This is a genomic window from Paenibacillus kobensis NBRC 15729 (genome assembly GCF_004000825.1).
Lineage (GTDB): Bacteria > Bacillota > Bacilli > Paenibacillales > Paenibacillaceae > Paenibacillus_T > Paenibacillus_T kobensis.
This window is the reverse complement of sequence record NZ_BILZ01000001.1, coordinates 173,015-230,685: the sequence shown is the minus strand read 5'-3', so window position 1 is coordinate 230,685 and position 57,671 is coordinate 173,015. Positions and strand designations below refer to the sequence as shown.

General features: G+C 51.7%; 57 protein-coding genes and 1 riboswitch (2 of these 58 running past the window's edge). Of the genes, 52 read left to right on the top strand and 5 right to left on the bottom strand.

The features are described from left to right. The 5 genes from PKO01S_RS01115 to PKO01S_RS01095 all read left to right on the top strand — a co-directional run. Window positions 1-146 carry the 3' end of a Hint domain-containing protein gene (locus PKO01S_RS01115; RefSeq protein WP_127529434.1) on the top strand. 2,011 nt of this gene lie to the left of the window's left edge, so 146 of the gene's 2,157 nt are visible here — the last part of the coding sequence; its start codon lies beyond the left edge, outside the window; the stop codon is at window positions 144-146. A 35-nt stretch (window positions 147-181) separates the two neighbouring features. Beyond that, complete coding sequence (locus PKO01S_RS01110; protein ID WP_127529433.1) at window positions 182-769, top strand: hypothetical protein; 588 nt, start codon at window positions 182-184, stop codon at window positions 767-769. Between the two features lie 265 nt (window positions 770-1,034). After that, the gene (locus PKO01S_RS01105) at window positions 1,035-1,598 is read left to right on the top strand and encodes a hypothetical protein (protein ID WP_246070392.1); all 564 of its coding nucleotides are present in this window, start codon (window positions 1,035-1,037) and stop codon (window positions 1,596-1,598) included. Window positions 1,599-1,740: 142 nt separating this feature from the next. Further along, window positions 1,741-2,937 (top strand): macrolide family glycosyltransferase, encoded by a 1,197-nt coding sequence (locus PKO01S_RS01100; protein WP_127529432.1) that lies wholly within the window; start codon window positions 1,741-1,743, stop codon window positions 2,935-2,937. Then, a complete protein-coding gene (locus PKO01S_RS01095; RefSeq protein WP_127529431.1) occupies window positions 2,937-3,515 on the top strand; it encodes a GNAT family N-acetyltransferase in 579 nt (192 codons plus the stop codon). The genes PKO01S_RS01100 and PKO01S_RS01095 overlap by 1 nt, the downstream gene beginning before the upstream one ends. A gap of 97 nt (window positions 3,516-3,612) precedes the next feature. Here PKO01S_RS01095 and PKO01S_RS01090 read toward each other — a convergent pair whose 3' ends face one another. Then, a complete protein-coding gene (locus PKO01S_RS01090; protein WP_127529430.1) occupies window positions 3,613-4,866 on the bottom strand; it encodes an RICIN domain-containing protein in 1,254 nt (417 codons plus the stop codon). Window positions 4,867-5,246: 380 nt separating this feature from the next. Here PKO01S_RS01090 and PKO01S_RS01085 point away from each other — a divergent pair, with 380 nt between their 5' ends. From PKO01S_RS01085 to PKO01S_RS01045, 9 genes are all read left to right on the top strand, one after another. Beyond that, window positions 5,247-5,630 carry a VOC family protein gene (locus tag PKO01S_RS01085; protein WP_127529429.1) on the top strand — a complete coding sequence of 128 codons (384 nt, stop codon included), beginning with the start codon at window positions 5,247-5,249 and terminating at the stop codon, window positions 5,628-5,630. A gap of 100 nt (window positions 5,631-5,730) precedes the next feature. Next, window positions 5,731-6,492, top strand: a complete 762-nt coding sequence (locus tag PKO01S_RS01080; protein WP_127529428.1) for a hypothetical protein — start codon at window positions 5,731-5,733, stop codon at window positions 6,490-6,492. Window positions 6,493-6,582: 90 nt separating this feature from the next. Beyond that, window positions 6,583-6,912: an ArsR/SmtB family transcription factor gene (locus PKO01S_RS01075; protein WP_127529427.1), complete on the top strand. Its 330-nt coding sequence runs from the start codon at window positions 6,583-6,585 to the stop codon at window positions 6,910-6,912. Next, a complete protein-coding gene (locus PKO01S_RS01070; RefSeq protein ID WP_127529426.1) occupies window positions 6,909-7,307 on the top strand; it encodes an SRPBCC family protein in 399 nt (132 codons plus the stop codon). Before PKO01S_RS01075 ends, PKO01S_RS01070 begins: the two co-directional genes overlap by 4 nt. Before the next feature lie 2 nt (window positions 7,308-7,309). Beyond that, on the top strand, window positions 7,310-9,565 hold the full coding sequence (locus PKO01S_RS01065) for an ATP-binding cassette domain-containing protein (RefSeq protein WP_127529425.1): 2,256 nt from the start codon (window positions 7,310-7,312) through the stop codon (window positions 9,563-9,565). Between the two features lie 111 nt (window positions 9,566-9,676). After that, window positions 9,677-10,048 carry an iron chaperone gene (locus PKO01S_RS01060; RefSeq protein WP_127529424.1) on the top strand — a complete coding sequence of 124 codons (372 nt, stop codon included), beginning with the start codon at window positions 9,677-9,679 and terminating at the stop codon, window positions 10,046-10,048. 46 nt (window positions 10,049-10,094) lie between these two features. Then, the gene (locus PKO01S_RS01055; RefSeq protein ID WP_127529423.1) at window positions 10,095-11,147 is read left to right on the top strand and encodes a leucine-rich repeat domain-containing protein; all 1,053 of its coding nucleotides are present in this window, start codon (window positions 10,095-10,097) and stop codon (window positions 11,145-11,147) included. Window positions 11,148-11,316: 169 nt separating this feature from the next. Next, window positions 11,317-11,832: a ribonuclease H family protein gene (locus PKO01S_RS01050; protein ID WP_127529422.1), complete on the top strand. Its 516-nt coding sequence runs from the start codon at window positions 11,317-11,319 to the stop codon at window positions 11,830-11,832. Window positions 11,833-11,848: 16 nt separating this feature from the next. Beyond that, window positions 11,849-12,190 (top strand): hypothetical protein, encoded by a 342-nt coding sequence (locus PKO01S_RS01045; RefSeq protein WP_127529421.1) that lies wholly within the window; start codon window positions 11,849-11,851, stop codon window positions 12,188-12,190. Between the two features lie 54 nt (window positions 12,191-12,244). Here the strand turns inward: PKO01S_RS01045 and PKO01S_RS01040 are convergent, their stop codons facing one another. Further along, window positions 12,245-13,414: an NAD(P)-binding domain-containing protein gene (locus PKO01S_RS01040; RefSeq protein ID WP_127529420.1), complete on the bottom strand. Its 1,170-nt coding sequence runs from the start codon at window positions 13,412-13,414 to the stop codon at window positions 12,245-12,247. Window positions 13,415-13,793: 379 nt separating this feature from the next. On the opposite strand from PKO01S_RS01040, the gene PKO01S_RS01035 reads away from it, so the two are divergent. The 9 genes from PKO01S_RS01035 (at window position 13,794) to PKO01S_RS00995 (ending at window position 25,801) form a co-directional block, all read left to right on the top strand. Continuing rightward, on the top strand, window positions 13,794-14,144 hold the full coding sequence (locus PKO01S_RS01035; protein WP_127529419.1) for a VOC family protein: 351 nt from the start codon (window positions 13,794-13,796) through the stop codon (window positions 14,142-14,144). A 160-nt stretch (window positions 14,145-14,304) separates the two neighbouring features. Beyond that, window positions 14,305-14,907 (top strand): TetR/AcrR family transcriptional regulator, encoded by a 603-nt coding sequence (locus tag PKO01S_RS01030; RefSeq protein ID WP_127529418.1) that lies wholly within the window; start codon window positions 14,305-14,307, stop codon window positions 14,905-14,907. A gap of 12 nt (window positions 14,908-14,919) precedes the next feature. Beyond that, window positions 14,920-16,683 (top strand): ABC transporter ATP-binding protein, encoded by a 1,764-nt coding sequence (locus PKO01S_RS01025; protein ID WP_127529417.1) that lies wholly within the window; start codon window positions 14,920-14,922, stop codon window positions 16,681-16,683. Between the two features lie 290 nt (window positions 16,684-16,973). After that, complete coding sequence (locus PKO01S_RS01020; protein WP_127529416.1) at window positions 16,974-17,933, top strand: ABC transporter permease; 960 nt, start codon at window positions 16,974-16,976, stop codon at window positions 17,931-17,933. 20 nt (window positions 17,934-17,953) lie between these two features. Further along, on the top strand, window positions 17,954-18,853 hold the full coding sequence (locus tag PKO01S_RS01015) for a carbohydrate ABC transporter permease (RefSeq protein ID WP_127529415.1): 900 nt from the start codon (window positions 17,954-17,956) through the stop codon (window positions 18,851-18,853). Between the two features lie 101 nt (window positions 18,854-18,954). Beyond that, window positions 18,955-20,790, top strand: a complete 1,836-nt coding sequence (locus PKO01S_RS01010) for a type 2 periplasmic-binding domain-containing protein (RefSeq protein ID WP_127529414.1) — start codon at window positions 18,955-18,957, stop codon at window positions 20,788-20,790. Window positions 20,791-20,938: 148 nt separating this feature from the next. Then, the gene (locus PKO01S_RS01005) at window positions 20,939-22,693 is read left to right on the top strand and encodes a sensor histidine kinase (protein WP_127529413.1); all 1,755 of its coding nucleotides are present in this window, start codon (window positions 20,939-20,941) and stop codon (window positions 22,691-22,693) included. Continuing rightward, window positions 22,686-24,113: a response regulator transcription factor gene (locus tag PKO01S_RS01000; RefSeq protein ID WP_127529412.1), complete on the top strand. Its 1,428-nt coding sequence runs from the start codon at window positions 22,686-22,688 to the stop codon at window positions 24,111-24,113. The genes PKO01S_RS01005 and PKO01S_RS01000 overlap by 8 nt, the downstream gene beginning before the upstream one ends. After that, window positions 24,110-25,801, top strand: a complete 1,692-nt coding sequence (locus tag PKO01S_RS00995) for an extracellular solute-binding protein (protein ID WP_164779408.1) — start codon at window positions 24,110-24,112, stop codon at window positions 25,799-25,801. The genes PKO01S_RS01000 and PKO01S_RS00995 overlap by 4 nt, the downstream gene beginning before the upstream one ends. A 125-nt stretch (window positions 25,802-25,926) precedes the next feature. On the opposite strand, the gene PKO01S_RS00990 is transcribed toward PKO01S_RS00995, so the two are convergent. Together PKO01S_RS00990 and PKO01S_RS00985 are read right to left on the bottom strand one after the other, a co-directional pair. Further along, window positions 25,927-27,114 carry an MFS transporter gene (locus PKO01S_RS00990; RefSeq protein ID WP_127529410.1) on the bottom strand — a complete coding sequence of 396 codons (1,188 nt, stop codon included), beginning with the start codon at window positions 27,112-27,114 and terminating at the stop codon, window positions 25,927-25,929. 83 nt (window positions 27,115-27,197) lie between these two features. Then, window positions 27,198-27,482, bottom strand: coding sequence for an ArsR/SmtB family transcription factor (locus tag PKO01S_RS00985; RefSeq protein ID WP_127529409.1), 285 nt, complete (start codon window positions 27,480-27,482; stop codon window positions 27,198-27,200). Between the two features lie 217 nt (window positions 27,483-27,699). On the opposite strand from PKO01S_RS00985, the gene PKO01S_RS00980 reads away from it, so the two are divergent. The 16 genes from PKO01S_RS00980 (at window position 27,700) to PKO01S_RS00905 (ending at window position 44,461) form a co-directional block, all read left to right on the top strand. Continuing rightward, window positions 27,700-28,542, top strand: coding sequence for a DegV family protein (locus tag PKO01S_RS00980; protein ID WP_127529408.1), 843 nt, complete (start codon window positions 27,700-27,702; stop codon window positions 28,540-28,542). An 18-nt stretch (window positions 28,543-28,560) separates the two neighbouring features. After that, window positions 28,561-29,154 carry a YdeI/OmpD-associated family protein gene (locus PKO01S_RS00975; protein ID WP_127529407.1) on the top strand — a complete coding sequence of 198 codons (594 nt, stop codon included), beginning with the start codon at window positions 28,561-28,563 and terminating at the stop codon, window positions 29,152-29,154. Window positions 29,155-29,818: 664 nt separating this feature from the next. Next, a complete protein-coding gene (locus PKO01S_RS00970) occupies window positions 29,819-31,192 on the top strand; it encodes an aspartate kinase (RefSeq protein WP_127529406.1) in 1,374 nt (457 codons plus the stop codon). Beyond that, window positions 31,189-32,151 (top strand): DMT family transporter, encoded by a 963-nt coding sequence (locus tag PKO01S_RS00965; RefSeq protein ID WP_127529405.1) that lies wholly within the window; start codon window positions 31,189-31,191, stop codon window positions 32,149-32,151. The genes PKO01S_RS00970 and PKO01S_RS00965 overlap by 4 nt, the downstream gene beginning before the upstream one ends. Window positions 32,152-32,215: 64 nt before the next feature. Then, entirely contained in the window at window positions 32,216-32,527 is a 312-nt protein-coding gene (locus PKO01S_RS00960; RefSeq protein ID WP_307719801.1) for a hypothetical protein, read from the top strand. Between the two features lie 26 nt (window positions 32,528-32,553). After that, on the top strand, window positions 32,554-33,915 hold the full coding sequence (locus PKO01S_RS00955; RefSeq protein ID WP_127529403.1) for an aminotransferase family protein: 1,362 nt from the start codon (window positions 32,554-32,556) through the stop codon (window positions 33,913-33,915). Window positions 33,916-33,943: 28 nt separating this feature from the next. Further along, window positions 33,944-36,175, top strand: a complete 2,232-nt coding sequence (locus PKO01S_RS00950; RefSeq protein ID WP_127529402.1) for a DUF4082 domain-containing protein — start codon at window positions 33,944-33,946, stop codon at window positions 36,173-36,175. A 48-nt stretch (window positions 36,176-36,223) separates the two neighbouring features. Beyond that, window positions 36,224-37,699, top strand: a complete 1,476-nt coding sequence (locus PKO01S_RS00945) for a class I adenylate-forming enzyme family protein (RefSeq protein ID WP_127529401.1) — start codon at window positions 36,224-36,226, stop codon at window positions 37,697-37,699. Window positions 37,700-37,717: 18 nt separating this feature from the next. Beyond that, complete coding sequence (locus tag PKO01S_RS00940) at window positions 37,718-37,972, top strand: acyl carrier protein (protein ID WP_127529400.1); 255 nt, start codon at window positions 37,718-37,720, stop codon at window positions 37,970-37,972. Beyond that, window positions 37,972-38,421, top strand: a complete 450-nt coding sequence (locus PKO01S_RS00935; protein WP_407669608.1) for a GNAT family N-acetyltransferase — start codon at window positions 37,972-37,974, stop codon at window positions 38,419-38,421. Before PKO01S_RS00940 ends, PKO01S_RS00935 begins: the two co-directional genes overlap by 1 nt. Next, a complete protein-coding gene (locus PKO01S_RS00930; RefSeq protein WP_127529398.1) occupies window positions 38,418-39,662 on the top strand; it encodes an MFS transporter in 1,245 nt (414 codons plus the stop codon). The genes PKO01S_RS00935 and PKO01S_RS00930 overlap by 4 nt, the downstream gene beginning before the upstream one ends. Before the next feature lie 30 nt (window positions 39,663-39,692). Next, entirely contained in the window at window positions 39,693-40,643 is a 951-nt protein-coding gene (locus tag PKO01S_RS00925; protein WP_164779407.1) for a BtrH N-terminal domain-containing protein, read from the top strand. An 18-nt stretch (window positions 40,644-40,661) separates the two neighbouring features. Continuing rightward, entirely contained in the window at window positions 40,662-41,318 is a 657-nt protein-coding gene (locus PKO01S_RS00920; protein WP_127529396.1) for an HAD family hydrolase, read from the top strand. A gap of 29 nt (window positions 41,319-41,347) precedes the next feature. After that, window positions 41,348-42,535, top strand: coding sequence for an aminotransferase class I/II-fold pyridoxal phosphate-dependent enzyme (locus tag PKO01S_RS00915; RefSeq protein WP_127529395.1), 1,188 nt, complete (start codon window positions 41,348-41,350; stop codon window positions 42,533-42,535). After that, entirely contained in the window at window positions 42,504-43,556 is a 1,053-nt protein-coding gene (locus PKO01S_RS00910) for a zinc-dependent alcohol dehydrogenase (protein WP_164779406.1), read from the top strand. Before PKO01S_RS00915 ends, PKO01S_RS00910 begins: the two co-directional genes overlap by 32 nt. Next, on the top strand, window positions 43,553-44,461 hold the full coding sequence (locus PKO01S_RS00905) for a dihydrodipicolinate synthase family protein (protein WP_127529393.1): 909 nt from the start codon (window positions 43,553-43,555) through the stop codon (window positions 44,459-44,461). Before PKO01S_RS00910 ends, PKO01S_RS00905 begins: the two co-directional genes overlap by 4 nt. 123 nt (window positions 44,462-44,584) lie before the next feature. Here the strand turns inward: PKO01S_RS00905 and PKO01S_RS00900 are convergent, their stop codons facing one another. Continuing rightward, window positions 44,585-44,896: a hypothetical protein gene (locus tag PKO01S_RS00900; RefSeq protein WP_127529392.1), complete on the bottom strand. Its 312-nt coding sequence runs from the start codon at window positions 44,894-44,896 to the stop codon at window positions 44,585-44,587. A 344-nt stretch (window positions 44,897-45,240) separates the two neighbouring features. After that, window positions 45,241-45,430: riboswitch (cobalamin riboswitch) on the top strand. A 190-nt stretch (window positions 45,431-45,620) separates the two neighbouring features. Between PKO01S_RS00900 and cobJ the strand changes: the two genes are divergently transcribed. The 13 genes from cobJ to PKO01S_RS00835 form a co-directional block, all read left to right on the top strand. After that, entirely contained in the window at window positions 45,621-47,318 is a 1,698-nt protein-coding gene (cobJ, locus tag PKO01S_RS00895) for a precorrin-3B C(17)-methyltransferase (RefSeq protein ID WP_127529391.1), read from the top strand. Window positions 47,319-47,336: 18 nt separating this feature from the next. Then, a complete protein-coding gene (locus PKO01S_RS00890; RefSeq protein ID WP_127529390.1) occupies window positions 47,337-48,347 on the top strand; it encodes a sirohydrochlorin chelatase in 1,011 nt (336 codons plus the stop codon). Continuing rightward, window positions 48,344-49,111 carry a precorrin-6A reductase gene (cobK, locus tag PKO01S_RS00885; protein ID WP_127529389.1) on the top strand — a complete coding sequence of 256 codons (768 nt, stop codon included), beginning with the start codon at window positions 48,344-48,346 and terminating at the stop codon, window positions 49,109-49,111. The genes PKO01S_RS00890 and cobK overlap by 4 nt, the downstream gene beginning before the upstream one ends. Window positions 49,112-49,134: 23 nt before the next feature. Then, on the top strand, window positions 49,135-49,785 hold the full coding sequence (locus PKO01S_RS00880; RefSeq protein ID WP_127529388.1) for a precorrin-8X methylmutase: 651 nt from the start codon (window positions 49,135-49,137) through the stop codon (window positions 49,783-49,785). A 22-nt stretch (window positions 49,786-49,807) separates the two neighbouring features. Continuing rightward, window positions 49,808-50,926 carry a cobalt-precorrin-5B (C(1))-methyltransferase gene (locus PKO01S_RS00875; RefSeq protein ID WP_127529387.1) on the top strand — a complete coding sequence of 373 codons (1,119 nt, stop codon included), beginning with the start codon at window positions 49,808-49,810 and terminating at the stop codon, window positions 50,924-50,926. Further along, window positions 50,919-52,181 (top strand): precorrin-6y C5,15-methyltransferase (decarboxylating) subunit CbiE, encoded by a 1,263-nt coding sequence (gene cbiE, locus PKO01S_RS00870; RefSeq protein ID WP_127529386.1) that lies wholly within the window; start codon window positions 50,919-50,921, stop codon window positions 52,179-52,181. Before PKO01S_RS00875 ends, cbiE begins: the two co-directional genes overlap by 8 nt. Then, complete coding sequence (cobI, locus tag PKO01S_RS00865) at window positions 52,178-52,900, top strand: precorrin-2 C(20)-methyltransferase (RefSeq protein WP_127529385.1); 723 nt, start codon at window positions 52,178-52,180, stop codon at window positions 52,898-52,900. The genes cbiE and cobI overlap by 4 nt, the downstream gene beginning before the upstream one ends. After that, window positions 52,897-53,691, top strand: a complete 795-nt coding sequence (gene cobM, locus PKO01S_RS00860) for a precorrin-4 C(11)-methyltransferase (protein WP_127529384.1) — start codon at window positions 52,897-52,899, stop codon at window positions 53,689-53,691. The genes cobI and cobM overlap by 4 nt, the downstream gene beginning before the upstream one ends. Beyond that, window positions 53,684-54,802: a cobalt-precorrin 5A hydrolase gene (locus tag PKO01S_RS00855; RefSeq protein ID WP_127529383.1), complete on the top strand. Its 1,119-nt coding sequence runs from the start codon at window positions 53,684-53,686 to the stop codon at window positions 54,800-54,802. The genes cobM and PKO01S_RS00855 overlap by 8 nt, the downstream gene beginning before the upstream one ends. Further along, entirely contained in the window at window positions 54,802-56,226 is a 1,425-nt protein-coding gene (locus tag PKO01S_RS00850; RefSeq protein ID WP_127529382.1) for a cobyrinate a,c-diamide synthase, read from the top strand. The genes PKO01S_RS00855 and PKO01S_RS00850 overlap by 1 nt, the downstream gene beginning before the upstream one ends. After that, window positions 56,213-56,770 carry a cob(I)yrinic acid a,c-diamide adenosyltransferase gene (locus PKO01S_RS00845; protein ID WP_127529381.1) on the top strand — a complete coding sequence of 186 codons (558 nt, stop codon included), beginning with the start codon at window positions 56,213-56,215 and terminating at the stop codon, window positions 56,768-56,770. Before PKO01S_RS00850 ends, PKO01S_RS00845 begins: the two co-directional genes overlap by 14 nt. Before the next feature lie 39 nt (window positions 56,771-56,809). Continuing rightward, entirely contained in the window at window positions 56,810-57,367 is a 558-nt protein-coding gene (locus PKO01S_RS00840; protein WP_127529380.1) for a nitroreductase family protein, read from the top strand. Window positions 57,368-57,452: 85 nt separating this feature from the next. Then, window positions 57,453-57,671: the start of a cobyric acid synthase gene (locus PKO01S_RS00835; RefSeq protein ID WP_127529379.1), read on the top strand. 1,341 nt of this gene lie beyond the right edge of the window; only the first 219 of its 1,560 coding nucleotides appear in the window; it begins with the start codon at window positions 57,453-57,455; the stop codon falls past the right edge of the window.

The window sequence follows — 57,671 nt, the reverse complement described above, 5'->3', positions numbered from 1 at the left end:
CTGGCAGCACTAAATCTTCGGTATTGTTGAAGGTTGTGCTGGAAAGAGGAACCGCCTATACGGTATCGGTCACGAGAGCGCTCACTTCCGACATCGGCTCGACCTTGGACCCAGACGCTTCGACGGCACAAGTGCAGTTGGATTAAGCGTTACAATATCAACTGAACAGAGGGGAATTGCTATGAATCCGGGTGACCAAGCAATTACGGGGACGATAGAAGAGCAGTGTAGGCAATTCGGAAGCATCCTAGGTCTGAACCGTCCAGTGTCGGAACAGGTTCTTCGCGCCGCTGTTCATGATCCCAATTATGCGCACAATTTATTAGCTGCTCGCAGGTCAGAGATGTTCTTGAACCATTTGTTGAACAACCCGCCGAGAGTGGATATGGGCAATACGGCTGCCTCGCCAGGATCGGCTAACGTTCCTGCCGCTCATTCCAATACGGAATTGGCGGTGAAAGCTGGTCAAGCGTTATGGAAGTGGGCGAAAGCGGGATTTTCCACTGTGGATGACGAAGTCTACCGGAGACGGATAACCGCATGCATGGCATGCCCGCATAGTCAAAGCAAACCGGATAAGCTGCTGTACAAGGCGATGTCCGCTGCTTCTTCCGCTAGCGCCAATTCGGCAGGTATTGCAGAGAAGATATGCGGCAAGTGCGGCTGTGTGCTTTCGAAGAAAACGAGGCTTCCGACGGAATCCTGTCCGGATAATCACCCTGTGCTGGCTGGATTGACTCGTTGGGGAGAGCCTATACCAGTCCAATAACGATCGATAGATGAAGAGATTTACTTTCACTAGCCGCCATGTCCCATGGCGGCTAGTACAATTAAGAGACTCAAAACGGTTCAAATCGACACCTTATCAACGTTGTCGACAAAACTTTCTATTGTTCGCTATTTACATAATTAGTTATAAATAGTACTTTTAGATTGCTAGAACATGTTGTTTTACAGAGTGCTGCGCAGCTTCCGTAAATCGTGTATAGCTCAAATCCATATCCCAGTTCGTACACATTTAAGGAGTTGAATTTATGAGAAAACTGTTCATTTCCCGAAGCGTTCGTATGATGATCGCTTGCTTGATGCTATTCGTATTCCTTCTTCCGGCATCTGCTTTTGCTGCCAACCAAGGAAATTATATTACGAATGCCAATAATACTTCGTTTGCCAAAGGCGACTATCTCCTTTCCCAGAACGGCCTGTATAAAGCGATCTGGCAGGATGACGGTAATTTCGTTATCTACCGGACTTACAACGGCAAATCGATGTGGTCCAGCAGTACGAATGGGAAAGGTGCGAACCAGTTCATATTCCAAAGCGACGGGAACTTGGTCATCTATAGCAACACAAAGGTTGTCTATCAAAACGTCTATGAATATGCTTATCGGTTCGATCCGTTTACCGGCACATACGCTTGGGGTTGGGGATATACTTTGAAACCGGTTGTTGTCACGACTACGACACCAGTCGCCATCTGGGCCTCGAACACCGGCGGCACTGGCGCAGGCAACACCCTTGTCATGCAAGACGACGGCAACCTGGTCATTTATAACGCGACCGGCAAAGCACTGTGGTCTTCCGGCACGAATCAGTAATATTATAGGCAAGAGGACAATGAACAAAGGCTGCCGAGAGGCAGCCTTTGTTATGTTATGATGAATGCATGTCTTGAGCATGAACCAAATATTTCAATTGGACGATGCAGAAGGGGTTCCGTATACCGAAGGAGTGAGTGTAATGGCACGTGTGTTATTCATAAATGCCGGATCAGAGGGGCATATCAATCCAACAATTGGCGTCGTTCAAGAGCTGGTTAACCGTGGAGAAGAAGTCGTGTACTTCTGTACCGAAGCCTTTCGTCAGAGATTGGAGAAAGCGGGAGCTTTCGTACGAACGATCGACGACCTGAGATTTATACAAGCGTTTCTGTCAGGTGGAAGAACGTATTTAATCGAAAGAATCAACGGCTTATTGCTCACCGCAGACATTGTCATTCCAAGCGTTCTCGAACAGATCGAAGGCGAGCATTTTGACTATATCATCCACGACTCCATGTTCGGGTGTGGAAGATTGCTTGCACAAATCTTAGAACTTCCTGCCATTAATTCATGCACTTCTTTTGCGCAGACCCGAGAATCATTTGATCGAATGTTGGACCAATATCAGAGTGAAGTTCCATTGGAAACCGCCAAACCTATTGTAGAACGATATCACAGCCTGACGGCAATGGTGAAAGAGAAATACGGGGTTGAGATTCAATCTCCTTATGAAGCGTTCTGTAATCCTGCACCGCTTACGATCGTATACACGACCAAGGAATTTCAACCGGATGTCGAATCATTCGATTCTTCTTATAAGTTTGTAGGCCCATCGATTACTCCACGATCTGCTCCGAACAACTTCGATAGTACGGTAATTATGGGCAAAGACCCGATCTACATCTCGTTAGGCACTGTATTTAACCGGGCCATTGATTTCTATAAGCTATGTTTCGAGGCGTTGGGGGAGACGGAGCATACCATTGTCATGTCCGTCGGGACTCGAACTCCAATAGGTGATTTAGGCGAAATCCCTGATAACTTCATCGTTCAGAACTACGTTCCACAGACGGAAGTGCTTCAACAGTCGAAATTATTTATAACCCATGGCGGTATGAACAGCACGCATGAAGGGCTATATTATGGGGTACCTCTTATTGTCATTCCGCAGGGCGCGGATCAGCCGCTTATTGCCAGACAAGTCGCTAATATCGGAGCAGGCATTCATCTGCACATGGAAAGCTTAACGTCTAATCAGCTTCGCGATGCAGTTGACCATGTCCTGCATACCTCGTCATGCAAGGATGCGGTTACAGCAATTAGAACATCTTTTGGTACATATGAGGGCTATCAGCAAGCGGCGGATGAGATATTCAGCTTTAGGAGGTTCGCCTAATGTATCGAGCAGAAATTGATGATCAGACGTACCTGTCTCTGCTTGAAGAGAGACATTCGCAAGCGTTATTCGATTTAATTGACAGCAGTCGAGAGTCGATACGAAAGTGGCTTGAATTTCCCGACAAAACAAATACAGTGGATGACACGAAGGCCTTCATCAAGCGGTCATTAAACCGGTTCGCTAATAATGACGGATATTGGGCAGCCATTTGGCATCAAGGTCAAATGGTAGGATCTATAGGATTTCTATGGATGGACTGGGACGCGAAACGAACCGAAATCGGTTATTGGCTAGGTTCGTCATTTGAAGGAAAGGGGATTATGACCAAAGTCTGTTCCACTTTCATTGCACACGCGTTCTATGATTTACGTTTACGGAAAATCGAAATAGGAGCGGCAACGCAGAACACCAGAAGCAGAGCAATACCGGAACGACTTGGATTTACGCAGGAGGGGATCATTCGAAACTATGAGGAATTACACGGCGAGTATATGGACCGTGTCATCTATGGTTTACTGCAAGAGGAATGGCTGAGCCAGCGGCGTATACCGTCCGATGGAACACAAGAAGAATAATTGCGGCTGCCGATTGATGTATAATCGGCAGCCGTTTTGTTTGATAGGGGGTCAGTAAATCCTAAGATAGAGATGGCTTAATCATCCTTTACGGTTCTTATAATTTAACTAAGTTCCATTTCTGCGCGTTAGTGCCGTTGTCCGTCCAGATTTGAACGTTCGTTCCGTCGGCTGTACCTGCTGAGGCAACGTCAAGTGCTTTGCCGCTGTTCACGTTAATAAGCTTAAAGGTGCCGTCTGCATTCTGCACGACATTCCACTTCTGCGCGCCGTTGCCTAAGTCGGTCCAAGCTTGCACATTGGTCCCGTCTGCCGTTCCGGAGCCCGATACATCGAGGGCTAGGGCACTGTTTACGTTGATCAATTTATAGCTGCCGTCCGCATTTTGATAGAGGGTCCATTTTTGCGCGCCGGTTCCATTATCCGTCCAGATCTGAACATTCGTGCCTGGCGCCGTACCCGCTGATGCGACGTCGAGTGCTTTGCCGCTGCCGACGTTAACCAACTTGTAAGTGCCGCCATTTACGATAGAGCTGGAAGAAGGAGGGGGATTGGCTCCATCTTGGTAGACTCGGACGTAGTCGACATACATTTTGGCAGGGAAAGCAGTCGAACCGTCCGGCGAACCTGGCCAGTTGCCGCCGACCGCCATGTTCAGCAGAATGAAATGGTCTTTATGGAACTCTTCGGTCGAATTGATGTTGTTCGCGATGTTCGCTTCCTTGAATTGCACGCCGTCGATAAACCATTTGATCGCGGTCGAAGTCCATTCGATGGAGTAAACATGGTATTGGGTGACATCGACGGACTGGCTTGCGCCGCCGTAGGAGGCGTGGCCGTTCACGTCCCAGTGGATAAAACCGTTCGTATTGTTCTCGTTGTTGACATGCTCCATGATATCGATTTCACCGCTCTTCGGCCAACCGACCGTACCGATATCAGAGCCGAGCGTCCAGAAAGCAGGCCAGAGGCCTTGGCCTTTCGGCATTTTGATTCTCGCTTCGATCCTGCCGTATTTGAAGCTCTTTTTGCCTTGTGTTTTCAAACGAGCGGACGTATAGTTCATGCCGCCGTATGATTCTTTTCTCGCTTCGATGACCAAATTGCCGTTCTCAATTCGCGCATTTTCCGAACGGTTCGTATAATACTCCAACTCGTTGTTGCCCCAGCCGCCGCTGCCCGTTCCCGTCTCGAACGACCAATTGTTCCCGTCGATTCCGCTGCCGTTAAACTCATCGCTCCATACGAGATTGTATGCCGCATTCGCCGTCGAGAGAGGGACCAGCGCCGCAACAAGGGACAGAACAAGTATAATAATAGCCAACTTTGGTTTCTTTAATAAACGATTCATAACTAGCCTCCTTTGGAATTATCGCAATTCGCGTCGAGGGTTCACTTCCGAAGATCGGATTACAGAGTTCACCTCCTGACTATTAGTAAATCGATTTCATTATTTTGAAGCGCTTTCACTTGAGAGTTTAACATGCAGTCTCTGTTCATCAAATAGGAAGCGAAGTCTAATCTCGTCATGAGCATTCCGAACTGCTTGCTGTCGAAATATAGATTATCAATCCGCAGCAAAATAACCGACGCCCGTAATTAGAGAACTGGCGGTAAGGGCAATGGCTATAAAAAGAGCAGAAGGAAATCGTGACAATTCTATCGAAATTTACTTAAACTGGGCCATTATTAATAGGTTAACCCATAAAGTGTTGGGAGGTCGTTCGGATTATGGGAGTTAAAGAAATGGTGTTCGGTATTCCGGTAACGAAATCAGGCAATGTCGAAGAATACGACAAAGCGATTGATTGGTATGTCCATGTGTTGGGCTTTAACTTGATTTGGAAGATGGGCATTGCGAGTCTGAAGCTGGACAATGGACAGGAAATATTGCTATTCGGAGAAGAAACAGACGAGAATAGCTTATGGTACGCAAGTGGAAGTAAGCTGCATTCGATACAATTCACAACGGATGACATTAAGGAATTGCGTACGAAGTTGGTTCAAAGCGGCGTGGAAGTCGGAGAGATTACGATGGGCGGCGGCGGTGACCAGATTATGAATTTTTATGATCCACACGGAAATCGTTTCTGGGCAATACAAGAGCAACAATAATAGCAGCGGCAGTCAGGACTTCATTCGTTCTATGGCTGCCGTTGTTTCTTTTTGTTTAGAATACATTAGATGTGCAGATTCAGAAAGGCGGTGAGATGACATGAGGAAATTCGCGGCTGTTTTATTCGCTTTCACCTTATTAACTGCTTGTGCGAATCAAAATAGAGGTGTGCATGAAGCTCAAACTGAATCTCAGATTCCCCAACAGACGGATGATGAAGAGCGCCATCAAAGTTTGAACATTGTGCCAATCGAATGGAAAAAGTTGAAGATGGCAACCACCGACTTGAACCCGGTTAAAGAAGACGACATCCATACGGTAATTAAGAGGGTTAAATTCGAGGATGTAACCGTGTCCTTATATACGAAAACGAATACCGACTCCAATATATTCGCGAGTATTAAAACGACGGACGAGAATCTGGAGATCCCCACATCCATTGGGTACAATGTGGATCCAACTGGTTTTACAATCGATAAAATAGACTTCAACGGGATGCCTTTATACAAAATAACGGGTTATTTGGGTGCCAGTGTTCCTCTAACGGAATACATCCAAATCATTGATGATTCCCCCATGTCGTTCTGGGAAACTGAAAGTTATGTCGATGAATATGACGCAGACATGGACGGGGTGAAGGAACTGATCGCTGCGGCTGGCGGAACCATTCCGGATACGACGATTATTAAGATGGATAACGGGGAATATATAACCGCTAATTTAAATGAATTAACCAAAGGTTCGGCAAGCTTCGACAGCCAAAGCAATCTGTTCAATGTGTACTACGGACCAGGCGGGAAGAAGCCCGAACAATACAAACTTACTTCAAATGGCCTTGAGTTGGTAGGCTATATCGATTGACACGACACCAAACGGTGGCCTATAATTAAAATGTCACCGTTTGGTGTCCAATACAATGAAATGGTTCCATCGGAAATTGGAGAGGGTGCTGTGAGCGATAACAACCAAGTGCGGGATGTGTTCGACGCTGTTGCAGATCCGACCAGGCGCCGGCTCATCAGTCTGTTGTCGGAAGCGCAAGAGTTACCGCTTCATGAGTTAACGGCGCAGTTCCAAATGGGCCGTACAGCGGTATCCAAGCATTTGACCATTCTTAAAGAGGCTGGACTGGTGCAAGACCGGAAAGTCGGCAGAGAAACGCGCTATAGTCTTAACGCCTCACCGCTAAGAGAAATTCAAGATTGGGTCGGTTTCTATAGTAAGTTCTGGAGAACGAATATGATGCGCTTAGGCCAACTATTAGAGGAGGAAGATGAATGAGCTTAGCCTTAACATTAGATTTTCAGTACACCACAACGATCGAGAAGCTTTGGTCGGCCTTAACGGACCCTGCCAAGCTTGCCAAGTGGGTATTAGAGAACGATTTTGAGCCTGTCGTCGGACACCGGTTCCAGTTCCGTTCGCAGCCGAATGAGTATTGGAACGGAATTATTGACTGCGAAGTGCTGATCGTTGAAGAACCAACCCGGTTATCGTACACTTCCGCCGTCGGACAGGAGAAGCATACAGTCGTATGGACGCTCCAGGATTTAGGGGACGGGAAAGTGAATCTTCATCTCGAACAAACCGGATTCTCTAGTGTGCCAGCACTTGAAGGCGCAAGATGGGGCGTCACCCAGTGGTGCGGCGAGCTTGCCAAGGTGTTGGAACCATAACGATGAGCGTATCCAATCAGGAATATATCGTCATCTCTGGCGCGAGGGAGAACAATCTGAAGAATGTGTCCTTGCGTATCCCGAAACGGAAGATTACGATTTTTACCGGCGTATCCGGTTCCGGCAAGTCATCGCTCGTCTTCGATACGATCGCTGCAGAGTCTACAAGATTGCTGAATGAGAACTTTAGCATGTTCGTGCGCACCTTCTTGCCGCGCGTTCCGCAGCCGGATACCGATGCGATTGAGAACCTGAGCATGGCCGTTATTGTAGACCAGAAGCGGCTGGGCGGGGGTTCCCATTCCACGATGGGCACGATAACCGACATTTCTCCCATTCTGCGGCTTCTCTTCTCCCGAGTCGGTCAGCCCGCAGTCGGACCTGCAAGCATGTTCTCATTCAACGATCCGCAAGGCATGTGTCCGGAGTGCAGCGGTCTCGGCCGCAGACTCGGTGTCGATATGGGAAAAGCGCTGGACATGTCCAAATCGTTGAACGAAGGGGCCATCATGCTGCCGGACTACAAGGTGAACAGCATGGATTGGTCGATAATCGTGCAAACCGGAACCTTCGATATCGATAAGAAGCTCGAAGATTATTCTGACGAGTTGCTTGAGGAGCTGCTTTACAGCAAGGCAAGGAAAGTGGAGATGCAGTTCGGCGGGAAAGCCATTAATATTACTGTGGAAGGCATCATCGAGAAGTTCAACAATAAGTATATCAAGCAAGATTTGAAGACAAAGTCCGAGCGTACGCAGAAAGCGGTCATGCCGTTCATCACCGAAGGACCATGCACCAGCTGCCGCGGCGCACGACTTAGTCAGGCTGCACTGAACTGTAAGATTAATGGGCTCAACATTGCACAGATGTCCTCCATGGAAGTTGGGCAACTCATCCGCGTCGTTCGTGAGATTAACGATGCGGTCGCCTCGCCAATCGTGAAGTCTCTCTCGGAGCGGCTACAGCATCTTGTCGATATCGGACTGGATTACTTGACGTTGGACCGTGAGACGGATACGTTGTCCGGGGGCGAGTCGCAGCGCGTTAAGATGGTGAAGCACCTGAGCGGCAGTCTAGTGGATGTCACTTACATTTTCGATGAGCCAAGCATTGGGTTGCATCCTCGAGATGTACACCGGCTTAATTTATTGCTTCAGAAGCTTCGTGACAAAGGCAATACCGTCATCGTCGTGGAGCATGATCCCGATGTTATTAAGGTGGCAGATCACATCGTTGACGTCGGACCTCACGCAGGAAGCCGAGGCGGAACGGTCGTATACGAGGGAGACTACCAGGGTCTGCTGGAGTCCGGCACACTTACCGGCACCCACATGATGCGGCCGCTCCAACTGAAGGATGATTGCAGGCAACCGACCGGCAAGCTGTCCATCAAGGGTGCCAATTTGCATAACCTGAAGAACGTAAGCACCGATGTTCCGACCGGAGTGTTGACCGTCGTAACCGGCGTTGCTGGTTCAGGCAAGAGCACGCTCATCAATGATGTGTTCCTTAGCACGCATCCGGATGCGATCGTCATCGACCAATCAGCGGTCGGCGTATCCACACGCTCGAATCCTGCGACCTACACAGGCATTATGGACGATGTACGCAAAGCATTTGCATCCGAGAACAAAGTGAACCAAGGCTTGTTCAGCTTCAACTCCAAGGGAGCATGCGAGAACTGCCAAGGGCTTGGTGTCGTATATACAGACCTTTCATTCCTTGACAGCGTGAAGCTGCCATGCGAAGTATGCGGCGGAAAACGGTTTAAGGAAGAAGTGCTCGCGTACAAGCTCAACGGCAAGTCCATTGCGGAAGTGCTGGAGATGACGGTGGAGCAGGCGTTAGAGTTTTTCGAAATCAAAGAGGTTGTGCGTAAACTTCAGGCGATGAGCGACGTAGGGCTGAACTACATTACGCTCGGTCAGCCGCTCAGCACGCTATCGGGCGGAGAATGCCAACGCATCAAGCTGGCAAGCGAGCTGCATAAGAAGGGCAGCATCTACGTGATGGATGAGCCGACGACCGGCCTGCATATGTCCGATATCGGTCATCTGCTCAAGATCATGAACCGTCTGGTGGATGCCGGCAACACGGCTATCGTCATCGAGCATAACCTCGATGTCATCAGCCAAGCCGATTGGATCATCGATATGGGGCCGGATGGAGGCAGCAAGGGCGGCCAAGTGGTCTTCGAAGGCAATCCTTCGCAAATCATCCTTTCCGAGCAGTCGATCACGGGAAAATACTTAAGCTAATTTTAATACATGGAAAGCCGCATATCGTGCGGCTTTCTGTTATTATAAGTGAAAATTAGCAACGAATTAGGATATACCGTTAGATGGAAGCAATCAAGGGGAGGAATCAACGTGGAGGTATTTGCACCATTCGTAGCCGGTATTGATCACCCGGAGCACCGGTCTCGGACAGAAGAAGTTTTAGGGTGGGTAATGAAGAGGTTTCCGCAGTTAGCGCCCAAGATCGCTTGGAATCAACCGATGTTTACTGATCACGACACCTTTATTATCGGATTCAGCGTTGCAAAGCAACATTTGGCTGTTGCTCCAGAACGGGCAGGAATCATTCGATTCGCAGATGCCATTGTACAAGCGGGATATGACCATACCGATCAATTGTTGCGTATCAAGTGGGACCGTCCGGTCCATTTCGAATTACTTGAGGCCATGATTGAGTTTAACATCATGGATAAAGCGGAATGCACCACATTTTGGCGAAAATAGGCTGCTGCGTTATGGCTGATTCATATGAGAATGGAGGCAGATGTGTATGCGAATGTATACAGACCCCAAAGGCACGGCTTACGAACAGGTCATCGATTTGGCCATACAGAACTCGGAATATTTTGTTCTTGGAGAAAAGACCCCGATAGAGGCAACTCACAGCCGTTCTTATACGAGTGTGTTGGAAGCACTGAAGCCCTATCTGGTGAATACAATCGTCATAGAAGGCGATAACATAGAAGATGTGGTTCAAATCAAAAAGTCTTATCGCAGTCATGCTTTTTATACCTTCGGGACTTACTATTTCTATAGATGCTGTGAAGAGAGCGGTACTCTTCTAAAGTCAATGGCAAACAAATTGTCGGACTGGAATTATCCTTCTCTCCCGGAAGACTTATGTTTCTTGAAGCAGGGAGGCGGAGATTACCTCTATTCCGTTGTCCATGAACGCATCTACGGAATAGATGTAACGGAAGAAGAAGCAATCGAACTGATGAGCCGAATACCCGGACTTTTTATTCAAATTGAAGCGCACCGGGACTTTGACCGTCTGCTGGATGATGCCATCAAACATCAAACCGACTGGCTGTATATAAGCCGACATGGGCTGAAGGAGCTGCCTGAGCGAATCCGGGAGCTCACCGAGCTGACATTCTTAGAAGTATTTGAACAAGATCTGTATCGTCTGCCCGAAGGGCTGTTCGAGCTGAGTAAGCTTGAACATTTATCCATCATGACGGCAGATTTGGAAAGCATCCACTCATCGATCGGCAAGCTGAAAAACTTAAAGGCGCTTAACATCCAATGTGGAAGCTCGGACCGGCCGGCTCCCGGGTTTCGGGCTAAGCCGAAAGAGGAGATCGGCCTTAACCGCATTCCGCCAGAGATTGGAGAGCTGGAGCGATTGGAGATGCTTACAGTTCAATATACCTCGATCCGGGAGCTGCCTGCCGAGCTAGTAAAGTTAAAAAACTTGAGAGCCTTGAATATAGACAATTGTATGATCGATAGGAAGCCTGAGTTCCTGCAAGAGATGAAACAATTAGAATACGTTCATGTGTCCAAGGATTCGTTGTGGGTAACGTTTGAACCCGAATAATCTTACATAGAAGATCCATGAAGAAGCTGCCGGTACGTTCGGCGGCTTCTTGACGTTTCAAATGGAGTATGTTTCCATCATCTGATTTGTGGGAAGGATGACAGATGATTATGAACGTTAATCACTGCGCGATAGAAGCTGCACATCATTCGTTCGGAGGCTGCCGAGTATGGATCCCGTACAACAAACCTTAATGAACAGAGCATTCGCCACACCGAGCTTGCGGCAAAACATTTTAAACCGAGGAATGATTTACATATATTGCGATTATTCGGGACATCAAGACAGGAAGGAAGGCGGGGTTGCATATTGTTTCGTCCATAATAGGGCCATTTATGTCACCGCGAAGAAAATCGATTTCGAAGATCCGGGGGATTCGGTATACGGGGAACTGCAAGCCATTCTGTATAGTCTTGAGGCTCTTGAAGAAGCCTTTAGGATGCATCGTCCGAAAGGAACCATCGTGTTTACGGATTATAGCCGTATTGCAAAGCTATTCATGGCTTCACGATTATCCAATTCGCGATATGAAGAGATGAGAAACCAAATTACGGCGGCTATCGAAAAGTTGAAGAATCGGTTTGCCGACATCGAAATAACGATTACATACATCAGCAAGCACAAAAAGAACAACGCGTTGCATCAATTAGCGCATAATGCGGCTAGGAAAGTGATTGGGAAGTAGATTTATGCAGAGTAGAATGAGCAACAAATGGATTATAGCCGTCATAATCCTGCTCATAATTGCACTAGGAGCGGTTTTTCTGGTACGAAGAGAAGAGCCGCGCCGCTTTGTCACTGACATTTGGCAGCAGGAGAATAATAGTGATTGGGGCAACGTGAAGGTGCTTCATGTTCAGGCTCAATCGGGCTATACCGTTGTGAAAATCCAATATGAATCGAAGAGCGGTTTTCAGCCTCCGACTCGATGGATTATCAAAGACAGGTCCAAGGTTAAGGATAAAGGAGAAGGTTTTGAGCAATGGGAGGGTTATATCTATCTTGTCAAAAAAGGGATAAGTACCTGGAAAGCTGTTCAATAATTGATTGGAAGCCGCGAATCTCGCGGCTTCTCTTTTATTTATGACATAAAATGTTTATGGCATTAATTGATTGCAACTACTTTCCTCTTGTTTATTAGCACCAGCGATATGCGGAATGATGGAACGGCATGCCTGAGCAATGCCCGCAATAAATCCAAAGGCAGGACCGTGAGAGTGGCTCGCGAGCGGTCCGGCAAAATAAAGACCCGGTATGCTGCATTCGAAATGCTCGCTTAGGAGGGGGAATCCATGGAAGGGTATCGTATCCCGACGGATAGCGCTTAACAGTTCGGGCGCCAGGAAAGGGAGGAGCTCCAGATTGATACGGTAGCCAGTGGCACAGACGATATGGTCGACCAATCGGGTTTCGCCGTTAGATAGGGTAAGAAGCGCTTTGGTTCCGCCATCTTGGGCCTCCGCCCGAACGATCTCGACGCCGCCCGTCTCTTTCACCTTGCCTTCTACGTATGGTTTCAAGAATTGGGCGACGCTTCCTCGCCTCGGCGTATTCCATCGCGCTTGCTTCTCCTCGAGAGGCTGCCGGTAAAACTGCTCAGCCGATTCGATCAGACGAAGACCGGTGACGGCATTATCTTCGCCGGCATAACGGACTTCTTCGCTGCGGAACAGCAGTTCTGTCTCGCTGCCGGCAATGTACAGCAGCGCCGCCGCTTCCCAGGCGCTTTGACCGCTTCCGATGACTGCGACCGAGTTGCCCCGGAAATGGTCGAAGCCGGTTTGGCCGAACGTATGCGTCAGCAGACAAGGAGGGAGCGTACGCATTTCATCGGGTATGTAGCTGAAATGCTGCAGGCCTGTGGCGATAATGACGCAGGCAGCCGATATATGCCGGCCCGTTCGAGTAACAATTTCATAAGCTTCAGAGTCACGCCTGACTTCAGTCGCCAGCTCGGGAGTAAACTCGACGCCAACCTGCTCGGCGAACCAAAAGGCATAGTCAATAAATGCCGGTCGCGGGAAGGGTGATGAGAGCTCCGTCCCGGTCTCTTCACTGAAACGTTCGATCGTCCATCTGTCCTCGCTGTCCGAGAGACTGATATACAAAGGATTGGTTCGAATGAACATCGTCTGCGGCATTTGTTCTTTCCAGAAATGCATCGGCTGTCCAAGCAATACATAGGAGAGCCCTGCGGCTTTGGCATGCGCAGCCAGCGATATGCCGTAAGGACCTGCTCCGATAATAATGAGATCAACTATAGTCAATCACTCCTTGGTCTAAAAAAGCTGAGTATATTACAATACCAAGAATTATAGTTGGTTTTCTCAGAATTACAAGTAAATATATCAGCCGTTGTCAGATGTAAAAAATGAGTGCAATATTTCAAAATATTCTATATAATAGAAACCAAACATATGTTCTGCTGATAAGATTCGGAGACCGGTTCGATGCGATAGGAGCAATCGCGATTGCAAGAACTTTCCTGTAAGCGGGCGTTATCGGCTATCTGAAGCTGAGGGACCGCATCAATACTCCATCTGCCAAGCCAATCGCTGAAGAACGGCATCTATTTATGGATCAGTATTGGACAGTTTAACTGGGAGTGGGAAGGCAATACCATAAGCGAAAGGGAGGAACAAGTTCATGAATCGCGTAGTCTTATTTGATTTAGGTTCACAGGATCCAGAAGGAGCCATTCATTTTTATTCGAACGTGTTTGATTGGAAGGTAGGGGATCCCAATTGGGATTACTGGCCAACAACGACAGGATCAAGTCATGCAGCCGGCATAGACGGCGGTATTACACGATCTCCGAAGGATATTGCTCAACGGGTACAAGTTACGATTCAAGTGGAATCGATCCAAGAAACGATTTCGAAAGCGGTAGAGAACGGTGCTAAGCTGGATATGGACCAAATGGATTTCGGTGACTTTTATCTGGCTTACTTGTACGACCCGCAAGGCATTCGGTTTGGTCTCATCCAATACAAATAATCGTTAGCGTGCGCTACATCATTCAGGGAGCAGGTCCGCCTCGTGCAGATCGCTCCCTGCTTCTCGTTACAGAGCGGACTTCTCCAATAAAGTTATTGAACTCGATGTACGGAATCGATCATAATGTTCTACAGGAGGATCGGGGAAGCGGGGTTCACGAATGGCGGATAAGAAGGAAGACCGGCGTATCCAACGAACGCGCAGCATGCTGCATGAGGCGTTAATGGATCTGATCGTCGAGAAAGGGTATGCAGCCATTACCATTCAAGATTTAATTGACCGTGCCAATATCGGCCGCTCGACGTTCTATGCCCATTTTACAGACAAAGAAGAGCTGCTGTTAGACAATATTAATCAACTGAAAGCGTTTCTGGTCGAACAAATCGATAAGAGAACGGCGGCGGACAGGACCGAAGCGGTTCGTTTCGAATTCAGCTTAGCCTTGCTCCAGCATGTCCAAAGTCATAAACTGATGTACCGGGCTACTGTGGGCAAACCAAGCGGAACGATTGTCGTGCACCATATCCAGCAGATGATCGCTGAATTAGCGAGAGACGAAATAACGGATAGGCTGCCGTTCGAAGGCACTGCCTTTATCCCCAGAGACGTCGTGGTTGAATTCGCCGTTAACACTCTCGTCACTCTCGTTAATTGGTGGATGAGAGGAAATACGCATCATTCCGCGATAGAAGTCGACCAAATGTTCCATCAATTGATCCTATCAGGGATCAAGCAGCAAAGAGAGCACACGTTAACCGAGTAAGGAGAGCTTCGATTGTCAAATTTTAGAGCTTATTTCACTTTCGTCAAACCCTATTGGCATCTTGTCGTTATCACCGTCATCATCGGAATCATTAAGTTTTCGATTCCATTGACGTTACCGCTAATCCTTAAGTATGTGGTCGATGAGCTCCTGTTAGGCCATCTGGATAACGAGCAGAAAATGACGAACCTATTAACCGTTATTGGCGGGGCAACCATCTTGTTCGTCCTCATCCGATATCCGATCGAATATTACCGGCAATATTTCGCACAACTTATCACTTCTAGAACGTTATTCGATATCCGTAACCGACTCTTCGAGCATGCGCAGCGATTGTCCTTACGATTCTACCAGAACCATAAGACTGGCGAGATCATATCCCGCATGATGAATGATGTGGAGCAAACCAAGAGTCTGGTCGAAACGGGTATGATGAATATATGGCTGGATATCGTTACGCTTACCATCGCATTAGGCATTATGAGCTATATGGATTCTTCGTTAACGATTGTGGCGATTGCCATTCTGCCGCTCTATGCGATTGCTGTTAAATTGCTCTATAAACGGCTGCGGCTCTTAACGAAAGCAAGATCGCAATCATTAGCCGAGATGCAAGGGTACTTATACGAACGAATAAGCGGCATACCTGTCATCAAAAGCTTTACGCTCGAACAGTATGAACAGCGCCAGTTCGGAGAGAAGAACAACCAGTTTCTGACTCGAGCGTTAGCCCAGACGCGCTGGAATGCGCTAACCAATGCCATTATTAATACATTGACCGATATCGCCCCATTAATGGTCATTGCATACGGCGGCTATCAGGTTATCCATGAGCATCTGACTGTCGGCGCTTTTGTCGCCTTCTTCGGCTATTTGGAGCGGTTGTACAATCCGCTTCGCCGAATCGTCAATTCATCTACCGAGCTGACTCAGGCAAGCGCATCGCTTGAACGGGTGCTTGAATTTATGAAAGAGCCTTACGATGTCGATGACCATCCCGACGCAAAGCCGCTTAAAGCAATAGAGGGGCGGGTTCATTTTAACGATGTATGGTTTAAGTATGGCGAGGAGTCCGATTGGATATTGAAAGGGATTGATCTTAATATCGAGCCGGGTCATACCATTGCGCTCGTTGGCATGAGCGGGGGCGGCAAGTCTTCCATCGTCAGCTTGATTCCGCGTCTGTACGACATCCAGAGAGGGACCATTCAGATCGATCAGACGGATGTCAGCACCGTCACGCTGCAAAGCTTGCGAGGCCAGATCGGGATTGTACTCCAAGATAATATTCTATTCAGCGGGACCATTCGAGACAATATTATGTACGGAAGGCCTGGCGCTTCTGACGATGAAGTAAGACTCGCGGCGATGGCAGCGAATGCTCACGATTTTATCGAGCAATTGCCGCAAGGATACGACACTCAAATTGGAGAGCGCGGCGTCAAGCTATCCGGCGGCCAGAAACAACGGATCGCTATCGCCCGCGTCTTTCTGAAAGATCCTCGGCTGATTATTCTGGATGAAGCCACCTCAGCGCTGGATTTAGAATCGGAACATCTGGTCCAAGATTCCTTGGAACGGTTGGCTCGCGATCGCACAACAATCATCATTGCGCATCGATTGTCGACGATTACCCATGCAGACCAAATCGTGTTAATTGAACACGGGGAAATTAAAGAGATGGGAACGCATCAACAACTCATGGCGCGAGAAGGAGCGTACGCACGCTTGTTCAGCATCCAATCGGTCGGGGATGAGGAACCTGCGGGCCGATAACGGATGAAAGTCGAATAACCGGTTTGGAGCATAAGTACTCCCTGTGCAAACTCATTGCGAAAGCAATGGGTTTTTTTGTTTTGTTCGGATGATCTGCAGATGTTGTGAGGGGGAGTAAGGGTGAAAACGGTTCACTCCGTATAGAAAACGGTCCGATAAGTGTGAACGCTTTTCGCGAAACCGGTGCTGCTTTTCCCTCTCGGTCTAACTCTCTGATCCACTACAATGAAGACGCATACAAGAGATGGCGGTGAGGCTGTCTTAATACCGATCAAAGGGGACTTGCGATCATGTCCGTACCGGCTACCCAATTAGCTAAGCATGAAACGGCACGAGCGAAGGCGCGCCGGGGCCTGCCCAATAAGTACAAGCTGTTTCTGATGGCGTTTCCTTTCCTCGTCATTACGTTCGTTTTCTACTACTTGCCGATTTACGGATGGATTTACGCTTTCTATGACTACATTCCCGGAATCCCGCTTAGCAAAACGCCGTTCGTCGGCTTCAAGTGGTTCCGGACGATTGCGGAGAATCCGACACAGACGGCTGAAGTGCTCCGGGTCATGAAGAACACGGTCGCGATGAGCGGCATCGGTATCGTGACCTCGTTCCTGCCGGTTATCTTCGCCATCCTGTTGACGGAGATCAAGACAAGCTGGTACCGGAAGATCGTACAGACGTTGACGACGATTCCGAACTTTATCAGTTGGATTCTCGTGTATTCGGTCGCCTTCACGCTGTTCTCGGTCGATAACGGCTTGGTTAACACGCTGCTGATCAAACTAGGCTTCGTCGATGAAGGGATTAACTTCCTCGCATCCAGCGACAACGTGTGGGGATCGATGATCGCTTGGTATTGGTGGAAAAGTCTTGGCTGGGGCGCAATCCTGTACCTGGCTGCCATAACGGGCATTGATCAGGAGTTGTACGAAGCGGCGGATGTAGACGGTGCGAGCCGGTTCCGGAAAATATGGCATATTACCGTACCGGGCATTATGCCGACATTCTTCGTTCTGCTGCTGTTGTCCATCGGCAACTTCGTCAATAACGGCATGGAGCAGTACTTCGCATTCCAGAACGCCATGAATAAAGATTCGATCGAAGTGCTCGACCTCTATGTGTACAACATCGCCTTCAGCAACAACTTTGCGTTCGCGACGGTCGTCAGCATGCTGAAATCCATCATTAGCGTAATCCTGCTTTTCCTCGCCAACGGCCTGTCGAAGTGGGTCCGGAAAGAATCGATCATCTAGGAGCCAGGGAGGGCCGTGCAATGAAAAGACGGAAGCCGCACGCCGGAGACGCCATTTTCCAAATCGTTAACTATGGGTTCTTGGGCCTGTTTACCTTAACTTGTATTTTCCCGTTCTACTACTTGTTCATTAACACGATCAGCTCGAACGAACTGTCTACGATGGGTTACATCACGTTTTATCCAAGAGGCATCCACTTCGACAACTACGTTTCGGTTCTTCAGATCAAAGGGCTGGGACATGCAGCTATGGTATCGCTCTACCGTACCGTCGTAGGCACGCTGCTGACCGTAGGAGCATCGGCATTCCTTGGTTATCTGTTCACGAAGAATGAAATGTGGGGACGTAAGCAGATGTACCGTTTCGTTGTCGTCACGCTGTATTTCAGCGCAGGGATGATCCCTTGGTACAGCACGATGCACTTGCTGCATCTGACGAACAATTACTTGGCATACATCCTGCCGACGATCATCGCTCCATTCAACATCATCTTAGTCAAAACGTTCATTGAAGCGGTGCCTCCGTCACTAGAGGAATCAGCGGCGCTCGACGGGGCAGGGTATTTGCGAATATTCAGCAGCATCATTTTTCCGCTCATTACACCGATTCTGGCGACCATCACCATCTTCTCTGCGGTGGGCCAGTGGAACTCGTTCATCGATACCGCATGGCTGATGACAGACAGAAAATATTACACGCTGCAATACTTGCTCTGGCGCTATCTGAACGAATCGAGTTCGTTAGCCTCACTCATCCAGAGCTCGCAAAACCTTGGCGCCGTTGACGTACAGAACATGCAGACACCGACCTCGGTGCGTATGACGGTAACGATGATTGTCGTGCTGCCGATTCTGCTGATCTATCCGTTCTTCCAACGGTATTTCGTGAAAGGCATTATGATCGGTGCCGTGAAGGGCTGATCGGATTGTCTAGCCATCCATTCCATACCGGGTTTATCTCAGCCGCAAGGCCGAGCAGAACTATATAACGATGACCGAAGAGAAAAGGGAGGCAACCACGCATGCGATTCAAACGGTTGACAGGTCTTACGCTCGCAGCATTTATGGCCGTCTCGATTACAGCCTGCAGCAGCGGCGGCGACAGCAAGAACAACGATGACACCAAGCAAGCTCCTCCGGCAACCACGGAGCAGACTAGCGGCAGGGAAAGTACCAACAACGCCCAAGAAGGAACGCTTGACCACTCGAAGGAACTCACGCTGAACGTATTCTCGACAACCGCGAACTATGCAGGCGAGCAGACGGGCTGGTACGGGAAGATTCTGAAAGACAAGTTCAACATCAAGTTGAATATCATTGCTTCCAACTTGGACGGCGGCCAGAATAAAATCGCAGCGATGATGGCTTCGGGCGATCTCGGCGACATCGTCATCTTCGGCAGCGATAAAACCGATTATCCGAATGCCATCAAGGGCGGTCTGCTTATGGACATGACCCAGAACGGATTGCTCGATAAGTATGGCAAAACAATCGTCGACAACTATCCGAAAGTGCTGGAGAAAGCGAAGATCGCGTTCGGCGACGGCAAAGCGGTATATGGACTCGGCAATAAAGTGGCGACCGACCAGCCGGGGCCGTCCGAAGGCAAAGACTTAACGTGGGGACCGGAATTGCGCTGGGATCTGTATCAGAAGATCGGCGCTCCTGAGATCAACACGCCGCAAGATTATTTGCCGGTGCTGAAGAAGATGCAAGAGCTCGAGCCGAAGACGGAGAACGGCAAGAAGACGTACGCCTTCTCCTTGTGGGCGGACTGGGACGGCAATTACAAAATGACGCTTGCGAAGCAATTCGCGAACATGTACGGTTACGACGAGAACGGTGCTACACTGTTGTACGTCGCTGCAGACGAAGACAAGTACTATGAATTCTTATCGGACGAAAGTTGGTATATGAAGTCGCTGAAGCTGTATTACGATGCCAATCAAATGGGCTTGCTTGATCCGGACTCGATGACGCAGAAGTTCGACGATGTCGTCGGCAAATACAAGGACGGGCGTATACTGTTCTCCTGGTTCCCATGGCTCGGCTCCGCGAACTACAATACGCAAGAACGCTCTGCTGAAGGAAAAGGTTTAGCGACCGTTCCGTTCAAGGAAGAGAAAGTTTACTCCTGGGGCTTCAACCAATACGGCGGCGATTGGATTATGGCGATCGGCGCGAAAGCGAAACAGCCAGAGCGCATCATGGAATTCATTAACTGGCTGTATACGCCGGAAGGCGCGATGCTATCGGCAGGAGACGGAACGGCGATTGCGAACGGTCCGAAAGGGCTGACGTGGGATATTGGCGCGGACGGCAAACCGTTCGTTACCGATTTCGGCTGGAAAGCTTACGCGGATCAGAAGGGCACGGACATTCCTGCAGAATATGGCGGCGGCAACTTCTATTACGGCCAAAGCCAGATTAACTACTCCAACGTCGCACCAGGAATCACGAACCCGGAAACAGGCGAGCCATACGACCATAACCTGTGGACGACGTCGCTCGAGCGGAATCCATCTAAGCTCGACCAAGAGTGGCGGGATAAGATGGAGGCTCTTACGCCGAAAGAATATTTCGTGAAGAACAACATGATCGCCGTCGCGCCTCAGGGCTTCACAGGCAAGCCGCCGATTATGATGGATAAGGCGCTTGAGCAGAAGAACGCTCAAATCGGTACAGTTATCCAGCAATATTCGTGGCGCATGATCTTCGCCAAAGATGAAGGCCAATACAACAAGTACAAACAAGAGATGCTCGATAAGGTCAAAGGTCTTGGCTACGATGAAGTTCTCGCGTTCTCTGTTCAGAAAGCGGAAGAGCTCTTCGAAGCTAGAAAGAGTGTCCAGAAGTAAACATAGCTTCGAATCACGGCAAGACACGCCGCTCGCTTCTATGGAAGCGAGCGGTATTGTTCGTTCCAAGATCTGGACCGGGGACGGAAGATTCCGCCATATGCTATAATATCGCTGATAACGCTTTCATTTAAGGGAGACATGTGACGTGACCGTATTCCATCCCTCGCAGCGCCACAGCCAAGTTCGCTCGCTTCGGCGCACGCTCATCGGTTTCCTCATGGTCGGCAGTCTGCTGCCATTGCTGCTGGTCGGCTTGTTATCCTACACTTCGATCTACGAGATCCTGTTCGGTAAAATAAAAAGCGGCGTCAGCGCCAGCCTGAACCAGGAAGCCGCCGCATTGGAATACACCATTAACAACCTCGATTTCGCATCCAAGCAATTCGCGCTCGATGGCCAGATCGTGTCGGAGATGTCAGCTTACCTGCAAGAGAAGCAAATCTACCGCAAATCGCAGATCATGACCTCCATTAACGAGAAAATGAATCTGGTCAACTTTACGAATCCCAATCTCGGGTTGACCGCTTATCTATTACCCGGTTCCGACGATCCGGTCTTATTCTCGAACCTATCCATGGACAATACGGTCGACATCCGGCAATTGCCGCCGCTTCTTCGGTACAATGGCGCGGAGTATTTTGGCCCACACCAAACGCTGTACAACAACGGAGATAACATGGTGTTCTCCGAGCTGCGGAGCGTACAGGTGGAAGGAGGCCAGGACCTTTACATTTATTTGGAAACGAACTATAGTTTATTCCGCCATATTCTTAATCAGCAGTCGTATGGCATGGAGGTTACTCATCTGCTCGTCAACGATCATGGCGGGATCGCTTATGTCGAGAACGAGAGCATTCCGTCCAGCGTTCAAGAGCGGGTTCAACTAGCCAGCGGATCGCAGCATGAGGAATACGGGGGCTATCATCTGTTCCGTTACCAGAGCCAGCAGGGCTGGCAGCTTGTAGCAGTCGTGAAGAAATCGGCGTTTAATAGCGAAATCTATTCCTGGCTGGGGAAAATGCTCGTGCTGGCGCTGTCGACGATGGCGTTCGCAGCACTGCTCGCGCTGCTGATCTGGAAAAGAATTTATCGACCGCTGCGGAAGGTCAATACGGAAATCGTCCGGATGGCCGAGAATCCGACCGCGCCTGTTTCCTTCACGAATGTCGAGGAGTTCGACTTTGTGTTGAACAACTTCCAGATGATGAAGAACAAGGTGAACGAGCTGATCGCTGCCGTTGCTGTGAACGAGCAGCAGAAGAGCCAACTGGAGATCGAGAAATTGCTCAGCCAGATCAACCCTCATTTTCTGCACAATACATTGAATACGATGCAGTGGCTGGCGAGAATGAACGGACAGAAGGAAATCGACAAGCTTGCCACGCTCTTAGTGAAGTTGCTTCATTATAATCTTGGGAAGCAGAGTCTTATCGTCACCGTTGCGGATGAGATCGAAGCGATTCGGCTCTACATGGAGCTGCAGCGAATCCGTTACGATTATGAATTCGGCTTTCAGATTCATGCCGACGAAGAGACGATGGATGTAGCCGTTCCGCGGTTCCTATTGCAACCCATCGTAGAGAATGCCATCTATCACGGCCTTAGCGACGGGAACGGCAAGATTGAAGTCTCGGTGCGCTCGGACGGCGATGGCCGATTGCTGCTGAGCGTCGCGGACAATGGGACGGGCCTTGCTCCTGGAGAAGCCGAGAAGCTTCTGACCGATGATGAAGGGGCGAAGCGGAGGGGACTCGGGATCGGACTCTCTTACGTGAACCGGATGCTGAATCTCTACTACAAGGACCAAATGACTTTCCGGATCGAAAGCGAGCCCGGTGCGGTCGGAACGACCGTTACGATTGTCATTCCGATGAAACGAAAGGAGGATTTCGATGCTTAAAGCTGTAGTGGTAGATGACGAGAAGCTCGTACGCAAAGGATTCATCTCTCTGTTCGATTGGTCATTGTACGGGATGGTCGTAGTCGGTGAAGCGAGCGACGGCAAATCAGCATTGGAACTGCTGCAGCAGACGGGCGCTGACTTGCTGTTCACCGATATCACGATGCCAGGGATGTCTGGCTTTGATTTGATCAAAGAAACGAGATGGCGCCATCCACGCGTCCGATCCGTCGTGCTTACTTGTCATCATGAGTTCGATTTCGTGCAAGAAGCGCTTCGCCTAGGAGCCATTGATTATATTGTTAAGACCTTACTGGAGCCGGAGAACGCGGATTCGACCATGCGAAGAATCAGCGAACGAATCGATTGGGAGGAAGGATGCCGCGCGGCCCGCAATGCTGACGGGGATCAGAAGCAACTGGCGGCTGACTCCGTACTCGTGTTCCGGCCGATCATACCTGGAGAGGCTAGCGCAGCGTTGTACGAACTGCCGTTCGTAAGACGCAATCCGGTTATCGAGAGCGACGGCATGTGGTTTGTGCCGCTGGTGCATTCCGTCTCTATGGAAGAGATGAAACGGGAAATCAAAGTTCGGCTGTTAAGCCGCTGGGAGTCCGCAATCGTCACCGGAATGACGGGCATGACAGCGGAGGAAGCAGAGCGAGTGCTTGCAGAGCGGCTGCCTGGCGAGTGGTTCTATTCGTCAGCTAGCGATCTGCCGCTTAGACTGCAATTCGGCGATACGGCCGCCGGCAAGGCGAACACGTTGGACAAGAAATCATCAGAGCTGTTGGATGCCGCCCTGGATATGAAATGGACGCTGGATGCCGCCAGCTGGGAACAATTCGAGCGTGGGATACACACTGTACGTCCTGATTCAAATGAGTTGACGCAATTCGGGATATCGCTCTGTATGGATTGGCGCGGCACGCTCTTGACGGCAGAAGCGGCTGAGCGTCTGCTTGCGGCGATTGAACGAAACCGGACATGGGCGGATTGGCAAACGTGGCTGCAAAGTTATTCTAATCTCGTTAAGCGGCGCATGGCCGAAGCCTCTTTCACTTCAGAAGTGATGCTGTGCCTTGTACGCGCGATCAGGTATATGAAGAAACACGCAGGACAGAAAATCAATCAAGCCGAAGTGGCTGCCCGCGTAAATATGAGCCGGGGATATTTCAGCCAATGCTTCGCGCGGCTCGAAGGCGAATCATTCGGCTCCGTGCTGCGGGACATGCGGATCAGTCTGGCCAAACGTCTGCTGCGTGAAACGTCGGAGCCAATCCACCAGATAGCGCAAGCATCGGGATTCGAGGACGATAAGTACTTCAGCCGGCTGTTCCGCGATTGTGTCGGCATGCTGCCAACGGAATATCGCTCGGAATGCTCTGTTCATGTGTCAGCAATGGGAGGATCGCGATGAGCGGGCGGCGGTGGGTAGGTGCTGCAGTGCTCGTCATGATCCTGTCGGTATGTGCAGCATGCAGCAGCGAATCGGGTCCAGCGAAGCGTACGCAGGCCGAAACGTCTGACGAGGACCGGGCATATGGCAAGTACGAGACTCCGGTCACGCTTCGCGTCGCGTTCAGCATCCCGGAGTCCCGGTTGGCGGCAGGAGACACGAATGACAACAACCCGGTCTCCCGTTATTTGGAGAAGTTGACGAACATTAAGGTCGTTCACGCATGGGAAGCCAAAAGCGAAGACGATTTTAAGTTAAAAGCGGATTTTGCCATCGCAGCACAAGATTTGCCCGACGCGATGGTCGTCGACCGCAATCAACTGAAGAAGCTGATTGAGAACGGTCTGGCAGAGGATTTGACGGAAATCTATAAGGAGTACGCATCGAGCTTGGTCAAAGCGATGATCGACTCCACCCAAGGATTGGCCTACCAAGACGCATCTTCGGACGGTAAGTTGTTTGGTGTCCCGAATGTAGCGATCGAGGCGGACGCGCCTTCCTTGCTGTGGGTGCGTAAGGATTGGCTTGACCGGTTGAACCTCAAGCCGCCGACAACGCTTGCGGATATTGGGACAATCGCACAAGCGTTCGTCGAACGCGACCCGGATAATAACGGCAAGCGGGACACGGTCGGACTGACGGGCACGAAGACGGTCGTCTACGGTCAGAAGCCGAACGTGAACGGCTTCGATACGATTTTTAGCACCTATCACGCCTTCCCTAAGAACTGGATCACGGACAATGCGGGGAACATCGTCTACGGCTCGATCGCGCCGGAGAACAAAGAAGCGCTTAGCCTTCTGGCCAATTGGTATCGCAAGGGATGGATTGATCCGCAATTCGTGCTCTATAAAGATACGGAGAAACCGATTATAGACAACCGGACCGGTCTGTTCTTCGGCCCGTGGTGGATGCCCTATTGGCCATTATCGGCAGCGGTAGCGACAGATACGAAGGCGGAGTGGCGCGCATATGCCGTCCCGCTCGACTCGCAAGGAAAATATATGACGCATGCGGCACCGGTGACCGACCGATATCTCGTTGTCCGAAAAGGGTATCCGCATCCGGAAGCGGTCATACGGCTGCTTAATGTATTTACCAGGCTTGAACGATGGCAAGATCCTCATACGGCGGAAGTGCGCGAGCTCCAAAATTACGCCGCTCAGACCGGCATCCAGCTTCGCCATTATTACCCGTTCGACTTGCTGCTCGATTATTCAGGCGCAATCGAGGAACGTGCGGATAACGTGAAGGAAGCGCTCGCCGGCAATCTTGACCCGGACAAGTTCGACCCCGATACGAGAACCGTCTATGATTCGGCATTGCAAGACAAGGAAAATCCGAAGAAAAACATCGACACATGGAAGACCGCCTATTCATATTTGGAGGGCGGAATAGCTCTTAAGGATGCCCCGATCATGAAGGTTCGAAGTTTGTTCTATGGCATGACGCCTACGATGGAGACAAAGTGGGATGACCTGCAGAAGCTGGAGAATGAGACTTTCCTGCAAATCATCGTCGGAGACAAGCCAATCGACGCATTCGACGATTTCGTCCAGGAATGGAAAGCGAACGGCGGCGACCAGATTACGAAAGAGGTTGAAAGTACAATAAAAGGGGATGCTCTCCCTGATCAAGGGGACGGTTAGTTCTCGGTACTGGTACATAAAAAGAAGCTCGAATTCATCTGCTAATATATTCAATCCGAGGAACAAGTTCTTGTCAAAGTGTTCGACAAGAACTTGTTCCTCTTTGTCAGATTTTGAGTAATCGGTTAATGAAGGGTTCCATTATGATCAACCGCAGATAACCGGGACGAAGGGGCTGAACGGAAGGACAGCATCACAATTCCGGCCGCTAACGCAACACCGATTGCACCGATCCACATGACGGACCGCAAAGAAACCGTTTCAATGACGAGGCCTCCCATGCCTGCTCCTGCCGCCATTGCGAGTTGCATAACAGAGCTGTTAAGACTTAGCAGAATGCTAGCGGATTCGGGAGCTATTGCAACCAGATTGAATTGCTGGCTCGGCCCTGAAGACCATGCAGCGAAAGACCAGAGCATCAATGACGCGAACACCAGGATGGGCGAGAGGTTGGTGATCGACAGCAGCAGCAGCGCCAGAGCATGCAGGACCATGCCGGATATAAGCGTGTAATAGACGCCCCATCGGTCGGTGCCGTATCCGCCCAGCTTGGAGCCAATGAGACTCGCGATGCCGAATAGAAATAGTGCAACGCTTAAGTTCTGTTCATTCATACCGGTAACTTCCAATAAGAACGGGGAGATATACGTATAAGCGATCGAATACCCCACAAGCCAGAAGAAGCTGATTGCAAAGGCTAGAACGATTTTACGGCTTCGAAGAACGGCAAGTTGTTGACGAAGAGGAATGGAAGAAGCGTTTGGTGTAGGAGGAATGGTTACCCTAAGAACGATAATGGCAGCGAGGCTAAGCAGGACGACAACGCCAAAAATAATTTTCCAGTCATAATGAGCGGCGACGATTCGTCCAATCGGCACACCAATGATGAGAGAAGCGGTAAAACCCATAATAACCGTTGCGATTGCGCTCCCTTGCTTGCCTTGCGGCGCGATGGAAGAAGCGATTGTAAGAGCTGTAACGACGACAATGCCGGCGCCCAACGCCATTACAACCCGAGCGACCAGGAACCAAGTGAACCCAGGAAGCGCGTAAACCAATACGTTCGCGAGGATGAAAAGGATGAGTCCGCTAAGGAGAAGCTTGCGGCGTTCCCAGCGTGAGGTTAGGGCGATGAGAAGCGGAGTTCCGAACGCGTAGACGATGGAGAAGACGGTAATAAGCTGGCCGGCAGCGACGAGCGAGATCGATAAGCTAACGGCTATTTTGTCGAGAATTCCTGCAATGACGTACTCGGATGTGCCGACTAAGAAGCTGACCAAGGCAAGGATATAGACTTTCCAGTAGGATGACATGAACCAAACCTCCTTGTGGACCAACCATCTATCTATATGAATTTCGATATTTCCGGAAATATCGAAATAATAAACAAAAAAAATTAAACGGGGTCAAACAAATAAGCAGCGAATTTTTGAACCATTTCTCTATGAAGTCCGTAGTAAATGAAGGTCCCTTGTTTCTTCGAGACAAGAAGTTGACAATCGGCTAGCTGTTTCAAATGATGGGATAGGGTAGAGAGCGGGATGGATTCCAACCGCTTCTCCAGCTCGGCAGGACATAGATCGCCCTCCGTTGCTAACAGCTGAACGATACGGTATCGTGTACTCTCGCCTAATGCCCGATGAACTTTGATGGCTTGGGCTTGTAATTGTGCTGGATCCATAGGCTTCCCCTTTATTTCCAATATTTTCGAAATTACTGTACCATAGCCGATAACGAAAGTAAAGCTGCTAACAACCGTAAAACCGGCAGCGCCTTAACGGTTGTAGGATATTACTTAACCCGGTTAAATTCATTGATAATATGCGGTACGGAATGATATTCTACAAGCAAGGCATAAATGATAATCTTCTAATATATACGAAGGCAGGAATCCCACTATGAGCAGCATCAAGATCGTTACCGATTCGACAGTCGATTTGTCGGAGACGGAATTACAGCACTATGGGATCGAGGTCGTCCCGTTATCTATCGCTATTGGCGATGATCACTATTTGGATCGGGTAAATATTACGCCAACGGAATTTATCGAGAAGATGAAAGCTTCAGCGACATTGCCGAAGACGTCCCAACCTTCAGCAGGTTCTTTTGTGGAAATGTATGACCGGCTTGGAGCGGACGGCAGCGAGGTCATCTCCATCCATATGACTGGCGGGATGAGCGGGACCGTAAGCTCCGCGTCAATGGCCGCAGAGATGACGGAGACGAAGGTTACAGTGGTCGATTCGCGTTACATTACGAAGGGGCTCGCTTTCCAAGTGATCGAGGCAGCGACAATGGCCAAGGAGAACAGGACGGTCGAAGATATTTTATCACGTCTAGACGTCATTCGAGAGCATACACGGCTGTTTGTCGTAGTCGATACGTTTGATAATCTGGTCAAGGGCGGTCGGATCGGCAAAGGCGCAGCCTGGATCGGATCGCTTCTCAAAATCAAGATTATTGCTTCGCTTGATGGAGGCGTGTATACTCCTGTTGCGAAGGTCAGAAGCCGCTCTCAAGTGGTGTCGCACCTTGCCAAGCAATTCGCAGAGGACGTGAAAGGGAGAGCGATCCGCGGCGTAGGACTCGTCCATGCGGAAGGCTATGAACTGGCTGCGAAGCTGAAGGAAGCCATCGGGGAGTTGACGGGTTACGATCGATTCAAGATCGAAGATACGACGCCAATTATTAGCACGCATACAGGAGTCGGAGCGATAGGATTCGTCTATTATTTCGAGTGAGAGGAATGTGCTTGTTCGATGTCCAACCGTTTGTTGCACCCTAAGGTAGATCTATTTATGATCAAGGCCAGAAAATGGCAGGAAGAATATGAGAACCTGAGAAGGATCGTGCTGGATTGCGGGCTCGACGAAGACTATAAGTGGATGCACCCCTGTTACACATTTCAGAACAAAAACATTGTATTGATCCACGGATTCAAAGATTACTGTGCGCTTCTGTTTCACAAAGGCGCTTTGTTGAAAGATCCGCAAAGCATTCTCATCCAACAAACGGAAAATGTACAAGCAGCGCGCCAGATTCGTTTCACTTCTGCTCATGAAATTGTGGAGATGGAATCCATCTTGAAATCTTACATTCAGGATGCCATCGAAGTTGAGAAGGCAGGATTAGCTGTTCCATTCAAGAAGAATACGGACTATGAGATTCCTGCTGAATTTCAGATCAAGCTCGATGAAATCCCCGCTTTGAGAACGGCTTTTGAATCGTTGACGCCGGGACGGCAGAAAGGTTACCTGTTTTATTTCTCACAAGCCAAACAATCCAAAACGCGAGAAGCACGAGTTGATAAATATTTGCAGCACATTCTCGATGGAAAGGGAATGGATGATTAGAGAATAGAAACAAACCCGAACCCGAGCGATCAGGTTTGAGTTCGAAGGATCTTATAAAGTTTAAACTTATACCTTCAAGGAATAGAAGCGGTTGGCATTCGGAAATCGAACAAATTATGAACGTTTTGAAATTCGATGCCACGTCCTTGTAAAGAGACTAGGCATTAAGACGTAGCTCAATTGAGACAGTAATGAGGAAGCCCCGGTATGGGGCTTTTTTGTTTGCGTATTGGGAAATTCAAATGACAGCGTTTGCTCCGGTTCCTTATGCCTGCGACCTGAGGGATGGAAGGGGGCTTTAGTCTGATTTTTAGCATGTTCAAAGCCGTGACAATTAACATTATTAGTTATCATAACCTTAATTTTAGAAGCGTTGACAACCCGTGGCGGGCGTAATTATAATTCATCTCATAAATCGAGCTTAACTCTTTGTTGGGTGGTGACAACGCGTAACGAATCGATTAATCATATTAAACAAATTAGGCTCAGCCGATCTGCGAATGGAGGAATTAATAATAAACGTCTTCGATGCGGCCATGGATAATAGCTGCTAATGAATAACGAATAGGATCATTACGATCAACGCGCACCTTGACAACTTCATAACACAAACTTCAACGCATGAGTTGTGCAGCGATGTTAAATAGCTTAGGAGGCATTACACGTGAAAGTAGCCAAATTCGGCGGCACATCGCTAGCCAGTGCGGAGCAGCTTCGTAAAGTTTGCAGCCTCATTCAGGCGGACGCGAAGCGGCGGATCATCGTCGTATCTGCTCCGGGCAAGCGTTATAAGGACGATGTTAAGGTAACGGACATGCTTATTGCGTACGGGCGGCTTCGTGAAGAGGGCCATAATGGGGATGATCAGCTTCGTCTTATTGCCGACAGATATGCGGATATGGCCTTGGAGCTAGGATTGAATCATCTCCAGATCAGCCGGATCACGAACGCGATCGAACGGCTTCGCGAACTTGAACCAGATTCTGACGGATTATGGCGCGACACGCTTAAGGCAGCTGGCGAGGATGCAAGCGCCAGATTGCTCGCCGAGCTATTGTGCAGCAAAGGGATAAACGCCGCCTATATCAACCCGATGGATGCAGGAATGCTCGTTGAAGGATCTTGCGGTGACGCCCGGATTAGGCCAGAGACCATGTACAACTTGGCCAAGCTAAGCAACCGGGAGGAGCGGCTTGTCATGCCCGGTTTCTTCGGCTACACGCCCGAAGGCAGAATCGTCACCTTCTCCAGGGGAGGATCGGATATAACCGGAGCGATTGTAGCCGCAGCCGCAGGTGCCGAGATATACGAAAATTTTACCGACGTAGATTCGGTCCTGTCTGTCAGTCCGTCGATCATTCCGGATGCAGCACCCATTCGAGAAATCACCTACCGGGAGATGAGGGAGCTATCCTACGCCGGCTTTACCGTCTATCACGAGGAGGCGCTGCTTCCGGCTTTCCGCGCAGGCATTCCGGTATGGATTCGCAATACGAATAATCCGGCCTCGGAGGGAACAAAAATTGTCGCCAATCGGCCGAGGACGAGCCGGGAAGTGGCGGGCATAGCCAGCTCCGGCGGATTTTGCAGCCTCTATGTAACCAAATATTTGATGAACCGCGAGATCGGGTTCGGCCGACGGTTGCTGCACATTTTGGAACAAAATCATATCCCGTACGAGCATACGCCAACTGGCATTGACAATATGTCGGTCATTATCCGAGAATCCGCTCTGGCGGAAGGTGTGCTGGAGAGAATCGTTCAGCGGGTGAAGCAGGAACTTGAGGTAGACGATATCCGGATCGTGCACCGGCTAGCGCTCGTCATGGTTGTCGGAGAAGGCATGCTGTCATCCGTAGGCGCAGCTGCACGTGCTGCTCTGGCCTTGGCCAACGCAGGGATTAATATCCAGATGATTAATCAGGGATGTTCCGAGGTCAGCCTTATGTTCGGAATTCGCGAGGAGGATGAACAGCGGGCAGTCGCACATTTGTACCAGGAGTTTTTCAGCGAAGCAAAGGTGGCGATCACCCGTTGAAGGAGTGGCTCGCAAGTCCAATCGGCAGAAGCCTAGCGGCAATAGCGGCCACTTTGCTGTGGGGCAGCGCGTTTCCGGTCATTAAGCTAAGCTATGAGCAATTGCATATCGCTTCCGGCGACATTGGGAGCCAAATATTGTTCGCCGGCTACCGGTTCTTCTTGTCCGGTGTGCTCATCCTGTTGTTTATGCTAATTATCCGACAAAGTATCGCGTTCCGGGAAGGAAGCGGAACAACGATCGTCCAGATCGCTCTCGTTCAGACCGTTCTTCAATATTTTTTCTTCTATGTCGGCTTGAGCACGAGCACCGGTGTCTATGGCTCGATCCTCGCAGGGACGATCTCGTTGTTTCAATTGCTGCTGGCACGATGGATGCTGAAGGAAGAACGGATTACACGACGGAAAGCGCTAGGGCTAATTATCGGTTTTGCTGGAGTAGGCGTGATCGGCATGCCGCAGGGCGGCTTTGCCGGACATACGGTAGGAATCGGCGAACTGCTGCTCCTCTTCGCGAATTTCTTCTCCGCAGGCGGCAATATCATGTCCAAGGCGGCTTCGTCTAAGCTGCCGATAACCTATATTAACGGCTATCAAATGCTTTCGGGCGGCGCATTGCTCATCCTTGCCGGCACGCTGTACGGAGGATTGTTTCCATTCTCGTTCACCTACGCAACCTTCTTCCTGCTTCTCTACTTGGCATTCTTAAGCGCAGCGGCATTTATGCTGTGGAATGTCATCATGAAATATAATCCGGTCGGGCTCGTTTCGGTGTACTTATTCCTCATTCCGGTATTCGGCGTCTTATTATCGGCCATTTTTCTTCAAGAGTCGCTGCATCTAGACACCTTGCTGTCGCTGCTGTTAATCGTGATCGGCATCACCGTCGTGAACGCTAAGCATCAAAAGTCGAAAAATAGAATACAGCCCCGTCCAGTAAATATTCATTCCGAGGGATGAGTATTTATTTTTGTCTTCAAAGTCATAGTTGCGACCATTATTTTCCAAAAGGATGACTTTATGAATACGCTCGTCTATCTCGCTTCAAGAGAAACCTGGCATCTACACCGGCGTCATCTGTTTCCCTTCGCGAAAGGGGATTGTGCGGAACATCTCGAATCCGGACGATTTCTGCGATTTCCCGGGAATAATCGAAATCCAAATTATCAATAAACCGGGCGATACATTGCAGGACATGAACAATACGATGACCCGGACCGGTATCGCTGTAGCTGAAGGCGACAGCGCTGAGCAGGTACGGACACGCCTGATGGACCTGTATTCCGCATTCGTACTCGAGGTCGAGCATGAGCATGAATCGCTAGTAAACCACTAAAGAGTGAATATTGGAGGAGAGATATTATGACGAATAACCGGTTGTCTTACGAAATGGACGAAATGAAAGCTTGGGATTTGGCTCACGTGTGGCATCCTTACACCCAGATGGGAACGTATGCGGACGAGCAGATGATCGTAACTGGAGCAAGCGGCTGTTATGTGACAGACTCCGAAGGAAATCAATACATGGATGGCATCTCCGGTCTGTGGAATGTGAACGCCGGGCATGGGCGTACAGAGATTATCGAAAGCATCTACGAGCAGCTGAAGGAGCTCGACTTCTTCCCGCTCAACGGCTATACGTATCCTTCCGCAGCCGTACTGGCGAAGAAGCTGATAGAGCTTGCGCCGGATAATTTGAACCGCGTCTTCTATTGTAATGGGGGCTCCGAAGCGAACGAGACGGCGATCAAAATGGTCCGCGCCTATTGGAAGCTCAAAGGGCAGGCGGAAAAATATAAAATCGTGTCGCTGAACAGCGCATGGCATGGCGGCACGCTCGGCGCTCTGAGTGCGAGCCATATCGCAAGCGAGAAGCGATATTTCGAACCGATGCCGGCGGGTTTCATTCATATGATGCGCCCGGATTGCTACCGCATGCCGGCTAATATGACAGAAGAAGAGTACGGGCTTTACTGCGCGAACTTACTTGAGGAAATTATTGCCCATGAAGACGGGGATACCATCGCCGCGTTTATTGCAGAGCCAATCCAAGGCGTAGGCGGCGTTAAGGTGCCTCCGGCTAACTACTGGCAGCGCATCCGTGAGATTTGCGATCAGCATAACATTTTGCTCATTATTGATGAAGTTGCAACAGGCTTCGGTCGCACTGGCACGCCGTTCGCAATTAGCCAGTGGAACGTACAGCCGGATTTGCTCGTCTGCGCCAAAGGCATCTCCAGCGGTTACCTGCCGCTGTCGGCCGTGCTGACGACGGAGGAAATTCATGTGCCGTTCACGCAGGAAGGCAAGTACTTCCAGCATGGCTACACGACGGGCGGACACCCGGCGGCATGCGCGGCAGCGGTAGCCAACATCGAATTGATGGAGCGCGAAGGGCTGCTGACGCAGTCGGAAGAGAAACGCAATTACATGTTGAATGCGTTCAAATCGCTGCTTGATTTGGATCTTGTCGGCGACGTTCGCGGACGCGGATTTATGGTATGCGTCGAGCTAGTGAACGATAAGACGACGAAGGAACCATATGCACATGCCAAAGCGCTGTGCGGAGAACTGCGCAATGCTGGCATTATCGTCCGTCCGATCGGCAACTCGATTCCGTTCTTCCCGCCACTGATTATTACGGAAGAAGAAATTAACGAGACGGTGAGCAAATACCGCAGCGTGTTGTCTGCAGCGCGAATGCCGGCCGGTGCGTCGGTCTGACCAATAGCCGGAAAATGAGGTGGAAGCATTGAACCTGAAGGCAACGGTTATCGTGAACTCGGCATCGGTTCATTACGGCGATTTTGTTGGCTTTATCGAACCCTATTTGAAGCAATCAGGTGTTCCGCTGCGAACGGTCGACCGGAAGTCGTATCGGTTAGAGGAGCAAGATCTCGATACGCCGCTTATTGTTCTCGCCCATCGAGATTTGACAGCAACAGGGCAATCAGCATGGAGCGGAGATGAAGTTCGTCTCATTCGGCAGGCACAGAGTGAAGGCGTCGGCATCGTATCGTTCGAAGCAGACGGAAGCCCAGTCGAATCGCTGTATGAGGTACTCTCGCCGGAGCTTGCGCCAAGAACAACGCTTCGCTTTACCGAACAACCGCATTATATAACGTTCAATCATGTTCCAGGCGAAACGATGTGCCTCCGCAACGAGGTGATGCCCGAAGCAGCGGTTCCGGTCCAGGAGCTTGCTCCTTCTGACGGCGCAGAAGCGCTGTTGTGGGCGGATGAAGTGCCTTATTTAATGATTAAAAATGAAGGAAATGCCCGGTTCGTGCAGTGGGCCGGCATGGATTGGATGCGCCCCGATGTTCGAGGGCCATTGTGGGGGCTAGATGACTTGTTTTACCGCTCGCTCGTTTGGGCAGCCCGCAAACCGTTGGTCGTCCGGACGGCTCCCCGGTTCGTGACATTGCGGGTCGACGATTGCGTCGGCGACCATGGCGAATACCGCGACCGGGTATTCGAGTGGGTCGACATTGCCAACCGGTACGGACTAAAGCCATGGCTTGGCTTCTTCCACGAATCGATCTCGGAAGATGCAGTTCGCCGGATGAAAGAACTCGTGGCGGAAGGGAAAGCGACCGCACAATTTCATGGCGTTAACTTATTCGGCACTTATTACGCCAATGAGGATCCGTCAACCTATGGCATCCGTCGTACGATTGAGCAATGGTTTGATAAGCACGATGGAACGTTCCCGCTGTCGAATTACTTTATCCCGCATGCTTACGATCTGTCCGCCGAAGCAATCGGGATTCTTCCTGAGCTGGGCGTCAGATTCGTCGGTATGCCATATCCGGCGAATACGGGGGGCGGGGCCAAGGACCGCTTCAATCGTTGGCTGCAAGCCGGACCGTTCCGCCAAGAGCAGGAAGGCGTGGACGGTACGCCATGGACCGGGTCGACTTACGCAAGACCGCTGTATTACGCGGATTGGTACCGGATGCCGGATGACAGCGGTCCTGAGCTGTTTAATGTTGTGGCCGAAGTGCGGGACGTGAACGGTTACGAGTGGTTCAACTATGTCGCCGACAATTCGCAGTACAGCGACATTGCCGGGGCAATCCGCAGAGGAACGCTTATCCTGCGGCGCTGCCATGACAGCCATGTGCTCGGCCAATTGTTTACGCATGAGGACTCGTGGCGCGGCAAATTTATAGCGAATATCGCTCCGGCAGACTGGGAGCAGATGATCGCCGGAATTGTATCCAACATGTCGGGCGACACGGTACGTTACGCTACGGTGGATGACGCAGCCGAATACATCTTGGCACTGCATCAATCGGGAATCACGATTGCGAAGCAGTCTGGAGACCGGCTGGAGCTTCGGTTGGAAGGCACGTCAGCCTGTCCGACCGAACTGACCGTGTACGGGGAGAGCCATGGGATTATCAGATCGCATACTTTCACGATCGATCCGTTCGCAGGCGAGACTGCGGAATCTTTCATGCTTGAGGATGCATGGAGATCACCTTTGCGTGAAGAAACGCTATATAGCGGCCAATTTCCGATCCGCACCGTTGAAGCGGATACTCCAGTATCGCTCGGCACCCGGTTTATCGCCCTTACCGCCGGGATGATCGTGAAAGTCCGGCTATACGTACCCGAAGGTGACGAAGGATTGCATCTCGTTCGTCTATGGGACGCAAGGGAATGCCGCGAGCTCGCACCGCCTGCAGAGTGGTTCATTCCAGCAGGGATGACCGGCTGGCAAGAGATGAAGCTGACCGATCCGGTTAAATTGACCGCTGGACAGGAAGTAACTCTTGCCATTACGACGAGACTGGACGGCGGCAGTCCTTATATATATGCGGAGTCGCCGGAAGGATTCAGTATCCCGATCATTCGAGAGACATTGCTTGCGCCAGCGGGTGCAGGGCTTCTTGCCAGTTCGCTGGACGAGCAGCCCGCGATTGTCCAGCAGAACGGTTCATATTTTCGAGATATCGTGTTTCAGCTTGGGGAATGATTCGAACTTTGAGTGGTTCACAGGAAGAAGGGAGTTGGCCGTACAGGAATGGAAACCTTCGACATGATATGTTTGCAGCACCCGGACTCGGTATTTATTATCGAAGCCTACACGGATCGGACCGTTACGTACGGTGATCTGCTGCCAATGGTGAACGGACTGGCTAATCGGCTCCATGAACAAGGCATTCGGAAAGGCGAACGCGTCGTGCTCCTATTCGACAATCAACTGGAGTACATTGTCGCGCATTTCGCGCTGCTCCGTCTGGGGGCGATTGCCGTACCTCTGGCCGCCGACACGGGCGAGGACATGCTACGGCATGTGCTCGATCAAGCAAAGCCATTCTGTCTGCTGGGCAAAGACGGGTTGAAGCTGCCGATCAACATGAATGACATTCATTTGAAATCGTATGATCCTCTGCACATGCTCTCCGTTACGGAGCAGCATCTGCGGCAGGAAATGAGCCCTGATACCGTGTTCGCTCCTGTGCAGCTGGACGACGAAGACCCAATAGCTATCCTCTATACTTCGGGGACGACCGGCCGCTCCAAGGGCGTAGTGATGAAATATGGTGCGGTAATGGCCGACTTCGATGATTACGGGCAAGATCTCGGCTTTGACCGGACAACACGCATCATTCAAATGATGCCTATTCACCATGCCGACGGCTGGTGCTACAGCTTCCTGCTGCCATTCCGGTTCGGCAGCTCCGTACTTCTGACGCCGGCATTCCAAGCTTCAGTCGGCGCAAACTTCGACCGGCTCGTCGGGCAATATGGCGGCAATGTCATGATCGCAGTGCCGTCGATGCTGAAGTCGCTGCTAGCTTTTAAGCCAAGATACCAAGAGCCAGTGGCAGGAAAGCTGCGGTATGTGCTGTGCGGATCGGCCAAGCTTCACCATGAACTGACCGCAACCTTCGAAGAGCAATTCGATACGCGCATATTAGAGAACTATGGAAGTACGGAGGCGCTTCTTATCGCCTACTATACGCCGGACACACCTTACAGGAAGGGATCGGTCGGGATAAGGGCACCAAGATGCGAAATCCGGATTGCTGAGGACGGCGAAATTGCGGTGCGCAGCCCCTATCTGTTCGGCGGTTATTACCGGCTGCCAGAAGTAACGGCTGAAGTGCTGAAGGACGGCTGGTACTACACAGGCGACGAGGGTTTTGTCGACGAAGACGGTTACTTGCATTTGGTTGGTCGCAAAACGCAGGATGTCATCAATAAAGCCGGCAAGAAAATAGCCGCCAGCGTGATCGACGAGGTGCTGCTCGCCTGTCCAGGAGTAGCGGATGCTGCGACACTCGGACTGCCGGACGCGATGTACGGGGAAGACGTGTATTGCTTCGTCGCCGCGGCAGCAACGGGCAAGCTCACGGAAACCGAGTTAATGGAATACGCCAAGGCAAATCTGCCGCGCGAGCAATGGCCGAAGCGAATCATCATTGTTGAAGCGATACCAAGAACGGCGATCGGCAAGGTCATCCGGTCCGTACTGACCGAAATCATGAGGTAACCAACAGGAGGAGTGTAGATGGAAAGCATTGACCAAGGAGTACGTAGTACCTTACAAAAAATTACAGGCGTGAGTCCAGTCGAGCCTCATAGCTTGCTGAGGGAAGACCTCGGTATCGATTCGTTCCAATTCGTTCAGCTTGTCGTCGAGCTGGAGAACATGCTCAAGGTTCGAATCGATGATGCGCACCTCAACATTAACTGCTATACCGACGTAGCCAGTCTATCGGATTATTTGACCGAAATCTCGAATAAGTCGGAGGGAATCGCATGATGAACACCTTAACCATCCGCCAAGCCGGCTATCAAGACACGGCAGCTCTGATTGATCTGCTGGAACAGTTAGGCGGACACCCCATCACAAAATCAGAGGTAGAGAACCGCCTTAAGCTGGTTGAAGAGAGTGACATCGACTCCATTTACTTGTGCTGTGAAGGCGATGAAGTGCTCGGCCTGCTTTCCTTCCGCATCCGGCATAACATCGAGGAAGTGAGCAAGTTCGGCGAGATTTCCGGTATCGTCGTTCGTCCCGAAGCGCGGCGCAAAGGCGTCGGCAGAGCGCTAATGGCTTTCGCTGAAGAGCATGCGGAGCAAGAGGGATGCATCGGTACATGGCTGGTCAGCGGCTTCGGACGTGAAGAGGAAGCGCATCATTTCTATAAGGAGCTCGGCTATCAGGTCACCGGCTACCGGTTCGTGAAACGCATCGAGGCTGGTGAATGACCAGCTATCTGAAATCCATTGCGGGCCTTCCATTTCCCGTCAAATGGTTCCTCATCACAGAGCTGCTGTTTGGCTTTGGGATGGGGGTGTGGAACCTCAATCTTAATTTCCACCTGAAGGCGATCGGCTTTACGAACTTTGCCATTGGTAACGTCATCGCCGCAGGTTCGATAGCGACGGCCATCATCTCCGTATGGGCAGGGCGGCTGTGCGACCGGTTCGGTTATCACCGGAGTATGGTATTCGGCTGTCTGGCACAAGGAGCCGGGATGGCCGTCATGGCAGCGGCCGGAGATTCGGCCATGCTTATAGCCGGCCAGCTTATATTCAGCGCCGGAAGCGCCTTTATTTTGTCCTCAGAGTTTCCGTTTATCGTCAGTCTCGTGGAGGAGAAGTACAAACAGCTCGTGTTCAACATGCTCATCGTCGCTTACCAAGCCGCGATGTTTGTGGGGAATTTAACGGGCGGGGTGCTGACCGGAATAGAAGCTGGTGCGGATAATCCGTACCGGCTGTCCATCTGGATAAGCGGACTGTCGATCATGCTGATCGGTGCAGGACGATTATTGCTCCCGCGTAAAAGAATGGCGGAGCATGGCGAAGGGAAAGACGGACTTGCAACTTCGCGCATGAGGTGGGACCGCAAGCTGGCTTGGTTCATGCTGTATATCGTGCTCGCTTCCTTATCGGTCGGCCTATTCTCTTCCATGATTACGATTATTTGCCGCGATTACTTCATGCTTAACGAGCAAACGGTCGGCATCGTCGTGTCGCTGTCAACGATCGGTTCCTTTATCGCTGCATTTCTGGCCCCGATACTCCTTGCACGGTGGGGGAACGAACGGACGGCGGCACGCGTCCTTGCCCTTAACATCGTTCTGCTGCTGGTTATGCCCGTTGCTGGGGCTTTTCTATTCATCTCGCTATGGATCGCTCGGACAAGCCTGGTCGCCCTTCTGCCAGGAGCAATATACAGTCCGATGCTCATGTCGTTCCAAGACTCGCATCGCGGCACTTTCTCCGGAATGGAAATATTCGCAATCAGCCTCGGAACAGGTGCAGGCGCAAGCGTCTCCGGCTACATTCTCACCTTCGCTTCGTTGCCGGTTCTGTTCCTAACAGGCGCCGCGATTATGTCGATTCAACTTGCCGTCTATATACTGCGCTGCCGAAGATATTTGGCGCAAGACTCTGCGAAAGGGGGTGAAGCAGCCGTTATTCAAACCGCTGAAGGGATGTGAGTTCGTATAAGTATGCTAGGAACGATTACAGTGAACAACGAGGAATCGCTTGATTGTCATGAAAATTTGATCGCCTCGTATGCCGCTATTGCCGGAAGAGATTACGAAATGATGCTCAACCGTACATGGGGATTCCGGTTCGATCCGGCCGTTCCGGGTACTCCGCAGCTCGTCGGTCCGCGGTTCAATGCGGAACGGAACCCGGATTATGAGCAGCTGCTTCACTATCATGGACTGAAACTGGAGATTGATGACACCTTAACGAGCGGTCAAATTTACCGGCATGTTCAGGAGGAGCTTCTTCACCATCGTCCGGTTGCAGTGGGAATGGATGCTTACTGGTGCCCCTGGTATAAAGCGCCCTACCAAAAAATGCATTTCTTGCACTACACATTCGTCACACGAACCGATCCGGAAACCGGCGATTTATACGGTCTCAACATTATCGAAGGAACCGAACCGGTAAGACTGCCGTATGCGAATTTCGAGCAGGGCTGCCGCGAGCTCACACTTTTCCGGACAGTCCCGGCAACAAAGCAAAGCTTCGATGCGGAGTTGCTGCTGCGGGATGCGGCGCACCGGCTGCTAGATAACGGACGTCCGCTCGGCGCATTCGGCGAGATGCGTCAATTCGGAGCCGCCTTGACAACGGCAGACATGAAAGCAGAGGTTCAGGGTTATACGGCACTCCCGTTGATCGCACCGCTGATCTATCAGATGCGTGAGACATTCCGCGGGAGAAAACAATTTGCGATGGCGCTTCAGTGGATGAACCGGAACCGCAGTATTCATTCGGCGGTGCTGGACGACACAGCTGCCAGCTTACTGGAGTTGTATTCCCGTTGGCGTATCGTGTTTGATTTGCTAACAAAAGCTTATTTCAGCTCTTCACCTACGGAAATTATGGCTCATATTTCGGCCGTCGTGAACGGTCTTGCCGATGACGAAGAGAAGCTTGCCGAATCTATCATTCAGGTTTGATTCCGGGAGGGAATAGAGATGAGAACCATATTGTTCGACTTTGACGGCGTCATTATCGATTCGGAATATGTGATCCGTGCTGCCTTCACGCTTAGCTACCGGGAGATTGTCGGCAAAGGTGAACCGCCTGTGGAGGCGTATTTGCGCAATATGGGGGACTCCTTTCCGAACATTATGCGCAAAATGAACCTTCCGGTCGATATGCATCCGCACTTCCGTGAGTACAGCAGACGGCTGATTAACCTGATTCCGCTGCATGACCATGCCCGTGAGGTGTTGGATTACTTTCACTCGCACGGGTTTAAGATGGGTATCGTGACCGGGAAGGACCGGCAGCGGACGCTTGAACTGATTGAGCGGCACGCGATCGGCCATTACTTCGGCACGGTCGTTGCCTGCGACGACGTCGCGAATCCCAAGCCGCATGCAGAACCGATTCTTCGCGCGCTTGCGGACCTCGGCTCTTCGCCTAATGATGCCATAATGCTCGGCGATGCCGACAACGACATTATTGCGGCGAGAAATGCAAAGGTCAAAAGCTGCGGCGCGTTATGGGGCGTCTCCTCCGAAGAAGAGCTGCAGTCTGTTAACCCGGATTACATCGCGCATGACATGCTTTCTTTCAAGCAGCTTGTTATCAAACAACTACAGCCGGTAGCCGTTACTAGCGACTAACCGGCGAATGGAAGCGGCAGGTGAATGGATTGACCGCAGTACGCGAAGACGAGTACTTATCGTTCACGATGCGCAGTATGGTGAACGCATCGCTCCAGCAAGGGAAGGATGTCATCGATTTCACGATCGGCAACCCCGATCTGCCGATGCCGCCCAGTATGCTCGAGACGCTCGCCGAGGAAATTAAGCGTCCGGATAATCATCGATATCCGGAGGGGGAGTCGCGGGGAATCCGGGCTTTTCGTGAAGCGGCGGCCTTGATGTATGCCCGGCGGTATAACGTGTCGCTGGATCCCGACTTGGAGCTGATCGGACTCATCGGCTCGAAGGAGGGGGCACGGTATTTAAGCCTTGCGCTTATCAAGCCCGGTGACGTCGTGATTTTATGCAACCCAGGCTATCCGACTTATGAACCGTGCGCCGCGCTTACCGGAGCGGACATTTATTTTGCCCCGCTGCTTGAAGAGAACGGCTATATTCCGGATCTCGCTCAAATTCCGGAGGATGTCCTCCTTAGAACGAAGCTTATGATCGTTAATTACCCGAATAACCCGGTTGGCGCCATGGCAGATGTTTCATTCTATACTCGGCTGGTCGAACTCGCCAGACGCTACCGATTTATCGTCTGCAACGATAATGCATATGGGGAGCTGTATTACGAGGATCCGCCAGCCAGCATATTGTCCGTCCAGGGAGCGCTCGAGTGCGCGGTCGAACTGACGAGCCTCTCAAAGACTTACAACATTTGCGGTTGGCGGATCGGGATGCTTGCCGGACATGCGGATACCGTTGCCAAAGTGCTCGACTTGAAGCAGTATACCGATGCCGGCATGTTCACGCCGTTCCAAAAGGCAGCCGCCTCCGCGATGCTTCTAGAAGATGATTATCTCGAATGGCTGAGAAACGTATACCGCGCTCGCAGGGACGTGCTTGTCAACGGCTTGCGTGAAGTAGGCTTCAGTGCGGCAGCACCGCAAGCGGGAATGTTCGTCTGGGCGAAGCCGCCCTATACGGGCAGCTCTTGGGACATTTCACGAATGCTGCTGGACAAGTGCTCCATCGCCTGCAACCCGGGCAGCGGGTACGGCTCCCATGGAGAAGGGTTTCTCCGGTTCTCCTTATGCGTGACAGAGGAACGGATCAGGGAAGCAATAAGCAGAATGAAACAGATAAAGGATGATGCTTATGTCGAAAGCGATTATTTACCGGTCAGGTAAGCTCTACAAGGAAGACATTGAAGAAGACGGGAGTCCGAACAGTCTACGCGTCGTGCAGACCGGGGTGTGCGGTTCCGACCGCCATATTCTAGCGCAGCGGCTGGGCGATGGACCATTCGTCATCGGCCATGAAGTGGTCGGCATCGTAGACAAGCTGGAGCGTCCCGAACTGTTGCTCGGCGACGCGGTTCAGGTCGGGGACCGCGTGGTTGTGGCGCCGGGCATCAACTGCGGCAAGTGCCGCAACTGCATCCTGAAGCGCAAATATTGCTCGAACCGCTTCGTCTACGGCTTCACGCCGTTTGATTCTCCGGAGCGCAACGGCTCGTTCGCCGAAACGATGGAGCTGCGCGCCGGCACGAAGCTGTTCCGAATCCCTGATACGATGTCGGACGATCGTGCGAGCTTCGCGGAAATTATGGCGTGTGCGGTCGGCGCAATCGAGAAAATAACGGATGCAGCCAACTTGAGCGACCTCGGCAAGGTTGTCGTACTCGGAGCCGGTCCTGCAGGCTTGTGCGTCTACACCGCCGCTAAGTTCTATGGCATGGACGTATATCTTTACGACATTAATGAAGAAGCGCTGGCGTTCGCCAAGCGGGTCGGTCCGCTTCATATCGCCGAATCGTTGGACCAAATGGAAGGCGTATCGGCCGTAATTGACTGTGCAGGCAGCGCAAAAGCGTTCACGCAAGCCGTCGAGCTGGCCGACATTGGCGGTATAGTCATTGAATTCGGCGCCTTCGTACCGGCTGCGGCGCCGGCATCGTTCCCGTTCTGGCTCATCTGCCAGAAGGATCTGACGATCCGCGGTATTTCTGAAACCTATGACCGCAACTTCCCAGTGGCGCTGCGCGTGCTGCAAGAAAGCCCGCTTCAGCTTGAGCAGCTGTTCACGGAACGGATTCCGCTCGATGAACTGGACCGGATCGTGCAATATCTGGAGAAGCCGGCGATCGGCAAAGCGGTTGTTATTTCCAATCTAAACGAATTGACAATTAAAGGAGAGCATTTAAGATGATTAAAGGAAATCAAGTAATTATCGTTACGCCGTTCAATGAGCAGGGGGATATCGATGAGCGCAGCTTGAATAATCTGCTCGATCATGTGATGGATCTGGGCACGGAAGGCGTTATTGCGCTCGGAACGACAGGCGAGTTCTATGCTTTGACGAACGCCGAGAAGAAACGGGTCATCGATATCGCATCTGAACGTTTGAAAGGCCGTGCAAGCTTGATTGTCGGCGCATCGCATTCCGGTACGGAGATCGCCGCTGAACTTGCCGCATATGCATCGGAGAAAGGCGCTGATGCGGTGCTCGTAACGCCGCCGTACTACGGTCAAGTCACGATGGAAGGCATGATCCAGCATTTTGCAACGATTGGTCAAAAGGGCAACATCGACTTGATGATTTATGACGGCGGCGGCGGGGTGGAGGTGCCGGTTGGCGTCATCGATCAAGTCCGCCAGTTGACATCCCGTATGCGTTACCTGAAGCTGACGACTCCGAAGCCGTCTAAGGTTCGCGAGATTCACGATGCGTTCGACCGCGAGGTTGGCGTATTCGCCGGCGAGGATTTGCTGATCATGCCGGAGCTGATGGAAGGCGCAATCGGCCTGACGACGGCAGCAGGCAACCTGCGTGCCGATGTGCTGACCCGCATTTTCCAGCTCGTCCAAGAGAAGAAGTTCCAGGAGGCACAAGTGCTGCATGACCGCCACATCGCACCGCAGGCTATCGTCACGGGATCGATCCGCAATGAGTTTATTCAGTGCTTCAAGTACTCATTGAAGGAGATGGGCGTTATCGCATGCGATAAAGTTCGTCTGCCGCTCACGCCGCTGAGCGATGTGCGCAAGCAGAACTTGAAACAGATGCTGATCAACCAGCAACTGATCTCTTCTGCAGAAGGCTCACTCGTATAGAAACGTAATAGGGCTGTCCTTATGAGGGCCGAAATGGCCAACATGATAAGGACAGCCCTCTATTTTTTATACCAATGGGAAGTTGCGATTTTGATCCTGCACTACGATATATGGAGCCTAAACTTATAATTTGGTAATCGGTTGGTAGGTAAGGTCTTTGGCTGTTCTTAATACCGTAATTTGTCGAATTCCTTTGGGCTTGGGATCAGCGATTTTAAATTCCATATATGGCGAAACGTTTTTGAGTTCCGCATCCACATCATATTTCTTCTTAAACAGCTGTATGTAATCGCCTACGTTCGCTACTAATCCTCTATCTAACATCAACTCAAGTTGATCCACTCGCATCCCATAATAATCAAGAGTTTGAACCGTAACGACAAACTTATCCTTGACTACGCTTCTTTCTTCGCTTGGTTTATTTTCCATATCCATCCGTAGGACCTCCTCTATACTTGTACCTATTGTTTATCGGCAAGGAAGTGGGAAATTATAGGGATCAAATGGCTTTGTTAATGATATTAAAAAAGATTAGGAAAAAAAGCCCAATCCATTCATGACCATAGACCTAACCCTGATTGACTGGATCTCCACTAGAGGATAACCATCGACCCACATAGGCAATGGAACAAACAGGTAAAAGCCCGTGGGCATATGGATAAAGAATCCTGTGCCTGGAAGGGAGATTACCCACCGATAAGTTCCAGTTGCGGGCTCATCTGGAATAAGACATTGGTGGACGAATTTATCCTCGCATGTTATAGTCTACTATGATTAAAAATGATAGATCGAGAACAGGTGTCGAATGAAGATTCGGCATAATAGGGAAACCGGTGAAAATCCGGTACGGTCGCGCCACTGTAAGCGGGGAGCTGCTCTAACGCCACTGTTTCAGCATCTGAAACGGGAAGGCCAGAGCATAAGCTTTGATCCGCAAGTCAGGAGACCTGCCTGTTCTGACACACCAATGGACCCTACGCGTAATAGGACGGTGTTAAGGCAGCAACTTGCGGGCTTTTTAGCATGTCGTGTCATGACGCGGCTGCGTTCGACTTCCCGTATGCTTTCTTATCCCAACTTAAATCGCAGGCATCTCCAATGGGGGATGCTTTTTTTATTGCCCATATATCATGCAGAGCAACTGCTAGGGAGGATCAACATGACTATTAGGAAAGGCAAACTGCTCATCATCGGCTTTGGTCCTGGAGCTTTCGAACATATTACGCAGCGGGCGCGTGAAGCCATTGAGGAAAGCGAAGTGATCATTGGCTATAACACTTACGTCGATCTCATTCGCGGTCTATTAACCGATCAAGAGATTGTGCGGACGGGCATGACCGAAGAGGTCAGCCGTGCGCAGGAAGCGGTACGACAAGCGGAATTGGGGAAAAAGGTTGCCGTCATCTCAAGCGGCGATTCCGGCGTGTACGGCATGGCGGGTCTCGTCTACGAGGTGCTGATCGAGAGACAATGGGACCCGTCGACAGGCGTTGAAGTCGAAGTCGTTCCGGGCATATCCGCGATCAATTCATGCGCTTCGCTGCTGGGAGCACCCGTTATGCACGATGCTTGTACGATTAGCCTGAGCGATCATCTAACGCCGTGGGAGCAAATTGCCAAGCGGGTGGAAGCCGCAGCGTCTGCCGATTTTATTATTGCGTTATACAATCCGCGCAGCGGCAGGAGAACAAGGCAGATTGTGGAGACGCAACGCATCTTGCTGAAATACCGGTCTCCTGAAACGCCGGTCGGACTTGTGAAAAGCGCCTACCGAGACCGGGAGCAGGTGATCTTGACGACGCTCGGCTCGATGCTCGATCACGATATCGGAATGTTGACAACGGTCATCATCGGAAACTCGACAACGTTTGTCTATGAAGGGCTGATCATTACGCCGCGCGGGTATCAGCGCAAATATACGCTCGATTCGACGGTACAAGCTTTACGGCCGCATGAGCGGCTGCGCACAGAAGCAGAGCCATGGTCGCTGAATGCCCAGGAAGAAGGCTGGGACGACGACGAAGAGGAACCGCCGGTACGGATGGAAAGCACGGCAATGGCTTCGGCGGCTGCATCAGAGCCAATGAAAACGGAGCAGCATTCGGTATCTTTGGCACTGGAAGCCCTTCAATTGCTAACGGCGAAGGGGATCCTCTCCGGCGGGAGCTTGTCAGCAGCAGTTGAGGCAACGAGCCCCGTTCGGACAACCTTGTCGATCTTCGAACTCGGTATTGCACCTGGAATCGCGAACAAAAAATTTACCGCCCAACAGATGACTATGATCGCTGAGCTGGTTGGCGAGAAGGGCGAGATCGAGTATACGCCTCATCATCAAATCATCGTCCGCATCGAGACCGAAGATCCGTCCAGCGTTGTTGATCAGTTGAAGAAGGCACAACTGCTCGTGTTCCCGATTGGCGATGTCGCGCAGATTAAGGCATGCGATTTCTGCAATCTGGAGAAAGACGAAGCGATCCCGGTGGCCGAACAGCTTAACCGCGTTATCGGCGGGCTGAAAACTCCGAAGGAATTAAAAATCGGGATCAATGGCTGCGGCATGGCCTGTTACGGCGCCGTCCTGGAGGATATCGGCATCGTATTCCGCAGAGGAGCTTACGATTTGTTCCTCGGAGGCAAAACGATCGGCCGGAACGCCCATGCAGCGCAGCCGGTAGCAGAAGGGATCTCTGCTTCCGATATCGTGCCTGCTATTGAACGTATTTTTAAAGAATACGCGGAAAAAGGACATCCGAACGAACGTTTTCATAAATTTTTCAAACGGGTCGGCAAAGTCGCTGGCTTCGAGCATCAGGATCATCACGAGCCGGTTGCGGTGGACGCAGCTTGCGGAGATTAACTAGGAGGAATTTATTATATGGAAACCATCTTGCTCGTTGGACACGGCAGCCGCGATCCAGAAGGAAACGAGGAACTGCTTCGATTTGCAGATACGGTACGGGCGATTGCGCCGGGTTATGTCATTGAAACTTGCTTCTTGGAATTTGCTAAGCCGTCGATCGATCAAGGCATTGCTAAATGCGTGGAGCAGGGAGCGTCACGCGTCGTTCTGGTGCCTATTATCTTGTTTGCAGCGGGACATGCGAAAATACATATTCCCGATGCGATCGACCATGCGAAGAGAAAGTATCCGCACGTTCAGTTCGCGTATGGACGGCCGATTGGCGTTCATCAGAAAGTAATCAATATATTAAAAACCCGGCTGACCGAGACGGGGTATCTGGCGGATAGCCTTAGCGGAGAACGGGACCCGGACACGGCGGTGCTCATACTCGGCCGCGGAAGCAGCGATGTGGATGCGAACAGCGATTTCTATAAAATGGCGCGTCTGTTCTGGGAACAGGTTCCGGTGAAATGGACGGAAAGCTGCTTTATCGGCGTAACGGAGCCCTCGCTTGAGGAGGGGTTGGAGCGGTGTTTGTTGCTCGGGGCCAAAAAGATATACGTGCTGCCGTACTTCCTCTTTACCGGAATTCTGATCAAACGCATCGAGCAGATGGTCGAACAATTTGCGGATGCGCATCCGGACCGTTCGATTGTACTGGCTGACTATTTCGGGTTTCATCCTGAACTAGCCGAGCTGTTGCTGGACCGGGTTGCTGAGGCGTTCGAGGGCCGCGCCGCCATGAATTGCGACATGTGCAAATACCGGATGGAAGCCGCTGCTCATTTGGAACATCATCACCACCACGATCATGAGCACGATCATCATCACCATGCGCACGATCACGATCATGGCCATCACCACGATGATCATCATCACCATCATGATCATTCACACGGCCATCATAACCATATTCATGAGCACGTACCACGATGCTCGCACGAGCATAGTCAAGGTTGCGCAACCAAGGGGGAAACGCAATGATCTTCATGCTTTGCGGGACTAGCGATGCGAGAGAACTAGCCGTACGCATTAAGCAATCCGGCTGCAGCCTCCTTACATCGGTCGTTACGGAAAGCGCCGCCAAGAGCTTAATGGATGAAGGCCTCGAGGTTCGCGTTGGACGATTGACCGAGGATGAAATGGTACAGCTGCTTACGGCCGGCGAATATGCCGCTGTCATCGACGCGAGCCATCCATTCGCCGAGGAAGCCCACCGCAATGCGATGCGGGCGGCGCAACGCGCCAACATCCCCTACATCCGCTTCGAACGGGCATCGCTCCTGTATGACAACCACCCCGGACTGACGGTCGTACCGGGATATGAAGAGGCGGCGCTCGAAGTGAAGCGCCGCAAAGGATCCGTCATGCTGACGACGGGCAGCAAGACATTGCACATATTCGCCCGGCATTTGGCCGGCGATCCGGACATCCGGATCGTCGCCCGCATGCTGCCGCGCCGCGATAATATGGAGAAATGCGAGGAGCTCGGCATCGAACAGAAAAATATTGTCGCCATGCAAGGACCCTTCTCCAGAGAGATGAACGTCGCACTCTACCGGCAGTACGGAACGACCTTAATGGTCACGAAGGAAAGCGGTTCGACCGGCGCCGTTGACGAGAAAGTAGAAACGGCACTGAACATGGGGATCGGCGTCATCTTGATATCGAGACCGGAACTTGCGTTCGGTACCGTATTCACCGAATTTGAAGGCGTACTGGATGAGTTACAAACGATTATAGATTGACTTACGGGAGGGTCTTCCACCAAATGGATTTTAAAACCGATTTTAAGCCGATGACCATTCAACCGCAAGAGATTGAAGGCTTGAGCTTTCAGATGATTACCGACGAGCTTGGCGAGCATCCGTACACGGAGGAGCAATATCCTGTCGTACAGCGGGTTATACACGCTTCCGCCGATTTCGAGCTCGGGCGCAGCCTTGTGTTCCATCCCAATGCGATCAACGCGGGAATTGACGCCATTCGCCGAGGTGAGAACGTCATTGCAGACGTTCAAATGGTGCAGGTCGGCGTTAGCAAAGAGCGCATCTATAAGTACGGCGGCGACGTCAAGGTGTACATCTCCGATCCTGACGTGACAGAGGAAGCCAAGAGGCTGAACACGACTCGTGCGATCATATCGATGCGCAAGGCTCTTCGCGAATCCGAAGGCGGCATCTACGCGATTGGCAACGCGCCTACCGCATTGCTCGAACTGATACGGCTCGTGAAGGAAGGGTACGCCAAGCCTAGCTTGATCATCGGGATGCCGGTAGGGTTCGTATCGGCGGCGGAATCAAAGGATGAGCTGCTCAAGCTCGATATTCCTTTTATTACAAATATCGGACGCAAGGGCGGAAGCACGATCGTTGTGGCAGCGCTGAACGCCTTGTCCATTATGGCGGATAAACGCGGTTAGACAAGCATAGGGGGAGATCATCGTGAGCGACCGGCAGCAGGAGGATCAAGCTTCACCACAACCGATGAGACACGGCTTTACGACGGGAGCGTGTGCAACCGCAGCTGCCAAAGGCGCGCTCACGATGCTGATCACCCAGCAATCGGTCCACGCTGCGGAAGTGTGGCTGCCGGCAGGCTTTGCCCATACATTCGAGCTGATCGAAGCCGATTACACGCGGGATATGGCGCAGATCGCAACGATCAAGGATGCCGGCGACGACCCGGATGCGACGCATAAAGCCAAGATTATCGCCACCGTCACTTGGAAGGAAGGCAGCGGAATCGAGCTGGACGGCGGTATCGGCGTCGGACGCGTCACCAAGCCGGGGCTGCCGGTACCGGTCGGCGAAGCCGCGATCAATCCGGTGCCGCGAAGGATGCTGACACGGGCAGCCGAGGAAGTCTTGAGCGAGTTCGGCATCGCTCAAGACCGCGGCGTTCGGATCGTTATTTCGGTACCGGATGGCGAAGAAATCGCCAAGAAGACATTGAATGCGCGCCTCGGCATCCTTGGCGGCATTTCAATTCTCGGTACGCGAGGCGTCGTGGTTCCATTCTCGACTGCCGCTTACAAAGCGAGTGTCATCCAGGCTTTGCAAGTAGCAAAGGCCTCTGGCTGCAAACATGTTGTATTGACGACGGGGGGCAGCAGCGAAAAGTACGCGATCAAGATGAACCCGGAACTTAGCGAAGAAGCATTCGTTCAGATGGGGGATTTCGTCGGGTTCTCCCTTAAGCATGCCAAGCGGCTCGGTATGGCGAAGATCAGCCTTGTCGGCATGATGGGCAAGTTCTCCAAAGTCGCGCAAGGCGTCATGATGGTGCATTCGAAGAGCGCTCCGGTCGACTTTGCTTTTTTGGCAAAAGTAGCGGCCGAAGCAGGCGCTGAGCCAGAGCTTCAGCAAGCAATCGCAGAAGCGAATACGGCATCGCAAGCCGGTGATCTGGCGTCCGAAGCAGGGATTGGCGAATTTTTTAATCAATTATGCGAATACGCTTGTCGTCACGCATTAGCGGAAGTAGGCGGCGGCATTACGGTAGAAACCGTGCTCGTCACCATGAAAGGTGAGGTGCTGGGGAGGTCGGAAGCAGTTGGATAACCGGATTCAAATTATCGGCGTAGGAGACGACGGTCCGCAAGGGTTAAGCGCCCTATGCCAACAAATAATCGACAACGCGGACGTGTTGGTCGGCGGGGAACGCCACTTGGCGCTATTTCCTGAAGCAGGCAAGGAACGCATCGTGCTGAAAGGCGGCCTCACACAAACCGTGGAAAGGCTGATAAGCCTGCGGGAGCAATACCGCGTTACGGTGCTGGCTTCAGGGGACCCGTTGTTTTATGGAATTGCAGGGTTCATAGCCAAGAAAGCCGGGGTGAATGCCGTGAGCATCCACCCGCATCTGAGCTCGTTGCAGCTCGCTTTCTCCAAGATGGGAGACAGTTGGCAGGACGCTGTTCTCGAGAGCGTGCATGGGAGACCGATCCAAGGACTTGCGCAGCGTATCGACGGCAAATCAAAAGTGGCCTTGCTGACAGACGAGATGAACAGTCCTTCCGCCATTGCCAACTACTTGCTTGAGTTCGGCATGGACGAATACGATGCGTTTGTTGCGGAAAATCTTGGCGGCGATAATGAACGGTACGGATGGTGGACGCTGACGGAAATGGCGGCTGCCTCATTTGATCCGCTCAATGTCGTGATCCTGCGGCGCAGAACGGATGCACCAGCATCCCGTTTCGGCTTCGGCTTCGAAGATCATGAATTCGACCAGCGGAAGCCGGACAAAGGGCTCATTACGAAGAAAGAAGTACGCATTCTTAGCTTGGCAGAGCTGAAGCTGGGGCTTGACAGCACCGTGTGGGATATCGGCGCAGGCTCCGGTTCCGTCGCCGTCGAATGCGCAAGGCTGGCACCGCATGGACAAGTATTCGCGCTGGAGAAAAATGAAGGCGATCTTGTAAACATCCGAAATAACAGCCGTAAGTTCCGTGCCGACATCACCGTGCTGCACGCGAAGGCTCCGGCTGGTCTAGACGGCCTGCCCGACCCGGACGCGGTCTTTATCGGCGGCAGCGGCGGCGAACTGCGCGAGCTTATCCGGATTTGCTGCGCGAGGCTGAAGAAAGACGGCAGAATCGTCGTGAATGCGGCTACGATCGAAACGCTGGCGGCAGCTCAATCGGCGCTGCGCGAGGCCGGCTTTGATACGAATATCACGCTCGTCCAGATTTCGCGGAGCAAGCCGATTTTGGATATGACTCGATTTGAAGGGCTCAACCCGATCTATATCATTACCGGATGCCGGGGGAACGGAGCTGCACAGAAGCAAGAGCAAGGAGGAAACGAAGGATGACGACCACCGCTATAAAAATTGGGACGCTGTACGGGATAGGCGTTGGCCCGGGAGACCCGGAGCTGATTACCGTCAAAGCGTTTCGTATGCTGAAGGAATGTCCCGTTATCGCTTACCCGAGAAAACGGATGGGCGCCAAATCATATGCACTTGAAATCGTAGAGCTATACGTGAATACGTCGGAGAAGGAAATGCTGGGGCTCGTATTCCCGATGACGAAGGACCAGGCTGCGCTTGACCGGGAGTGGAACAAGACGGCTGAGCTGATCTGGCAGCACTTGCAGGCCGGCCGGGATATCGCTTTCGTTACCGAGGGCGATCCGAACTTGTACAGTACCTTCATCCATATGGCACGGCTCATGCAGAAGCTCCATCCGGAAGTGCCGATCATTACGGTGCCGGGCATTTCGTCGGTACTTGGTGCGGCTGCAAGGCTGAATGTACCGCTTGCGGACGGCGATGATCAAGTGGCGATCGTACCCGCGACCGGTGACCGCAGCGAAATGAAGCGTGTAATGGAAGAGCATGAAGCTGTCGTGTTTATTAAGGTGGCGAAGGTTCTGGATATGATGATCGATATTCTAGAAGAACTGCACCTCGTCGACAAAGCCTCTGTTGTGACGAAAGTTACGTCTCCGCAAGAGCTCATTTGGCGCAACGTGCGTGAGCTGAAAGGGCAGGAGCTGGAATATTTGACGTTGATGGTGGTGAGAAAATGAAGCTGAATCCGCAAGTTTATATCGTGGGCGCTGGGCCCGGAGATCCGGATTTGATTACGGTCAAAGGGCAGCGCATTTTGCAGCAGGCGGACGTGGTGCTGTACACCGACTCGCTGGTGAACGAGGAACTGATCGCCCAAGCAGGGGAGCATGCAGAGGTATTGCAAAGCTCGGGCATGGACCTCGAACAGATGGTTCAAGTAATGGCCGCTGCCGTGCGCGAGGGCAAGTCGGTTGCGCGTATGCATACCGGAGACCCCTCGGTGTACGGGGCGATTCTGGAACAAATGGTATTGCTGAAGCAGGAAGGCATCGCTTATGAAATCGTGCCGGGCGTCAGCTCCGTGTTCGCGGCGGCAGCGGCACTCGGTGCTGAATTGACCGTGCCGGACTTGACGCAGACGGTTATTCTGACGCGTGCAGAAGGCCGCACACCGGTCCCGGAACGGGAGAAGCTGCGCGATCTGGCGTCTCATCATTGTACCGTCGCTCTATTTCTAAGCGCTACGCTTGCTAAGAAAGTGGTAAGAGAGTTTCTTGAAGCCGGCTGGGCGGAGGATACGCCGGTGGCGGTCGTTCAGCGTGCGACATGGCCGGACCAGAAGATCGTGCGTACCACTTTGCAAAATTTGGATGCGGATTTGCGTCAGGCGGGCATCCGCATGCACGCGATGATTTTGGCAGGCAAAGCGCTTGATCCTTCTTTGGCAGACCACGACAATCACCGTTCCAAGCTGTATGACAAAACATTCACGCACGGCTACCGCAAAGGAGTGGCAGCGAATGAGTAATCCGTTCGCCGCCGTCGCGATTACGAAGCATGGAGTGGAGAAGGCGCGCGGTCTTGCCGCACGTTTTCCCGGTACCGACTTGTACTATATGAGCAAGTTCGCCCGTGGAGATGAAGCCGATAAGGGCTATCAGTTGTTCGAAGGTTCAGTGAAGCTGATTTTGCCGGATCTGTTCAAGAAGTACAACGGACTCATCATTATCATTTCGCTTGGAGCGGTCGTTCGAATGATCGCTCCGATTCTGGAGGATAAGAAGAAAGATCCTGCCGTCGTCGTCATCGATGACCGGGGCGAGCATGTCATCAGCGTCTTGTCCGGCCATTTGGGCGGGGCGAACGAATTGACCCGCGAAGTGGCGGCGGTTCTCGGCGCGCGTCCGGTCATCACGACCGCATCAGACGTGCAGCAAACGATTCCCGTCGACCTGTTCGGCCGCAGCTTAGGCTGGGTGATCGAAAGCTTTGAACATGCGACGCCGGTCAGCGCGTCGGTCGTCAACGAGGAGCGCATTGCCGTAGTCCAAGAGACGGGTGAACCGAACTGGTGGACGTATGAGAAGCCGCTGCCCGATCATATCCGCGTCTATTCGAACGCTAAGGAAGCAATCGCGGCGAAATTCGATGCTGCGCTCGTGATTACAGACAGGCTGCTCACTTCGGAGGAAGAAGCGGATCTATTGCGCAACGGGGTGTTGTATCGGCCCAAGTCGCTTGTGCTAGGGATTGGCTGCAACCGGGGAACGGCTGCGGACGAAATCGAGAGTGTCATTACCGACACGCTTGCCGATATGCGGTTATCCGTGAAGAGCGTCCGCAACATGGCCACAATCGACCTGAAGAAAGATGAGCAGGGCTTGCTGGACGTCTGTCATCAATATGGTTGGCGTCTTGAAACCTATACGCCGGGACAGCTCAACGAAGTGGCTCTCGCGAACCCGTCCGAGACGGTGTTCAAATATACTGGCGCGTACGGTGTGAGCGAGCCGGCGGCGCTATTGTCGAGCGGGGCATCGGGATGGCTGCTGGAGAAGAAAAAGAGCGGTAACGTGACGATCTCGGTCGCCCGAGTGCACTTTACGCAGCAGATCACCCGATCGGAGGTTAAGCAATAATGAACGAGCGCAGAGCCCGCTTCGTCATCGCTGGAACAGGAAGCGGCGCGGGCAAGACGACGATCACGATCGGGCTGATGGCGGCGCTGAAACGCCGGGGCCTTACGGTTCAAGGCTTCAAATGCGGCCCGGACTACATCGACCCCTCTTACCATACGGCGGTCACGGGCCGACAGTCCCGCAACCTCGATACATGGATGCTTCCGCATGAAACGATGAAAGAGATCTTTATGCGAGGATCAGCGGGAGCGGATGTGTCGGTTATTGAAGGCGTCATGGGGATGTTCGACGGGAAAGACCCGTTGTCAGACACAGGTTCGACGGCAGAGATTGCTGCTCTGCTGCAATGTCCTGTACTGCTTGTTGTGAACGCCCAAAGTATGGCGCGCAGCGCCGCGGCCGTCGTACTCGGCTTCCAGCAGCTCGCAGGAAACGGACGAATTGCCGGTGTCATCGTCAACAAATGCGGCAGTGCCGGCCATTATAAGATCGTGAAATCGGCGATCGAACAAGTGTGCGGCATCCCGGTTCTTGGCTGGCTTGGACGCGACGAAGAGCTGACGGTTCCAGAGCGGCACCTCGGCCTTGTGCCGGCCATCGAGCGGGGAGAGCTGGAACCGCTGTTCCGCCGCGCCGCTGATCTGATCGAGCAGGGCGTCGATCTGAACGCCGTGCTTGCGCTTGCCGGCCAATCGCCAGACCTCGAATGGCCGAACCATCGCCTATTCCCAGATGAATCAAGCTCAGCCGCTCCCGGCGGTATACAGCCTGTCATCGCAGTCGCCAAAGACGCGGCGTTCAACTTCTACTACCCGGAAAATCTCGAGCTGCTGGAGCGGCTTGGCGCGAACCTTCATCCATTCAGCCCTCTTGCAGGAGAACCCGTCCCGGAACATGCGGATGGCGTGTATATTGGGGGCGGCTTTCCGGAGGAGTTCGCTTCGGCGCTTGCGGATGCAGGCCATGTCGGACGAGACCTGAAGGCCAGAGCCGAAGCCAGCTTGCCTATATTCGCCGAGTGCGGAGGCTACATGTATTTGTCCCGCTCCATTACGGACCGTAACGGCATCAGGCACGAAATGGCTGGACTCATCCCGGCAGAAGTGCGCATGCAGCCGAAACTTGCAGCGCTCGGGTACCGCGAGGTGACAGGGATGCGCGACAGCTTGCTGCTGGCCGAAGGAGAGACGATTCGCGGACACGAATTCCATTACTCCACCCTGACGGCTGATCTTGAGGATTACCCTCATGCGTATGAGACGAAAGGGCTGCGGGGATCAGGCAAGGATGGCTATGGTACACCCTCCATCACTGCGGGGTACACACATGTCCATTTCGCCTCTAACATTGGAGTTGCTCGCCGGTTCATCGCGCAATGTGCGGCTTACCATGAAATAAGGAAGGTGACCGATGGGATCGTCTGACAGAAGAGCATCACGCAAAGGGTATACGCTGGTTTACACCGGAGACGGCAAAGGAAAAACAACGGCATCGCTAGGACTGGCGGTACGAGCGGCAGGCCGGGGCTATAAAGTGCTGATCCTGCAGTTTATCAAATCGCCGCAGCGTACATATGGAGAGCAGATTACGCTCAACCGGATCGGCATCGAGGTGCGGCAACTTGGTGTCGGCTTTACGTGGACCCGAACGCCCGAGGAGCACCGCGAGGCGCTGCAGAAAGCTTGGACGATTGCGAAGGAAGAGACGATGAACGGCGACTGGGATGTCGTCATTCTCGATGAGATCCATAACGCTCTCGGGATTGAACGGTTTCCGATCGCGGACGTTCTTCCACTGCAGGAAGTTATCGAATTGATCGAATCGAGACCAGCGCACCTCCATCTTGTGTTAACGGGGCGCGGGGCCAAACCGGAAATAATCGCTAAAGCTGACCTCGTATCCGAGATTCAGCCGATTAAGCATTATTACAACGAAGGCGTTCCTGCCGTGTTGGGACTTGAATACTAGCTGGTAGAGTAAGTTTGATTAAAGAATGGGTGAGTACACATGACAATGATAGATGCTTTAAAACAACGCCGAGCAGTCCGCAGCTACGAACCACGTGAAATTGAAGAGGAACATATCGCCCAATTGCTTGAAGCCGCTACTTGGGCGCCGAACGACCGCATGCGTGAGCCATGGCACTTTTATGTCATTCGCGGCGATTCTAAATTGCGGTACGAACAAATGGCTGCCGACTATCTGCAAGAGCGCTTCCCTACGAAGCCGAACTTGATTAAGGAATCCCTCCGTGTCCTTGAATCGACGACTCTGATGATCGTCGTTACCGCCGATATCATTCCAGGCGATGAAGCATCATCCGAAGATAACGAGTACGCCGCTGCCTGTGCGATTCATTCGATGTGGCTTGCCGCCCAGGAGCTTGATCTTGGCCTCGTCTGGAGAACGCGCGGAGTCGGTCTCGTTCGGGATCAACGTTTGCACGCTTTTATCGGTTCGCCGGATAACCGGAAAATAATCGGAACCGTATTCGTCGGTTACCCGGCTGAGGCAACTCCGCCGACGGCTAGAACCCCCTTTGCACAGAAAACAACATGGCTCTAGCATTGGCGGCAGGGTCTGCGTCTCTCTGCGAAACCATGATCCAAATAGGTTAGTTGTCAAGTGAAACGGCTGAGGAGGGACACATTTGCAGCGGGCAAAGACGATTATGATTCAAGGAACTTCCTCCGACGTAGGAAAAAGCGTGCTGACAACGGCTTTGTGCCGCATTTTGCTCCAAGACGGGTGGAAGGTTGCGCCTTACAAATCGCAAAATATGGCTCTTAATTCCTATGTCACACTGGACGGCAAAGAGATCGGCCGAGCGCAAGGGGTGCAGGCGGAAGCTTGCGGCATTCCCGCTACG

What these genes read in the sequence shown, in the direction of transcription:
- PKO01S_RS01110 (WP_127529433.1), top strand. Translation starts at nt 182, where the DNA reads ATGAATCCGGGTGACCAAGCAATTACGGGGACGATAGAAGAGCAGTGT.
- PKO01S_RS01105 (WP_246070392.1), top strand. Translation starts at nt 1,035, where the DNA reads ATGAGAAAACTGTTCATTTCCCGAAGCGTTCGTATGATGATCGCTTGC.
- PKO01S_RS01100 (WP_127529432.1), top strand. Translation starts at nt 1,741, where the DNA reads ATGGCACGTGTGTTATTCATAAATGCCGGATCAGAGGGGCATATCAAT.
- PKO01S_RS01095 (WP_127529431.1), top strand. Translation starts at nt 2,937, where the DNA reads ATGTATCGAGCAGAAATTGATGATCAGACGTACCTGTCTCTGCTTGAA.
- PKO01S_RS01090 (WP_127529430.1), bottom strand. Translation starts at nt 4,866, where the DNA reads ATGAATCGTTTATTAAAGAAACCAAAGTTGGCTATTATTATACTTGTT.
- PKO01S_RS01085 (WP_127529429.1), top strand. Translation starts at nt 5,247, where the DNA reads ATGGGAGTTAAAGAAATGGTGTTCGGTATTCCGGTAACGAAATCAGGC.
- PKO01S_RS01080 (WP_127529428.1), top strand. Translation starts at nt 5,731, where the DNA reads ATGAGGAAATTCGCGGCTGTTTTATTCGCTTTCACCTTATTAACTGCT.
- PKO01S_RS01070 (WP_127529426.1), top strand. Translation starts at nt 6,909, where the DNA reads ATGAGCTTAGCCTTAACATTAGATTTTCAGTACACCACAACGATCGAG.
- PKO01S_RS01065 (WP_127529425.1), top strand. Translation starts at nt 7,310, where the DNA reads ATGAGCGTATCCAATCAGGAATATATCGTCATCTCTGGCGCGAGGGAG.
- PKO01S_RS01055 (WP_127529423.1), top strand. Translation starts at nt 10,095, where the DNA reads ATGCGAATGTATACAGACCCCAAAGGCACGGCTTACGAACAGGTCATC.
- PKO01S_RS01050 (WP_127529422.1), top strand. Translation starts at nt 11,317, where the DNA reads ATGGATCCCGTACAACAAACCTTAATGAACAGAGCATTCGCCACACCG.
- PKO01S_RS01045 (WP_127529421.1), top strand. Translation starts at nt 11,849, where the DNA reads ATGAGCAACAAATGGATTATAGCCGTCATAATCCTGCTCATAATTGCA.
- PKO01S_RS01035 (WP_127529419.1), top strand. Translation starts at nt 13,794, where the DNA reads ATGAATCGCGTAGTCTTATTTGATTTAGGTTCACAGGATCCAGAAGGA.
- PKO01S_RS01030 (WP_127529418.1), top strand. Translation starts at nt 14,305, where the DNA reads ATGGCGGATAAGAAGGAAGACCGGCGTATCCAACGAACGCGCAGCATG.
- PKO01S_RS01020 (WP_127529416.1), top strand. Translation starts at nt 16,974, where the DNA reads ATGTCCGTACCGGCTACCCAATTAGCTAAGCATGAAACGGCACGAGCG.
- PKO01S_RS01015 (WP_127529415.1), top strand. Translation starts at nt 17,954, where the DNA reads ATGAAAAGACGGAAGCCGCACGCCGGAGACGCCATTTTCCAAATCGTT.
- PKO01S_RS01010 (WP_127529414.1), top strand. Translation starts at nt 18,955, where the DNA reads ATGCGATTCAAACGGTTGACAGGTCTTACGCTCGCAGCATTTATGGCC.
- PKO01S_RS01000 (WP_127529412.1), top strand. Translation starts at nt 22,686, where the DNA reads ATGCTTAAAGCTGTAGTGGTAGATGACGAGAAGCTCGTACGCAAAGGA.
- PKO01S_RS00995 (WP_164779408.1), top strand. Translation starts at nt 24,110, where the DNA reads ATGAGCGGGCGGCGGTGGGTAGGTGCTGCAGTGCTCGTCATGATCCTG.
- PKO01S_RS00990 (WP_127529410.1), bottom strand. Translation starts at nt 27,114, where the DNA reads ATGTCATCCTACTGGAAAGTCTATATCCTTGCCTTGGTCAGCTTCTTA.
- PKO01S_RS00985 (WP_127529409.1), bottom strand. Translation starts at nt 27,482, where the DNA reads ATGGATCCAGCACAATTACAAGCCCAAGCCATCAAAGTTCATCGGGCA.
- PKO01S_RS00980 (WP_127529408.1), top strand. Translation starts at nt 27,700, where the DNA reads ATGAGCAGCATCAAGATCGTTACCGATTCGACAGTCGATTTGTCGGAG.
- PKO01S_RS00975 (WP_127529407.1), top strand. Translation starts at nt 28,561, where the DNA reads ATGTCCAACCGTTTGTTGCACCCTAAGGTAGATCTATTTATGATCAAG.
- PKO01S_RS00955 (WP_127529403.1), top strand. Translation starts at nt 32,554, where the DNA reads ATGACGAATAACCGGTTGTCTTACGAAATGGACGAAATGAAAGCTTGG.
- PKO01S_RS00945 (WP_127529401.1), top strand. Translation starts at nt 36,224, where the DNA reads ATGGAAACCTTCGACATGATATGTTTGCAGCACCCGGACTCGGTATTT.
- PKO01S_RS00940 (WP_127529400.1), top strand. Translation starts at nt 37,718, where the DNA reads ATGGAAAGCATTGACCAAGGAGTACGTAGTACCTTACAAAAAATTACA.
- PKO01S_RS00935 (WP_407669608.1), top strand. Translation starts at nt 37,972, where the DNA reads ATGAACACCTTAACCATCCGCCAAGCCGGCTATCAAGACACGGCAGCT.
- PKO01S_RS00930 (WP_127529398.1), top strand. Translation starts at nt 38,418, where the DNA reads ATGACCAGCTATCTGAAATCCATTGCGGGCCTTCCATTTCCCGTCAAA.
- PKO01S_RS00920 (WP_127529396.1), top strand. Translation starts at nt 40,662, where the DNA reads ATGAGAACCATATTGTTCGACTTTGACGGCGTCATTATCGATTCGGAA.
- PKO01S_RS00910 (WP_164779406.1), top strand. Translation starts at nt 42,504, where the DNA reads ATGTCGAAAGCGATTATTTACCGGTCAGGTAAGCTCTACAAGGAAGAC.
- PKO01S_RS00905 (WP_127529393.1), top strand. Translation starts at nt 43,553, where the DNA reads ATGATTAAAGGAAATCAAGTAATTATCGTTACGCCGTTCAATGAGCAG.
- PKO01S_RS00900 (WP_127529392.1), bottom strand. Translation starts at nt 44,896, where the DNA reads ATGGATATGGAAAATAAACCAAGCGAAGAAAGAAGCGTAGTCAAGGAT.
- cobJ (WP_127529391.1), top strand. Translation starts at nt 45,621, where the DNA reads ATGACTATTAGGAAAGGCAAACTGCTCATCATCGGCTTTGGTCCTGGA.
- PKO01S_RS00890 (WP_127529390.1), top strand. Translation starts at nt 47,337, where the DNA reads ATGGAAACCATCTTGCTCGTTGGACACGGCAGCCGCGATCCAGAAGGA.
- cobK (WP_127529389.1), top strand. Translation starts at nt 48,344, where the DNA reads ATGATCTTCATGCTTTGCGGGACTAGCGATGCGAGAGAACTAGCCGTA.
- PKO01S_RS00880 (WP_127529388.1), top strand. Translation starts at nt 49,135, where the DNA reads ATGGATTTTAAAACCGATTTTAAGCCGATGACCATTCAACCGCAAGAG.
- cobI (WP_127529385.1), top strand. Translation starts at nt 52,178, where the DNA reads ATGACGACCACCGCTATAAAAATTGGGACGCTGTACGGGATAGGCGTT.
- cobM (WP_127529384.1), top strand. Translation starts at nt 52,897, where the DNA reads ATGAAGCTGAATCCGCAAGTTTATATCGTGGGCGCTGGGCCCGGAGAT.
- PKO01S_RS00855 (WP_127529383.1), top strand. Translation starts at nt 53,684, where the DNA reads ATGAGTAATCCGTTCGCCGCCGTCGCGATTACGAAGCATGGAGTGGAG.
- PKO01S_RS00850 (WP_127529382.1), top strand. Translation starts at nt 54,802, where the DNA reads ATGAACGAGCGCAGAGCCCGCTTCGTCATCGCTGGAACAGGAAGCGGC.
- PKO01S_RS00845 (WP_127529381.1), top strand. Translation starts at nt 56,213, where the DNA reads ATGGGATCGTCTGACAGAAGAGCATCACGCAAAGGGTATACGCTGGTT.
- PKO01S_RS00840 (WP_127529380.1), top strand. Translation starts at nt 56,810, where the DNA reads ATGACAATGATAGATGCTTTAAAACAACGCCGAGCAGTCCGCAGCTAC.